At 67.9% G+C, this 56,398-nt stretch carries 57 protein-coding genes, 1 tRNA gene and 1 pseudogene (1 of these 59 cut by a window edge); 38 read left to right on the forward strand and 21 right to left on the reverse strand.

Going from position 1 to position 56,398, the window contains the following annotated elements:
- Positions 1-37: 37 nt before the first annotated feature.
- The 9 genes from EJK91_RS09940 (at position 38) to EJK91_RS09980 (ending at position 8,775) form a co-directional block, all read left to right on the forward strand.
- Positions 38-802: a S1 family peptidase gene (locus EJK91_RS09940; protein ID WP_125078844.1), complete on the forward strand. Its 765-nt coding sequence runs from the start codon at positions 38-40 to the stop codon at positions 800-802.
- Between the two features lie 176 nt (positions 803-978).
- A complete protein-coding gene (locus tag EJK91_RS09945) occupies positions 979-1,251 on the forward strand; it encodes a sigma factor-like helix-turn-helix DNA-binding protein (protein ID WP_052739966.1) in 273 nt (90 codons plus the stop codon).
- Positions 1,248-2,876, forward strand: coding sequence for a carotenoid oxygenase family protein (locus EJK91_RS09950; RefSeq protein ID WP_241178672.1), 1,629 nt, complete (start codon positions 1,248-1,250; stop codon positions 2,874-2,876). The genes EJK91_RS09945 and EJK91_RS09950 overlap by 4 nt, the downstream gene beginning before the upstream one ends.
- Positions 2,877-2,970: 94 nt before the next feature.
- Positions 2,971-3,462: a sigma-70 family RNA polymerase sigma factor gene (locus EJK91_RS09955; RefSeq protein WP_036457986.1), complete on the forward strand. Its 492-nt coding sequence runs from the start codon at positions 2,971-2,973 to the stop codon at positions 3,460-3,462.
- Complete coding sequence (locus EJK91_RS09960; RefSeq protein ID WP_046301981.1) at positions 3,459-4,175, forward strand: anti-sigma factor family protein; 717 nt, start codon at positions 3,459-3,461, stop codon at positions 4,173-4,175. Before EJK91_RS09955 ends, EJK91_RS09960 begins: the two co-directional genes overlap by 4 nt.
- A 92-nt stretch (positions 4,176-4,267) precedes the next feature.
- Positions 4,268-6,019 carry a thiamine pyrophosphate-binding protein gene (locus tag EJK91_RS09965; protein WP_082105801.1) on the forward strand — a complete coding sequence of 584 codons (1,752 nt, stop codon included), beginning with the start codon at positions 4,268-4,270 and terminating at the stop codon, positions 6,017-6,019.
- Positions 5,997-6,662, forward strand: coding sequence for a hypothetical protein (locus tag EJK91_RS09970; RefSeq protein WP_046301980.1), 666 nt, complete (start codon positions 5,997-5,999; stop codon positions 6,660-6,662). Before EJK91_RS09965 ends, EJK91_RS09970 begins: the two co-directional genes overlap by 23 nt.
- Before the next feature lie 8 nt (positions 6,663-6,670).
- Positions 6,671-7,702 carry a 3-oxoacyl-ACP synthase III family protein gene (locus EJK91_RS09975; RefSeq protein WP_046301979.1) on the forward strand — a complete coding sequence of 344 codons (1,032 nt, stop codon included), beginning with the start codon at positions 6,671-6,673 and terminating at the stop codon, positions 7,700-7,702.
- Complete coding sequence (locus tag EJK91_RS09980; RefSeq protein WP_125078845.1) at positions 7,699-8,775, forward strand: pyridoxal phosphate-dependent aminotransferase; 1,077 nt, start codon at positions 7,699-7,701, stop codon at positions 8,773-8,775. Before EJK91_RS09975 ends, EJK91_RS09980 begins: the two co-directional genes overlap by 4 nt.
- Here EJK91_RS09980 and EJK91_RS09985 read toward each other — a convergent pair.
- The 3 genes and pseudogenes from EJK91_RS09985 to EJK91_RS09995 form a co-directional block, all read right to left on the reverse strand.
- Positions 8,735-9,751 (reverse strand): NAD(P)/FAD-dependent oxidoreductase, encoded by a 1,017-nt coding sequence (locus tag EJK91_RS09985; protein WP_125078846.1) that lies wholly within the window; start codon positions 9,749-9,751, stop codon positions 8,735-8,737. The two genes, EJK91_RS09980 and EJK91_RS09985, sit on opposite strands and share 41 nt — an antisense overlap.
- Entirely contained in the window at positions 9,748-10,248 is a 501-nt protein-coding gene (locus tag EJK91_RS09990; RefSeq protein ID WP_125078847.1) for an isoprenylcysteine carboxyl methyltransferase family protein, read from the reverse strand. The genes EJK91_RS09985 and EJK91_RS09990 overlap by 4 nt, the downstream gene beginning before the upstream one ends.
- Positions 10,249-10,250: 2 nt before the next feature.
- Positions 10,251-10,454 (reverse strand): annotated as a pseudogene (locus tag EJK91_RS09995) (type III polyketide synthase); the annotation flags it as partial.
- A gap of 175 nt (positions 10,455-10,629) precedes the next feature.
- Here EJK91_RS09995 and EJK91_RS10000 point away from each other — a divergent pair.
- On the forward strand, positions 10,630-12,960 hold the full coding sequence (locus tag EJK91_RS10000; RefSeq protein WP_125078849.1) for an MMPL family transporter: 2,331 nt from the start codon (positions 10,630-10,632) through the stop codon (positions 12,958-12,960).
- Here the strand turns inward: EJK91_RS10000 and EJK91_RS10005 are convergent.
- The gene (locus tag EJK91_RS10005; RefSeq protein WP_125078850.1) at positions 12,936-14,363 is read right to left on the reverse strand and encodes a protein adenylyltransferase SelO; all 1,428 of its coding nucleotides are present in this window, start codon (positions 14,361-14,363) and stop codon (positions 12,936-12,938) included. The genes EJK91_RS10000 and EJK91_RS10005 overlap by 25 nt on opposite strands.
- A gap of 88 nt (positions 14,364-14,451) precedes the next feature.
- On the opposite strand from EJK91_RS10005, the gene EJK91_RS21755 reads away from it, so the two are divergent.
- Positions 14,452-15,237, forward strand: a complete 786-nt coding sequence (locus tag EJK91_RS21755) for a hypothetical protein (RefSeq protein WP_164517926.1) — start codon at positions 14,452-14,454, stop codon at positions 15,235-15,237.
- Positions 15,238-15,312: 75 nt separating this feature from the next.
- Positions 15,313-15,780: a hypothetical protein gene (locus EJK91_RS10015; protein ID WP_024442634.1), complete on the forward strand. Its 468-nt coding sequence runs from the start codon at positions 15,313-15,315 to the stop codon at positions 15,778-15,780.
- Between the two features lie 10 nt (positions 15,781-15,790).
- Here the strand turns inward: EJK91_RS10015 and EJK91_RS10020 are convergent, their stop codons facing one another.
- Both EJK91_RS10020 and EJK91_RS10025 read right to left on the reverse strand, forming a co-directional pair.
- Complete coding sequence (locus EJK91_RS10020; RefSeq protein ID WP_125078852.1) at positions 15,791-16,198, reverse strand: hypothetical protein; 408 nt, start codon at positions 16,196-16,198, stop codon at positions 15,791-15,793.
- A 66-nt stretch (positions 16,199-16,264) separates the two neighbouring features.
- A complete protein-coding gene (locus EJK91_RS10025) occupies positions 16,265-17,833 on the reverse strand; it encodes an acyl-CoA carboxylase subunit beta (protein ID WP_125078853.1) in 1,569 nt (522 codons plus the stop codon).
- Between the two features lie 88 nt (positions 17,834-17,921).
- Here EJK91_RS10025 and EJK91_RS10030 point away from each other — a divergent pair, with 88 nt between their 5' ends.
- From EJK91_RS10030 to EJK91_RS10050, 5 genes are all read left to right on the forward strand, one after another.
- Positions 17,922-18,767, forward strand: a complete 846-nt coding sequence (locus EJK91_RS10030; RefSeq protein WP_125078854.1) for a class I SAM-dependent methyltransferase — start codon at positions 17,922-17,924, stop codon at positions 18,765-18,767.
- A gap of 65 nt (positions 18,768-18,832) precedes the next feature.
- Positions 18,833-19,612: an acyl-CoA thioesterase gene (locus EJK91_RS10035; RefSeq protein WP_125078886.1), complete on the forward strand. Its 780-nt coding sequence runs from the start codon at positions 18,833-18,835 to the stop codon at positions 19,610-19,612.
- Between the two features lie 61 nt (positions 19,613-19,673).
- Positions 19,674-20,906, forward strand: a complete 1,233-nt coding sequence (locus tag EJK91_RS10040) for a DUF4226 domain-containing protein (protein WP_125078855.1) — start codon at positions 19,674-19,676, stop codon at positions 20,904-20,906.
- A 20-nt stretch (positions 20,907-20,926) separates the two neighbouring features.
- Complete coding sequence (locus EJK91_RS10045) at positions 20,927-21,229, forward strand: hypothetical protein (RefSeq protein ID WP_024442628.1); 303 nt, start codon at positions 20,927-20,929, stop codon at positions 21,227-21,229.
- A gap of 12 nt (positions 21,230-21,241) precedes the next feature.
- Positions 21,242-21,589, forward strand: a complete 348-nt coding sequence (locus EJK91_RS10050) for a hypothetical protein (protein WP_024442627.1) — start codon at positions 21,242-21,244, stop codon at positions 21,587-21,589.
- 87 nt (positions 21,590-21,676) lie between these two features.
- Here the strand turns inward: EJK91_RS10050 and EJK91_RS10055 are convergent, their stop codons facing one another.
- A complete protein-coding gene (locus EJK91_RS10055) occupies positions 21,677-22,474 on the reverse strand; it encodes a hypothetical protein (RefSeq protein WP_125078856.1) in 798 nt (265 codons plus the stop codon).
- Between the two features lie 116 nt (positions 22,475-22,590).
- Here EJK91_RS10055 and EJK91_RS10060 point away from each other — a divergent pair, with 116 nt between their 5' ends.
- From EJK91_RS10060 to EJK91_RS10075, 4 genes are all read left to right on the forward strand, one after another.
- The gene (locus EJK91_RS10060) at positions 22,591-23,265 is read left to right on the forward strand and encodes an ankyrin repeat domain-containing protein (protein ID WP_125078857.1); all 675 of its coding nucleotides are present in this window, start codon (positions 22,591-22,593) and stop codon (positions 23,263-23,265) included.
- A 25-nt stretch (positions 23,266-23,290) separates the two neighbouring features.
- Positions 23,291-24,166, forward strand: coding sequence for an oxidoreductase (locus tag EJK91_RS10065; RefSeq protein WP_024442624.1), 876 nt, complete (start codon positions 23,291-23,293; stop codon positions 24,164-24,166).
- A 177-nt stretch (positions 24,167-24,343) separates the two neighbouring features.
- Positions 24,344-26,710, forward strand: a complete 2,367-nt coding sequence (locus EJK91_RS10070; protein WP_024442623.1) for a lysylphosphatidylglycerol synthase transmembrane domain-containing protein — start codon at positions 24,344-24,346, stop codon at positions 26,708-26,710.
- A 4-nt stretch (positions 26,711-26,714) separates the two neighbouring features.
- Positions 26,715-27,884 carry an FAD-binding domain gene (locus tag EJK91_RS10075; protein WP_125078858.1) on the forward strand — a complete coding sequence of 390 codons (1,170 nt, stop codon included), beginning with the start codon at positions 26,715-26,717 and terminating at the stop codon, positions 27,882-27,884.
- Between the two features lie 2 nt (positions 27,885-27,886).
- Here EJK91_RS10075 and EJK91_RS10080 read toward each other — a convergent pair whose 3' ends face one another.
- From EJK91_RS10080 to EJK91_RS10100, 5 genes are all read right to left on the reverse strand, one after another.
- Positions 27,887-28,966, reverse strand: a complete 1,080-nt coding sequence (locus EJK91_RS10080) for a galactokinase (protein ID WP_125078859.1) — start codon at positions 28,964-28,966, stop codon at positions 27,887-27,889.
- Positions 28,963-30,045: a galactose-1-phosphate uridylyltransferase gene (gene galT / locus EJK91_RS10085; RefSeq protein ID WP_164517927.1), complete on the reverse strand. Its 1,083-nt coding sequence runs from the start codon at positions 30,043-30,045 to the stop codon at positions 28,963-28,965. The genes EJK91_RS10080 and galT overlap by 4 nt, the downstream gene beginning before the upstream one ends.
- Positions 30,042-30,518, reverse strand: coding sequence for a DUF309 domain-containing protein (locus tag EJK91_RS10090; RefSeq protein WP_125078860.1), 477 nt, complete (start codon positions 30,516-30,518; stop codon positions 30,042-30,044). Before EJK91_RS10090 ends, galT begins: the two co-directional genes overlap by 4 nt.
- A gap of 21 nt (positions 30,519-30,539) precedes the next feature.
- Entirely contained in the window at positions 30,540-31,325 is a 786-nt protein-coding gene (locus tag EJK91_RS10095; RefSeq protein WP_125078861.1) for a class I SAM-dependent methyltransferase, read from the reverse strand.
- 86 nt (positions 31,326-31,411) lie between these two features.
- The gene (locus EJK91_RS10100) at positions 31,412-33,010 is read right to left on the reverse strand and encodes an amidohydrolase (RefSeq protein WP_125078862.1); all 1,599 of its coding nucleotides are present in this window, start codon (positions 33,008-33,010) and stop codon (positions 31,412-31,414) included.
- 116 nt (positions 33,011-33,126) lie between these two features.
- Between EJK91_RS10100 and EJK91_RS10105 the strand changes: the two genes are divergently transcribed.
- Together EJK91_RS10105 and EJK91_RS10110 are read left to right on the forward strand one after the other, a co-directional pair.
- Entirely contained in the window at positions 33,127-33,558 is a 432-nt protein-coding gene (locus tag EJK91_RS10105) for a pyridoxamine 5'-phosphate oxidase family protein (RefSeq protein WP_125078863.1), read from the forward strand.
- A gap of 38 nt (positions 33,559-33,596) precedes the next feature.
- Complete coding sequence (locus EJK91_RS10110) at positions 33,597-34,586, forward strand: isopenicillin N synthase family dioxygenase (protein ID WP_125078864.1); 990 nt, start codon at positions 33,597-33,599, stop codon at positions 34,584-34,586.
- A gap of 471 nt (positions 34,587-35,057) precedes the next feature.
- Here the strand turns inward: EJK91_RS10110 and EJK91_RS10115 are convergent.
- Positions 35,058-35,140, reverse strand: a tRNA-Tyr gene (locus EJK91_RS10115).
- Between the two features lie 79 nt (positions 35,141-35,219).
- Between EJK91_RS10115 and EJK91_RS10120 the strand changes: the two genes are divergently transcribed.
- The 4 genes from EJK91_RS10120 (at position 35,220) to EJK91_RS10135 (ending at position 39,980) form a co-directional block, all read left to right on the forward strand.
- Positions 35,220-35,711: a YajQ family cyclic di-GMP-binding protein gene (locus EJK91_RS10120; RefSeq protein ID WP_024442614.1), complete on the forward strand. Its 492-nt coding sequence runs from the start codon at positions 35,220-35,222 to the stop codon at positions 35,709-35,711.
- Between the two features lie 45 nt (positions 35,712-35,756).
- Positions 35,757-37,232, forward strand: a complete 1,476-nt coding sequence (locus tag EJK91_RS10125; RefSeq protein ID WP_125078865.1) for a flavin-containing monooxygenase — start codon at positions 35,757-35,759, stop codon at positions 37,230-37,232.
- Between the two features lie 55 nt (positions 37,233-37,287).
- Positions 37,288-38,313, forward strand: coding sequence for an NAD(P)H-dependent glycerol-3-phosphate dehydrogenase (locus EJK91_RS10130; RefSeq protein WP_024442612.1), 1,026 nt, complete (start codon positions 37,288-37,290; stop codon positions 38,311-38,313).
- A 140-nt stretch (positions 38,314-38,453) separates the two neighbouring features.
- The gene (locus tag EJK91_RS10135) at positions 38,454-39,980 is read left to right on the forward strand and encodes a SulP family inorganic anion transporter (RefSeq protein ID WP_024442611.1); all 1,527 of its coding nucleotides are present in this window, start codon (positions 38,454-38,456) and stop codon (positions 39,978-39,980) included.
- Between the two features lie 31 nt (positions 39,981-40,011).
- On the opposite strand, the gene htpX is transcribed toward EJK91_RS10135, so the two are convergent.
- Positions 40,012-40,863, reverse strand: a complete 852-nt coding sequence (htpX, locus tag EJK91_RS10140; protein WP_125078866.1) for a zinc metalloprotease HtpX — start codon at positions 40,861-40,863, stop codon at positions 40,012-40,014.
- Positions 40,864-40,936: 73 nt separating this feature from the next.
- On the reverse strand, positions 40,937-41,953 hold the full coding sequence (gene grcC1, locus EJK91_RS10145; protein WP_164517928.1) for a nonaprenyl/(2E,6E)-farnesyl/geranylgeranyl diphosphat synthase: 1,017 nt from the start codon (positions 41,951-41,953) through the stop codon (positions 40,937-40,939).
- A 21-nt stretch (positions 41,954-41,974) separates the two neighbouring features.
- On the opposite strand from grcC1, the gene menJ reads away from it, so the two are divergent.
- The 3 genes from menJ to EJK91_RS10160 all read left to right on the forward strand — a co-directional run bounded on the left by menJ (position 41,975) and on the right by EJK91_RS10160 (position 44,402).
- Complete coding sequence (menJ, locus tag EJK91_RS10150; protein ID WP_164517929.1) at positions 41,975-43,204, forward strand: menaquinone reductase; 1,230 nt, start codon at positions 41,975-41,977, stop codon at positions 43,202-43,204.
- A gap of 65 nt (positions 43,205-43,269) precedes the next feature.
- A complete protein-coding gene (locus EJK91_RS10155) occupies positions 43,270-43,944 on the forward strand; it encodes a class I SAM-dependent methyltransferase (protein ID WP_036457926.1) in 675 nt (224 codons plus the stop codon).
- Positions 43,945-43,958: 14 nt separating this feature from the next.
- Positions 43,959-44,402 (forward strand): nitroreductase family deazaflavin-dependent oxidoreductase, encoded by a 444-nt coding sequence (locus EJK91_RS10160; protein ID WP_024442606.1) that lies wholly within the window; start codon positions 43,959-43,961, stop codon positions 44,400-44,402.
- An 8-nt stretch (positions 44,403-44,410) separates the two neighbouring features.
- Here the strand turns inward: EJK91_RS10160 and EJK91_RS10165 are convergent, their stop codons facing one another.
- Complete coding sequence (locus EJK91_RS10165) at positions 44,411-45,100, reverse strand: demethylmenaquinone methyltransferase (RefSeq protein ID WP_024442605.1); 690 nt, start codon at positions 45,098-45,100, stop codon at positions 44,411-44,413.
- 37 nt (positions 45,101-45,137) lie between these two features.
- Between EJK91_RS10165 and EJK91_RS10170 the strand changes: the two genes are divergently transcribed.
- Positions 45,138-45,845 carry a DsbA family protein gene (locus EJK91_RS10170; RefSeq protein WP_125078868.1) on the forward strand — a complete coding sequence of 236 codons (708 nt, stop codon included), beginning with the start codon at positions 45,138-45,140 and terminating at the stop codon, positions 45,843-45,845.
- On the opposite strand, the gene EJK91_RS10175 is transcribed toward EJK91_RS10170, so the two are convergent.
- From EJK91_RS10175 to EJK91_RS10185, 3 genes are read right to left on the reverse strand one after another with little or no spacing between them, the layout of a single operon-like run.
- Entirely contained in the window at positions 45,842-46,360 is a 519-nt protein-coding gene (locus EJK91_RS10175; RefSeq protein WP_051190264.1) for a DUF3592 domain-containing protein, read from the reverse strand. The genes EJK91_RS10170 and EJK91_RS10175 overlap by 4 nt on opposite strands.
- A gap of 2 nt (positions 46,361-46,362) precedes the next feature.
- A complete protein-coding gene (gene menD / locus EJK91_RS10180) occupies positions 46,363-48,024 on the reverse strand; it encodes a 2-succinyl-5-enolpyruvyl-6-hydroxy-3-cyclohexene-1-carboxylic-acid synthase (RefSeq protein ID WP_024442602.1) in 1,662 nt (553 codons plus the stop codon).
- Between the two features lie 10 nt (positions 48,025-48,034).
- Positions 48,035-48,865 (reverse strand): alpha/beta fold hydrolase, encoded by an 831-nt coding sequence (locus EJK91_RS10185; RefSeq protein WP_125078869.1) that lies wholly within the window; start codon positions 48,863-48,865, stop codon positions 48,035-48,037.
- Positions 48,866-48,957: 92 nt separating this feature from the next.
- On the opposite strand from EJK91_RS10185, the gene EJK91_RS10190 reads away from it, so the two are divergent.
- Positions 48,958-49,626 (forward strand): sensor domain-containing protein, encoded by a 669-nt coding sequence (locus EJK91_RS10190; RefSeq protein WP_036457962.1) that lies wholly within the window; start codon positions 48,958-48,960, stop codon positions 49,624-49,626.
- 4 nt (positions 49,627-49,630) lie between these two features.
- Here EJK91_RS10190 and EJK91_RS10195 read toward each other — a convergent pair whose 3' ends face one another.
- Positions 49,631-50,584, reverse strand: a complete 954-nt coding sequence (locus EJK91_RS10195) for an o-succinylbenzoate synthase (protein ID WP_125078870.1) — start codon at positions 50,582-50,584, stop codon at positions 49,631-49,633.
- Positions 50,581-51,408, reverse strand: coding sequence for an amidohydrolase family protein (locus tag EJK91_RS10200; RefSeq protein WP_125078889.1), 828 nt, complete (start codon positions 51,406-51,408; stop codon positions 50,581-50,583). Before EJK91_RS10200 ends, EJK91_RS10195 begins: the two co-directional genes overlap by 4 nt.
- A 110-nt stretch (positions 51,409-51,518) precedes the next feature.
- On the opposite strand from EJK91_RS10200, the gene EJK91_RS10205 reads away from it, so the two are divergent.
- From EJK91_RS10205 to EJK91_RS10230, 6 genes are all read left to right on the forward strand, one after another.
- Complete coding sequence (locus tag EJK91_RS10205; protein WP_024442597.1) at positions 51,519-52,421, forward strand: 1,4-dihydroxy-2-naphthoyl-CoA synthase; 903 nt, start codon at positions 51,519-51,521, stop codon at positions 52,419-52,421.
- 103 nt (positions 52,422-52,524) lie between these two features.
- The gene (locus tag EJK91_RS10210; RefSeq protein WP_125078871.1) at positions 52,525-53,409 is read left to right on the forward strand and encodes an SDR family oxidoreductase; all 885 of its coding nucleotides are present in this window, start codon (positions 52,525-52,527) and stop codon (positions 53,407-53,409) included.
- Positions 53,409-53,813, forward strand: coding sequence for a VOC family protein (locus EJK91_RS10215; protein ID WP_125078872.1), 405 nt, complete (start codon positions 53,409-53,411; stop codon positions 53,811-53,813). The genes EJK91_RS10210 and EJK91_RS10215 overlap by 1 nt, the downstream gene beginning before the upstream one ends.
- A 113-nt stretch (positions 53,814-53,926) precedes the next feature.
- The gene (locus EJK91_RS10220) at positions 53,927-55,204 is read left to right on the forward strand and encodes an inorganic phosphate transporter (RefSeq protein WP_125078873.1); all 1,278 of its coding nucleotides are present in this window, start codon (positions 53,927-53,929) and stop codon (positions 55,202-55,204) included.
- Positions 55,201-55,497 carry a hypothetical protein gene (locus EJK91_RS10225; protein WP_024442593.1) on the forward strand — a complete coding sequence of 99 codons (297 nt, stop codon included), beginning with the start codon at positions 55,201-55,203 and terminating at the stop codon, positions 55,495-55,497. The genes EJK91_RS10220 and EJK91_RS10225 overlap by 4 nt, the downstream gene beginning before the upstream one ends.
- Positions 55,498-55,540: 43 nt before the next feature.
- Positions 55,541-56,398, forward strand: partial view of an inorganic phosphate transporter gene (locus tag EJK91_RS10230; RefSeq protein WP_125078874.1) — the 5' portion only. Its footprint extends 348 nt past the window's final position; 858 of the gene's 1,206 nt are visible here — the first part of the coding sequence; its start codon is at positions 55,541-55,543; its stop codon lies off the right edge, out of view.

Below are 56,398 nucleotides of genomic sequence, written 5' to 3' on the forward strand. Positions count from 1 at the left end.
CCCCCACATACGCCCCACCCTCGGTACCCTCGCCTAAGTGGCCGCCTTTCGACGACTCCCACCCAAAACCCTGTTCAAGCGCCTAGCCATCGCGGGCGGCGTATTAACAGTCCTGGCCGGCATGGTCTGGGTGAGCCGCGCCCAGCCGGTGCAGCAGCTCATCCCGCAGCCGCCGGCCGAGGCGATCGGTCCCGGGGTCGGCATCAATGTGTCCTCTACCGGCAGCTCCGAGGCCACCAGCTGCACCGCGGGTTTCTTGGTACGCAGCAAGGACGGCCGGCCGGGACTGTTGTCGGCGGGGCACTGCAACAAGCCCGGCGGCTCGGGCACGGTGTCCATTCACAACGGTGCGCTGTACCCCACCGTCGGCGCCTTCACCGAGAGCGTCTACGACGGCAAGGATGGCAACAATATCGGCCTGATCACCCTGGACGATCCCGACAAGTTCCCGCTGTCCCCTGAGGTCGATGGACATCCGGTGAGCGGCGTGGCCGAGCGGGTCAACATCGGCGACACGCTCTGTCATTTGGGCGTCCGCAGCGGTGAACCGATGTGCGGACCGGTCTCCGCCAGCGAGAAGGGCAAGGTCAGGTTCGCCGCGGCGACCACCTGCGGCGATTCCGGTGGCCCCGCCTACCGGATGCGCCCCGACGGCACCGCCGAAGCGGTCGGCATCCTCACCGCGGAGTCCGACGGCGAGGATCCCGAGACGGCCTGCGCTGAGCCTCGCGAGTCCTCCGTGGCGCAGCTGATCAAGCCGTGGCTGCAGGCCTGGCAGCTGACGCTGGTCACCACGACGTAAAAAGCCTCTACCGCAGCAGCCCGGCGCGCGCGACACTGAACCGAACGGGACGCTGCGTCGTGTCACCTCCGGGAGGCTGGTGCATGGGTAGAGGAAAACCAACGGAAGAGCGGCACTCGACCGCGGCCGCGCCGCGGCCGGACTCTTCCGCGCGTACGGGCAGGGCCTGAACCGCCATGACCGCAGACGACCAGGCCCGTCCCCGCTTGAGCAGCGCTTCCAGCGCCATGCATCGCGACTTGGCGCCCAACCGGGCTGTGGTCGCCGCCGCGCTGGCGCATCTCTCCGTCGAACACCGCGTCCTGTTACGTCGTGCCTATTACGACGGATGGAGCACCGAGCAGATCGCGGTCGACCTGGAGATCGCGGAAGCCGGCGTGAAGACCCAGCTGCACTACGCGCTACGGACCCTGCAACAGACACTGCGAGATTTGGGAACGGTGCAATGACGTTTGACCACGAGTACGGCATGTGGGATGCCGCCTACGTGCTGGGGTCACTCTCGGAGTCCGACTATCGCGAGTACCAGACGCACCTCGACGAGTGCCCGATGTGCCAGGATGCCGTCTCCGAGCTGTCGGGGATGCCGGCCGTGCTGTCGCTGCTGGATCAAGAGGACTTCGGCGAACTCGACCTGGAATCGCTCGACACCGCAGACGGCGCGTTCAGCGCGGGTCTCGCCGCCGCCGGCGTCATCCGCCAGGTCAACGGCCACGAGTCCGGCGGGTCAGTGGCGGTCCTGCAACCACCGGAGACGGTCTTCGGAGTCTTTCGCCCCGGCAACTACGCTCCGGTCCCCGACGAACTCACGGCGTTCGATCTGCCCGTCGACGGCTACATCCCGCCGGAGCTCAACGGCTGGTATCTGCGCAACGGCCCCAACCCCCGCGAGGCGGGCGGTCACTGGTGCACCGGCGAGGGCATGGTGCACGGGGTTCGGCTGGAGAACGGCCGGGCCGCCTGGTACCGCAACCGCTGGGTGCGCACCGAGAACTTCGACCGCCCCCTGCCGCTGTTCAATCCCGACGGCAGCCGCAACCTGCACTCCAGCGCGGCCAACACCCACGTCATCCGGCACGCCGGCAAAACCCTGGCGCTGATGGATAGCGCATTGCCCTACGAGATCTCCACCGAGCTGGACACCCTCGGCCCCTACGATTTCGCCGGCAAGCTGGTCGATTCCATGGCGCCGCACCCCAAGGTCTGTCCGATCACCGGCGAGTTGCACTTCTTCGGATACGGCGACCTCGCCCGACCGCACATCAACTACTACCGCGCCAGCGCCGACGGCGCGGTCCAGGTTCGTCGTCCCATCGACGTCCCCGGCCTGACGCTGATGCATGACTTCGCGCTGACCGCCCAGCACGTGGTGTTCCTGGACCTGCCGCTGGTGTTCAATCCGCAGGTTGCGCTCACCCGGCGAGTCGAACGCGACCCGCCCTACCGGTGGGACGACGACTACGGCGCCCGCCTCGGGGTGCTGCGTCGCGATGACCCCTACGGTCCGGTTCGCTGGTTCGACATCAACCCGTGTTACGTCTTCCACGTCGCCAACGCGTTCGACGTGGCCTCAGCCCAAGGCAACGCGATCGTGATGCAGGTGGTCCGCTACCCCGAAATCTGGCGCGACAACAGTGATTTCGAGACCGAGGCCGCGCTGTGGCGCTGGACGATCGACCTGGATGCGGGCGTCGTACAGGAGGTTCAGCTCGACGACCGCGACATCGAATTCCCCCGCGTCGACGACCGGCGGGTGGGCGCATCGGCCCGCTACACCGTCGCCGTCGGCACCGACGGGCTGGTCCGCTACGACGTGGCGCGCGACAGCGCCGAGGTCCACCGGTTCGGCAACAACGGCATGGCCGGCGCACCCGACGAGGCGGTGTTCGCACCAGCACCGGGCCAGACCGACGAATCGGCCGGCTGGTACCTGAGCTACGTCTACAGCCCGGTCCGCCAGTGCAGTGAACTGGTGATCCTGGGCGCATCGGACTTCGGCGCCGCCCCCGTCGCGCGGGTGCGACTGCCGCGGCGCGTTCCGCACGGTTTCCACGGGAGTTGGATCCCGGACTGAGCATGAACCCCACGGGCGCCCGCGTCGTGTCACTAGGCAGGAGGTGATCAGCTTGCCGCGCATCGGCATACCGCCAGATCACGAAACCGCGCTGATGAAGGCGCTCTACGACGAGCACGCCGCGGTGCTGTGGCGCTACGCCATGCGCCTGACCGGTGACGCCGCCCGCGCCGAGGACGTCGTGCAGGAGACCCTGCTGCGCGCCTGGCAGCACCCGGAGGTCATCGGCGATACCGCGCGGTCACCACGGGCTTGGATGTGCACCGTGGCGCGCAACATGATCATCGACGAACGCCGCAGCGCCCACTTCCGCAACGTCGTGGCCACCCTCGACGAGTCGACCGCGCCCGAACAACCCACCCGCGACGAGGTGGACACCGCCCTGGACCGGATGTTGATCGGCGACGCCATGACCCACCTGTCGACGGAGCACCGAGCGGTGATCGAACGGTCCTATTACCGTGGGTGGAGTACGGGGCAGATCGCTGCGGACTTGGGGATCGCCGAGGGAACGGTGAAATCACGCCTGCACTACGCGGTGCGGGCTCTGCGACTCGCCCTGCAGGAGATGGGGGTGACACGATGACGTGGCCGCGAGAATTCGGCTCGGCCGGCGGGCCGGTCGACAGTGAGCATCCGTACGCCATGTGGGATGCCGCCTATGTGCTCGGTTCGCTGTCCGCGGCCGACCGTCGCGAGTTCGAGGGACACCTGGCCGGCTGCGCGCAGTGCCGCGACGCCGTCACCGAGATCAGCGGCGTGCCCGCCCTGCTGTCGCAACTCGACGGCAACTGCGTGGCTGCGATCAACGAGGCCGACGCAGCGCCGCCCCCGCCGGCCAACCTGCTGCCGTCCCTGCTGACCGAAGTGCACCGGCGCCGCCGGCGTACCCGACTGCTGACGTGGACGGCATCAGCCGCGGCGGCCGCCGTACTCGGTATCGGGGTCCTGATCGGCATCGGCTCGCCGACCACACCCTCCCCACATCAGGATGCGGTGCCGATGGCCCAAGTGGGGACGACGGCGCTGGCCTCGACGGTCGCGGTCAGGGACGAATCCTGGGGCAGCTACATCGATTTGAGCTGCGTCTGCCTGGCACCGGTGAACGCTCACCACGACACCCTGGCGTTGGTGGTGGTCGGCCGCGACGGCAGCCAGACCCGACTGGCGACTTGGGTTGCCGAACCCGGACACACCGCGACGCCGGCCGGCAGCATCTCGACACCGTCGGATCAGATCGCCTCGGTACAAGTGGTGTCAGCCGACAACGGCCAGGTTCTGCTGGAGCGCACCCTGTAGCGACCCGGGTCATCGACATCTGCCGATGCCTTCGTCGAACCAATCCCGCCCGCAAACCGTGTCAATGACATCGTCACGAGTTAGGCGGGCAGATGTCCAGGATCGCTTCCGTGGTCGATTTCATCGTCGCCCAGCTGGCGGCAATGGGAGTCGGTCACATCTTCGGCGTCGATGGCGCGAACATCGAAGACCTTTACGACGCAGCATATTTTCGTCCCGACATCACGGCGGTGCTGGCCAAGCATGAGTTCTCGGCCGCCACCATGGCCGACGGCTACAGCCGCAGCGGTGCCGGACTGGGGGTAGTCGCCGCAACCTCGGGTGGGGGCGCCCTGAACCTGGTTGCCGGGCTGGGCGAATCATTGGCCAGCCGGGTTCCGGTGCTGGCGCTGGTGGGCCAGGCCCCGAGCACCTTGGACGGTCGAGGAAGTTTCCAAGACACCAGTGGACGCAACGGTGCACTCGACGCGCACGCCTTGTTTTCGGCGGTATCGGTCTTCTGCGAGCGGGTGATGAACCCCGAAGACATCGTGACCGCGCTGCCCCGAGCCATCGCCGCGGCACGCAGCGGCGGACCCGCGGTGCTGTTGCTGCCCAAGGATGTTCAACAGGGTTTCGTCACCGCCAGCCCGTACCGCAACGGCGGCGACAGCGGCGGCGATCCCGGCGTCATCAGCGACCCGCATCCGATCATCCACGCGCTCCGCAACGCCCATGGACCGGTCACGATCATCGCCGGCGAACAGGTGGCCCGAAACGACGCCCGGGCCGAGCTCGAGAACCTGCGGGCACTGCTGCGGGCCCGGGTGGTGTGCGTGCCCGACGCCAAAGATGTCTCCGGCACCTCGGGGCTGGGGTCCTCATCGGCACTGGGCGTGGCCGGCGTCATGGGCCACCCCTCGGTCGCCGAGGCACTGACCGGTAGTGCGGTGTGCCTGGTAGTCGGCACCCGGCTGACGCTGACCGCCCGCGCCGGCCTCGAGGCGGCGCTGAGCTTCATCCACACCGTGTCGATCGGTTCGGCACCGCCGTATGTTCCGTGCACCCACGTGCAGACCGTTGACCTGCGGACATCCCTGCAGTCCATCTGCCGTGCGCTGTCGGGAGCCGGGCGCCCCAGGTGGCTGCGGGTGCCCGAGTCGGTGCCGCACACCGAGTTGACTCCTCCGCCGTACACCGGCCCGGGGGTGCGCTATCGCGAGGCGATGGCCGTGCTGGACCGCGCGTTGCCCGCCGGGACCGACATCGTCGTCGATGCGGGCAACACCGGCGCTGCGGCCATCCACTACCTGCCGGCGCGGCGCGACGGCCGCTTCCTGGCCGCGCTGGGAATGGGCGGAATGGGCTACAGCTTCGGGGCCGGGATCGGGATGGCCTTCGGCCGCGGTCGGCGCACCGTGGTGATCGCCGGCGACGGCGCGTTCTTCATGCACGGCATGGAGATCCACACCGCGGTGCAGCACGGCCTTCCGGTGCTGTTCGTGCTGCTGAACAACAATGCGCACGCCATGTGCGTCACCCGCGAGCAGCTGTTCTACGACGGTTTCTACACCTACAACCGCTTCGCCCACAGCCAGCTCGGTGACGGCCTGGCGTCGATGTTTCCCGGGCTCAGCGCGATTGACGTCGACGACCCGGACACCTTCGCCGCGGTCTTGGCGTCGGCGTTGGACCGTGGGGGGCCCACGGTGATCAGCGTCGAGTGCGCCGCCGACGAGATACCGCCGTTCGCGCCGTTCCTCAATGCCATCGAGGCACCGAAAACCACTGGCCCAGTGGGTCGTAACGGCAAAGTTTCCACGCACAAGGAGGACCACTTCGATGTCGCTACCAGCCCTCGCTGATATCAGCGTTCACGCCGGTACGCCCGAGCCCATCGACGGCTTGGTGCGGGTCGAGACCAGTCCCCGGGAGGTCGCCACCCCGATCATCATGGAGATGATGCACTCGGTCTACCCCCACGACGTGGTGTTCGGCGACTACTGCACCGTCAACGACTACATCGACTGCCCGCCCGACGAGTTGTTCGACTACCTCTCCGATACGCGATGCCTGGAAGAGTGGACCTACAGCCTGCGCGGCTTCACCCCCACCGAAGAATCAGGTCTCTGGCTCGCCTACGACCGACTGGGTTCGGAGACCAAGATCTACACCCGCACCGTCTCCAACCGGGATGCCCTCACGGTGGACTACCACTGCGCCTGGGATCAGCCCGACCACCTGTGGATGATCTACCTGATCCGGATCGTCGACGCCCAGGTCGTGCTGAACAAGCCCGGATCGGTTGTGCTGTGGACCAATTGCCACCACCCGTTCTATGACCACAACCCCTATCCGGACACCGCACCGCCCCAGCGGCCGGTATGGGTCGGCGACTTCTGGGACATGTTCGGTGCCGGCCACCTGCTGGAAATGAAGAATCTGAAGGCGATTGCCGAATACCGGCACCACAACGGCCTGCCGGTCACCCCGTTCTGGATGCGATGAGGCGAAACATGACCCAGCCCGGCGAAACCCCAGTCAGTCTGATCGACGTCTCCAGCTATCTCCCCGGCGAACCCATCGCCGCCGACTACTACACGCAGTACGCCGATTCCGATGCGCTGCGCGACAACCTGATGTTCCGCGCGCCCCGATTCCGCCATCACGTCGGCGAGGACGAGACCGCGGCCGACATGATCGAGCGGGCGGCGCAGGGCATCATCGACCGGCACGGCCGCGAGGTCATCGACAACGTCGACATCTTGATCACCCACACCCAGTTGCCCGACATCCCGTTCTGCGGCGGCGGCGGTGGCATCGCTCACCGGCTGGGGATGCGCCCGTCCACCGTGCTGGATCTGCACAATGGCGGCTGCGCCGCCTTCGTGCTGGGGCTGGGCGTGGCCCGGCAGTTGTTGACCGCCGGAGCGGGCCGCAGCGCATTGATCGCGATCGCCCAGAACGCCGCCGGCCAGGTCTTCGATCAGCCCGCCGTACGAGGAAAACCGCAGGCGTCGGTTCCCGGTGACGGCGCCGCGGTCGGACTGCTCACGCTGTCGGATCACTCCCCGATCCTCGACGTGGAATGCCGCACCTACGGCCAGTACGCCGGCGACATGACCTACCACACCGACCCGCCCCGCAAGTGGTGGCAGCCGGGCCCCGGCGCCGCCTACATCGGCTTCACCGAGGACAAGATCACCAAGGTGCTCGCTCGCGGCAACCGGCAGGTTCCCGAAGTCGCCCTCGCGGTCTGTCATCGCAACGGCCTGTCCGCCAACGATATCGGGCTGTTGGTCACCAATCAGCCCAACCGGGTGTTTCTGCGCAACTGGCGCGAGGCGCTCGAAGTGCCCGAAGCACGCCACGTCGACACCTTCGACGCGTGCGGCAACCTGTTCGGTGCCGGCATCCCGATCAATCTGGATCGAGCGATCTCCCAGAACCGGGTGCAGCCGGGCGAGGTGGTGGTGATGGCGGGCTTCGCCCACGCCGGCGACTTCGCCGGCGCGGCGGCCATCCGGTGGGGCGGACGAACGCGATGACCTCCGCGGCGCACGCCGATTCGGCGACCGCCTACCCGAGCAACGCACTTCGGCCGGCCGTCGATCCATGGGCGTTGTCGCTCAACGAGAGCCCGCTGCCGCCGCTCCCGGCGGTGCGGACGGCACTGGTTGAGTCTATGGCGGCGGCCAACCGCTATCCGGAATTCCTGCCCACCGGGCTACGGCGCCTGGTGGCCGAGCACGCACACGTGGCCGAGGAGAACGTAGCGGTCGGCGCGGGTGCCTCCGGACTGGCCATGCGGGTGCTGCAAGCGTTGACCACTCCCGGGCAGCGGATCGTGCTGAGCACGCCCACTTTCGAGGGATTTCCCGCGTTCGCCCAAATGGCCGGACTCGCGGTCACCGACATCCCGCTCGACAGGTTCGGCCATCAGGACCTGACCGCCATGGCCCGGGCAGCCACCGCTGCCCGGATGGTGGTGGTGTGCCGGCCCCACAACCCGACCGGGACCCTGGAGCCGGTCGCCGATGTCGAACGGCTGGTCGCGAACGTGCCCGCCGACACTCTCGTGCTGCTCGACGAGGCCTACATCGAGTTCGTCGCCCCGGGCCAGCGCATCGACGTCCCGAAGCTCATCGCGCGCTTTCCGAATGTGATTGTGCTGCGCACGTTCTCCAAGGCCTATGGTCTGGCCGGGCTCCGCATCGGCTACGCACTGGCGGCCCCGGAGCTGGCCGCGCGCCTGTGGTCCCTGCAGCTGCCATTCGGTATCGGCGCCGGCTGCACGGTGGCGGTGGCGGCCTCCTACGCGGCCGAGGACCAGCTGCAGCAGCGCATCGCCCATATCGTCGCCGAACGCAGCTATCTGCGCGCCCGGCTGCGGGCCGCGGGGGTGTACACCACCGATTCCCACGCGAACTTTGTGTACCTGCCGGCGACGGGCCGGCCCTGGAGTGCGATCTTCGCCGACAGCGGCCTGCGAGTCCGGGGCTATCCCGACGGCGCCGTGCGCATCACGATCGGCTCCCGTGGCTCCACCCAGATGGTGCTGTCCGCCGTCGAGCAAACACTCAGTGCGCCAGCAGATGCACCGCACACCCGAACGCACTAGGCAGCGCGCACGAGGCGGGGACCAAGGCACGCCGGGCCGGCGGCCAGGAGCTGCTCAGCACCAGGCCGCGGGTGAGCAGGCGATACCGGCGAGTGATCGAGTGCCAGGCGCGCTCATAGGACGAAGGGTTGCCGTCGACGATCGCCGCCACCGCGGCAGCGGCCTGCTTGACGGCCAGGCTGACGCCCTCACCGGTGAGCGCGTCTTCGTAGCCGGCGGCGTCACCGACCAGCAGCACCCGCTCGGCAACGCGCCGCGAAACCAGCTGCCGCATGGGCCCGCAGCCGCGGGCAGGGCCACGTTGGGCGTCGGCGAGGTGGGCGGCCAGGGCCGGAAACCAGTCGAGCTGCGGGCGGTGCGGCGACAAGATGGCCACCCCCACCAAGCCCGGCTCCACCGGCGTCACGTAGGCCTCCCCCCACCGTGACCAGTGCACCTCGACGAACTCCGACCACGCCGGCACCTGGTAGTGCCAGCGCAGCCCATAGCGGCGCGGAGAACCTGCCACACAAGAGATCCCGACGGCGCCGCGAACCACCGAGTGCAGCCCGTCCGCGGCGATCAGCCATTTGGCCCGAATACCACCCGCTGTGACTCCCGCGGCGTCTTGGACCACGTTGTCGACCTTCGTCGCAATCCAGTCGACGTCATTCTGCTTGGCCCGATCGGTCAAGGCGGCATGCAATGTCGTGCGTCGCACGCCGCGTCCCGGGCCGTTGCGAAACGTCGCTTCGGCCCGGCGCTGCTCGTCGAGATAGGCGACGCCGCGCAACGGCATGCCGACCGGGGAAACGCCGAGCGACTCCAGAACGGCCAGCCCGCCCGGCATCAGGCCCTCCCCACAGGCCTTGTCGATCGGGCTGGCCCGGGGATCGGCAACGATCACCGAAAGTCCCTGCTGCCGAGCACATAATGCGGCGGCGAGTCCCCCCGGCCCGCCGCCCACGATCAGCAGGTCGGTGTCGAAGCCGGTCACCGGTACCCCAGCGCGACGTTCTCCACCCGAATCCGCTCCCGCAACACCGCCGCGTTGGCCAGGCTGAACCAGAGCGCGGTCAGCCAGGCGGTGTGGATCAACGGCAGTGCCAACCCCTCGAGTACCACTGCCACATAGTTGGGATGACGGATCCAGCGGTACGGGCCGCCCTGCACCAGCGGGCTTTCCGGCAGAACGATCACCTGAGTATTCCAGCGCCGGCCGAGCGTGCGCACGCACCACCAGCGCAGCACCTGACTCAAGACCGCCACCGCGAACATGGGCCAGCCCAGCCAGGGGATGAACGGCCGGTTCAACACCCACACCTCGGCGACGCAGCTGACCAGCAGCGCAGAGTGGATGCTGACCATCACCGGATAGTGACGGTGTCCGAACTCGACGCCGCCGTTGGCGAACGCCCACCGCGCGTTGCTCTTGGCCAACACCAACTCGATGAGCCGTTCGACGCCCACCGCCAGAACCAGCAAGTAATACATGGCTACCACTCCAACAGTACGAGTTCGGCGGAGAAACCGGGCCCCATCGCGATCATCAACCCAAGAGATCCCGGCGGCGGCGGATCGGAGTCGATGCCGTCGAGGATATCCAGAACCGACACTGAAGACAGGTTCCCATGGTCACGCAACGATTTTCGGGTCGGCGTCAGGACCTCGGGCGGCAGGTGCGGCAAGTTGTCCACGGCCACGGCGGCCACGGTCGGAGTGTTGTCCATGCCGAGGTCACGGTGCCACCGCGGCCGGGGTTCAACGGCACGGCGTAGCCGGCGAATATTGAACGCCCGCGCCGTCCACTACGTATCTTGTCGTTAGGGGTGCCGTCGGTACCTCCGGTGGACCACTTCGGCGGAAGGTCACTACGTGCTGCACCGGATCGCCCTGCTGGCCCTCGCCGCTCCACGCCGCGTCCTGATCCTGGCCGGCCTGGTGATGGTCGCCGCGGCGGTGTTCGGGATTCCCGTCGCCGACAGCCTGTCCGCCGGGGGCTTTCAAGATCCCGGTTCGGAGTCCGCGCAGGCCACCCAGTTGCTCACCGACAAGTTCGGCCAAAGCGACCAGCAGTTGCTGATTCTGGTGAGCTCGCCCGAGGGGGCCGACAGCGAGCGGGCCCGCACGGTAGGCACCGAGATCGCCGACGTGCTGCAGCGCTCGCCGCACGTCTTCAACGTCACCTCGCCATGGACGGATCCGCCGGCTGCGGCTGCCCGACTGACCAGCACCGACGGCTCCGCCGGTCTGATAGTGGCCAACCTGCGCGGCGGCGAGAACGACGCGCAGAAGTATGCCCGCACGCTGGCCGACCAGGTGGCCCACGATCGCGACGGGGTCAGCGTTCGCGCCGGGGGCGGGGCGATGGTCTACGCCCAGATCAATCACCAGAATCAGCATGACCTGTTGCTGATGGAGTCGATCGCGATCCCGTTGAGCTTCGCGGTGCTGGTGTGGGTTTTCGGAGGTCTGCTGGCGGCGGCGTTGCCGGTCGCGCTCGGTGGACTCGCGATCGTCGGCTCGATGGCGGTGCTGCGGCTGATCGCGCTGGGCACCGACGTATCGATATTCGCGATGAACCTCACCACCGCGTTGGGCTTAGCGCTGGCGATCGACTACACCCTGCTGATCATCAACCGCTACCGCGACGAACTGGCCGAGGGTGTCGCCCCCGATCAAGCACTGATCCGAACGATGAGCACCGCCGGGCGCACCGTGCTGTTCTCGGCGATCACCGTCGCGCTGTCGATGGCGGCGATGGCTTTGTTCCCGATGTACTTCCTCAAGTCGTTCGCCTATGCCGGGGTTGCGACGGTGACGTTCGTGGCGATCGCGGCGATCGTGCTGACTCCGGCGGCGATCGCTCTGCTGGGGCCCCGGCTCGACGCACTGAACCTGCGCCGGCCGATTCGCCGGCTGCTGCGGCGGCCCGAACCCGTCGTCAAGCCGATCGAAGAGGGATTCTGGTACCGGTCAACGAGATTCGTCGCCCGCCACGCGGTGCCGATCGGTCTGGCGGTGGTCACCCTGCTGGTGGCGGTCGGAGTACCGTTCCTCGGGGTCAAGTGGGGCTATCCCGACGACCGGGTGCTGCCGCGATCCGCGTCGGCGCACCAGGTCGGTGATGCGCTGCGCCAGGATTTCGCCGACGACTCCGACCGGGCGGTGCCGATCGTGGTTCGTGACGCGAACGGCGTCGCGCCCGAAGAGTTGGATCGTTATGCCGCCGCGCTGTCCCGGGTGCCGGAGGTGTCGTCGGTGTCGGCGCCGACCGGCACCTTTGTCGGCGGCGACCGGGTGGGCGATCCCTCGGCGGCCACCGGGATCAAGGACGACACCGTGCTGCTCACCGTGGCCAGCACCGCCCCGCTGTTTTCTCAGCGTTCCGAAACCCAGCTCGATCTGCTGCATCAGGTGCCGCCACCCGGTCAGCGGACGGTGCAGATGGGCGGGCTGGCACAGATCAACCGCGACAGCGTCACCGCGATCACCGACCGGCTGCCACAGGTGCTGGGGCTGATCGCCGTCATCACCTTCGGGCTGCTGTTCCTGCTGACCGGAAGTCTGGTGTTGCCGATCAAGGCGCTGATCCTCAATGTGTTGTCGCTGGCCGCCGCGTTCGGGGCGCTGGTCTGGATATTCCAGGACGGAAATCTGGGAGCGCTGGGCACGACCCCCACCGGAATGTTGGTCGCCAACGTGCCGGTGTTGCTGTTCTGCATCTCGTTCGGGCTGTCGATGGACTACGAGGTGTTTTTGGTGTCCCGGATCCGGGAGTACTGGCTGGCTTCGGGGCGCACCCGCGCCGACAACGACGAGAGTGTGTCGCAGGGCTTGGCGCATACCGCCCGGGTGATCACCGCAGCGGCACTGATCATGTCGATCTCGTTCGCGGCGCTGATCGCCGCGCAGGTGTCGTTCATGCGCATGCTCGGCCTGGGTCTGACACTGGCGGTGCTGGCCGATGCCACGCTGATCCGGATGGTGTTGGTGCCAGCGTTCATGCACCTGATGGGCCGGTGGAACTGGTGGGCGCCTCGTCCGCTGGCACGGCTGGCGCGGCGTTTCGAGATCAGTGAGAACGGCGGATCAAGGGGCCGCCATGCCGCGCCGCCGGGACTGCGGACCCCGCACGTGGCGTCGCATCATGGCGCGCATCGGGCTGCTGACCGGAGCCGTCAGGTCCCGCAGAAGGTGCGGTAGGACCCGAACTCCGGCGGTGCCGGAGCGGCGTATGCCGCCAAGCCGTCGCGCGGCCGGTAGGGCTCGGCGATCACCTCCAGCAGCTTCTCCACCGGCGATAGGTCGCCGCGCATCGCCGCCGTCAACGCCTGCTCCACCAGGTGATTGCGCGCGATGTAGACCGGATTGACCTGGTCCATCGCGTCGACATCAGGCTGCAGGGCCCGCCAGCGGCCCAGCCAGTCGCCGAACACCGCGGGCAGCGCGCCGGTCTCCCCGCGCCCGGCCGCCGCCAGCTGCCGGAAGAACGAGGTGTAGTCCACCTGGTTGTCGGTCATCAGCGCCAACGCCTGATCGATCAGCGCGGCAGCCTCCACACTGGCGGACAACCCGAATTTCGCCAGCATCCCCGCCGACCAGAGGCCGTGATAGCGCGGCATGAACCCTTCGAGGGTCTCCACCGCCACCGACAGCGCCAGCTCCTCGGTGGCGGCCAGCAGCGGCAGGATGGTCTCGGTGAAGCGGGCCAGGTTCCACTGCGCGACCAGCGGCTGGTTGCCGTAGGCGTAGCGCCCGGCGTGGTCGATGGAGCTGAACACCGTCGCCGGATCGTAGGCCTCCATGAAGGCACACGGCCCGTAGTCGATGGTCTCCCCGGAGATGGTCATATTGTCGGTGTTCATCACTCCGTGTACGAATCCGACCAGCATCCAGCGGGCGATCAGCGAGGCCTGAGCTTCGACGACCGCTTGAAACAGTGCGAGGTAAGGGTTTTCGGCCTGCGCGGCGCCGGGGTAATGCCGGGCGATCGCGTAGTCGGCCAACCGGCGCAGCAACCCCAGGTCACCGGTGGCGCGGGCCTGCTGGGCGACCAGCTGGAAACTGCCGACCCGCAGGTGGCTGGCCGCAACGCGGGTCAGCACCGCCCCGGGCACCGGGGCCTCGCGTTGCACCTGGGCTCCGGTGGCGACCACCGCCAAAGACCGGGTGGTGGGAATCCCCAGCGCGTGCATGGCTTCGCTGATGACGTATTCGCGCAGCATCGGCCCGACCACGGCCAAACCGTCGCCGCCGCGCGCGAACGGAGTCGGCCCGGAACCCTTGAGGTGGATGTCGCGCCGGTGCTCGCCGTTGAGTTCGCCGAGCAGCAGGGCGCGGCCGTCGCCGAGCAGGGGCACGTAGTTGCCGAACTGGTGTCCGGCATAGGCCTGGGCCACCGGAGTGGCGCCGTCAGGAACGTCGCTACCGGTCAACAGGTTTAGACCGTCAGAGCTTTTCAGCCAGGCCGGATCCAAGCCCAGTTCGGCGGCCAGGCCCTCGTTGAGCACCAGCAGCTTCGGCTCCGGTGGAGTGGCGGCCTGCCAGGGCCGCGCCAGTTCGGGCAACTCGCGGGCAAAGTCGGCGGTCAGAATCGGAGACGCCATCTGGCCAGCCTACGCAACGGGGGCTTTCGCGGGTTCCGGTCGCAGCCGCCGTATACGCACCTGGGCGGCGACCGCTACCGTTGCCACGGTGACGGGACGGCGCCGCTGGGAGACGCTGACGACGGCTGCATGGCGGATCGGGACCGTTGTCGTCGTCGCCGCGATCTTCATCGGCCTGTACCAGGTGAATCGCACCCATCCGGCGCGCCCCGTGGTGCCGGTCCCGATGGCGCACGCGATCGGGCCCGGTATCGGCATCAACGTCTCCCCCGACGACGACCAAGCCGCTATCAGTTGCACCACCGGATTCCTGGTGCACACCCGCGACGGCCGGCCCGGACTCCTGGTGGCCGGGCACTGCAACCCGGGCGGCGGCCCCGGGCAGGTGGTGATCCGGCACGGCGGCGCGTTCGCCTATCGCACCATCGGCACCTTCACCGAGACCGTCAACGATGGCAGCAACTGGGATGACTACGACATCGGACTGATCACCCTGGACGATCCGGGCAAGATTCCCTTGACTTCGGTCATCGATGGACATCCGGTGGTCGGGGTAGCCGAATATGTGTCGGCCGGTGATGTGCTGTGTCACTACGGAATCCGCAGCGGCGGACCGCTGTGCGGGCCGGTAGTGGCCAGCGAGGCCAACAAGGTCCGGTTTGAAGCCGGCGGCACCTGCGGAGACTCCGGCGGGCCCGTCTACCGACTGCGCGAAGACGGCTCCGCCGAGGCGGTCGGCATCTACATCGCGGTGTCCGACGGCACCTACTCCGAGCCCAAGTGCGAAGACCCGCACCCCTTCTCGATAGCCCAGACCATCACACCGTGGCTGTCGGCCTGGGACCTGACTTTGGACACCACCACCGGCCGCTGACACGGCCGCAGCGGTACTGGCGGCGGCCACCCAATGCTCGTAACGTGGTGAAACCAGGTCCAGGAGGGCAGTGCGATGAGTGTGTCAGAACAATCTTCGGCCCGGACGCGGATGTTCGCCCGCGTGATCGGCCCGTTCCTACTGATCCTCACTTCGACCGCGATATTTCGCGCCCCGCAGGTGTGGGAACGAGTCTCGGACTACGGGACCGACCCGTTGTTGTTGTGGGTGGCCGGGGCGTTCACGCTATTGGCCGGCCTGGTCGTGGTGGCATTTCACCCGTATTGGCGCGGCGCGGCGGCGATCTTCGTGTCGGTGACGGGCTGGATCACCGCGATCAAAGGATTCGCACTGAGCGTGTTTCCCGACGCCGGGATGTCGACGGCAAACATTGCGATGCGCGCCGAAGGCTGGGCGCGCGCCGCCTACGTGCTGTTCGCACTGATCGGGCTGTATCTGACCTATGTCGGGTGGGCGCCGTCGCACAACCGGCCGGCGCCGCAACCGGCCAGCGGAGATCGGAATCTGCGCTCGGCTGCGTGACACGCCACCGCTAGCGGGTTGCCACCGCGCGAATTTCCCGCAACAAATGGTTCGTCGCGACGACGTGCAGCCGCGTCCCGATGACCAGGGCGCGATAGATGCCGCCGTGAAGTCCGGGGAAGGTTCCGTAGCTGTGGGCGTGGATGCGCGTTGCGTCCGCCTGGTCGTCGGTGAGTTCGAACACCAGCCGGTAGCGCGAGAAGCGATGCTGCCCGGCAAGTTCAAGACGTTGCAGCTCAACACTTTCAACCACTTCGAAGCCGGCGCGGGGCTGCAACCCGAGCGGCGCGAGCAGTGGATTGCGTTCGTTGGCGGCCAACATGGCCTCGACATAGCGCCGCAGGGCGCTCCACACCACGGTGCGCGGCGCGTCTATCCGCCGCGTGTGCTCATCGATGTAGGGCAGGTCGATGGTCATGCGAATCACCTTGTCTGGTTCGGGGTGTGCCGAAATGCGTCGGATGCCACACAACGGCGCGGCTCTTTAGAACGTGTCGACGAACCTCCGCGGTGGCAGGTCGCGGCCGAACCCGGCGGACGCCGCCAGGGTGGCGATGATCAAGCCGCGCGTCTCCGCGGGGTCGATGACATCATCGATCTCGAAAAGAGTTGCGGCGTTGAGCGCTTTAGCATTCTCCTGTGCGATGGCGGTGGCGTGGCGGACGCGTTCCTCGCGCTCATCGGGATCGGCGATGGCGTCGAGTTCCTTACGCAGCCCCAGCCGGACCGCACCTTCGAGTCCCATCGGCCCCAGATGCGCGCCCGGCCAGGCGACGGTCAGCAGCGGTTCGTGGAGACTGCCGCCCATCATGGCCTGGGCGCCCAAGCCGTAGCCGCGCCGCAGGATGACCGCGATCAGCGGCACCCGCAGCGCCGCGCCGGCCACCAACAGCCGAGAAGCCCTTCGCACCAGCGCTTCTGCTTCAGCGGCAGGACCGACCATATAGCCGGGGCAGTCGACCAGCGACACGATGGGCAGCCCGAAGGCGTCGCATAACTGCAGGAAACGTGCGGCCTTGTCGGAGGCGGCAGCGGTGATGGCCCCGGCCATCACCATGGTGTTGTTGCCGATGATCCCGAGCGGCCGGCCGTCGATACGAGCCAGGGCGGTGACCATCTCGGGCGCGAACTTCTCCCGCAGGAACGTCACCGAGTCAACGTCGGCGATGGTCTCGATGATCGGCTTGAGCGGGTAGGCGCGCCGTGCCCGCTCGGGGATCATGCTGCGCAAGGCGTTCTGGTCTGCCACCACGCCGGGGGCGGTAGCGCCTTGGAAGTAGCCGAGGACTTGCTTGGTCACCGCGACGGCCTCGGCTTCATCGGCCACCACCACGTCGACGACGCCGTTGGGTGCCTGCACCGACAACGGGCCCACGTCATCGGGTGCGACGTGGCCCAGTCCGCCGCCGGCGATCATCGCCGGGCCCGCCATGCCGATCGAGGTGTCCGCGGTCGCGATGATCAGATCCGAGACGCCGGCGATCACCGCGTTGCCGGCGAAGCAGCGGCCTTTGACCACCGCGATACGCGGCACCAGACCGGACAGCTTGGCCCACAAAGCGAAAGCCGGAACGTCGAGTGACGACACCGTCGGATAATCGGTGTCACCGGGCCGGCCACCGCCGCCCTCGGCAAAGAAGACGGTGGGCAGGCGCATCCGTTCGATGAGCTCGAACAGACGGTCCTTCTTGAAGTGGCCGACCGCGCCCTGCGTTCCCGCCAAGACGGTGTAGTCGTAGGACAACACGGCGCAGGCGCCGCGTTCGGGTCCAAACAGTGCGCCGTTGATGGTGGCCGTTCCCCCCAGCAGGCCGTCGCCGGGGGTGTTGGCAATGAGGTCGTCGATGTCACGGCGAGCGCGTTGGGCTGCGATCGCGAACCGCCCGTACTCCACGAAGGTGCCGGGGTCGACCAGGTCGGCGATGTTCTCGCGGGCCGTACGGCCCCCGGCGGCGTGCCGGCGTTGCACTGCCTGCGGGCGGGCGGTGTCCTCGGTCAGCGCGCGACGACGCACCAGCTCGAGGTGATCGTCACGCAGCGGAGCGTCGGCCATGTGGGATTCCTTCGCCGGGGTGTTGACCTAGACCAACATCATGGGCCGCGCGGCGTCCACCCCGACTTTCGGCCCCTACCCTGAGGGCATGGCGAACGAGGAACAGCAGCAGGCCTGGGCGGCCCAGGGTATCGACTGGGTGGACAACGCAGCGATCTTCGAGGCGGTGCTGGCACCGTTCGCCGACGCGGTCCTGCAGGCCGCCGGCATCACTGCTGGTGAGCGGGTGCTCGACATCGGCTGCGGCTCGGGCACCTTGCTGCAGCGCGCGGCGACCCTGGGCGCCGTTCCGTTCGGCGTGGACATCTCCGAGCCGATGGCACAGGCGGCGCGCCGGCGGGTACCGGCGGCCACCGTGATACTCGGCGACGCCCAGACCATCGACCTGCGCGCGGCCGCGGACGGGTCCTCGTTCGACCGGGTCGTCTCCCGGTTCGGGGTGATGTTCTTCGACGATCCGGTGGCCGCATTCACCAACATCCGCCGCGCGGCGGCTCCGAGTTCCCGGCTGGCGTTCGTGTGCTGGCGCGAGGGCGACAATCCGATGTTCACTGCGGGCATCGACGTCCTGGCCGCCAAGTTGGAGACTCCTCCGGCTGCGCTGGATCCCACGACGCCCGGCCCGCTGGCCTTCGGCAATCCCGAGCGGGTGCGCGCCGTCCTGTCCGACGCCGGCTGGAGCGACATCGGGTTGGAACCGTTCGACGGGACCTGCAATTTCGGGATCGGCGGTAGCGATGGCGTCGAAGAACGGCTGGCGTTGATCCTGGCCAACCGCACCGGGCAGCAGGCCCGCGCCGAACTGGAGACCAGGCTGGGCGCCGACGGCTGGGCCGGCGTGGTCGAGGAGCTGCGTGACGAGCTGCGCCGGCAGCGGATCGACGGTGTGGTGCAGTTCCCGGGCCGCACCTGGGTGGTCACCGCGATAGCGTGACCGATGTCGTTCCACCCACCCGAAGGATCTCCGTGACCGCCTCCTCGCACCCCTTCGACCGTGCCATGCAGCTCGAGACCGTCGACGCCGGGACTTTTCGTGGTGTGACCCAGCCGGAGTGGGCCAACATGGTCGGGCCGTTCGGCGGGATCACCGCGGCGGTGTTGCTGCGCGCGGTCGAATTGCACCCCGAGCGCATCGGCGATCCGCTGGCGCTGTCCGTCAACTTCGCCGCGCCGATCGCCGACGGCGAGTTCGACATCTGCGTGCGCGCCGCCCGGACCAACCGTAGTAACCAGCATTGGGTGCTCGAGCTGCGCCAGGGTGACGAGGTCAGAACCACCGCGACCGCGCTGTTCGGCCTGCATCGCGACACCTGGGCCGACGACGAAAGCCACCCGCCGAGCACGCCCGCTCCCGAGGACGTCGCCCCCGGCCGGTTCGTCGATGCCATCGTCTGGGCCAAGCGCTACGACATGCGCTTCACCGACGGCCCGGTGCCACTCAGGGCCGTAGCGCCCAGCGCATCGTCGACCACCACATTGTGGGTGCGCGACGCCGAGGACCGGCCGCTGGACTTCGCGGCGTTGGCGTGCCTGTCGGACGTGTTCTTCCCTCGGGTGTTCTTGCGCAGCGGCCGGTTCCTGCCGGCCGGCACCATCTCGCTGACCACCTATTTTCACGCCGACCAGAGTGAAATTGATTCGCTCGGAAGCGATTTCCTGCTGGCCAGCGCGCACGCCAATCGATTTTCACGCGGCTACTTCGATCAAAGCGCGCACCTGTGGTCTCGGGCGGGCCGGCTGCTGGCCAGCACGCATCAGCTGGTGTACTTCAAGAACTGACGCTCAAGACGCGGCCTCGGGTGAATACCGGAATCGCCGTCGCTGAACTAGCGTCGCGGGTATGCCCGAGGAACTCGGCGCCCACGCCGATGCCGCGCGAGCACGCGAGGATGTCCTGGCGCGGCGACTGCAGAGATCCACCCAGGCCGACCGGGCTTTCCTGGCGACGGTGCGCGGTGCCACGCAGGTGGCCCTGCGGGGTCGCACACGACTCGACGGCATCGAGGCCGAGATCCGCGAGGCGTTAGCCCACAATCGCGCGTCGGCGTTGAACACACCCGCGGGAGCCCGGCAGTTCCAGCGGTTCCTGACCGCCAAGACCCGCGACATTCATCAGGTGATCGCCGACACCGTCGTGGACAGCCACGCCCGTGCGCAGGCAGTGCACTCGCTGGGCGGCGGTTACGTGACCGAGGACCCTCGCAGGCGCGGCGTCCAAACCGTCGACTACGTCACGAACAAACGGTCGCCGGCAACCGCCGATGAGCGCCGGCTCAATCAGATCGATGCCTTCCGGGAGTCCTTCGGCCGCGACCCGATATCGACCTCGGACTGGGCGACTGCGGCCGCCCTGGATCCGGAGACGTACGACCCGAAATTCCAGGGGGTGCAATCCGAGATCCGGGTGGCCCGGATAGATCCGGTGCCCGGACAGGGCGTGGTGCGCGCGTCGCAGTGGATCCCGCAGCGCGATGTCAAGAGCGGCTTCTTTTCTCGCGACTTCGGCAACAATCGTGGACCCGATGCGCGCTTTGATCCCGAGGACACCAAGGTCACCACCTACATCGACTACGAGAACGGCATCGTGGTGATGCGACAGAACCCCTCGGTCGAACTCAACGGCAGTGGCGGCCCCGGCAAAGTGGCAGTCGGTGTGCCACAGGGCAGCATCTGGCAAGCCCCGGATGGATCGGTGCGCATCAAGTACGACGCGGGGAACCCACTGGTGCCCGGCTTCACGACGGACGCGCACGGACCACTGCGTGACAATCGGCTCAGCGTCAACGGCGATCTGGTGTTCACCCCGGGACACGACGGCGTCTACATCGACGGGACCCGTACCAATTATCCGTCGCTGGAGGTCTACCAGGATCTGCCGAATGGCAGTACCCACACGGTGTTGATCGATCCGGCGCACTCGGGTAATACCTGGCTGGGCCCGGTCACCAATCTGCCGATCCACCACGAGGTCGGTGTCGGCAGTTCTCGGTTCGCCGCGTTCGACGACGCGGCGGCTCGTGATTTCGGGCCGGTCTATGCGCCGCCATCCGTCTCGTCGAGACCAATCAGCTAAGCGCCGTCGAAGGAGCCGTCATGGCCACCACCAACCCCACAGCCCGCTACGGACCCCGCGGCTTCCTCGCCACGCTGGCGACCATCGCGATCGTCGAGACCGCGACGTGGGCTTGGCTGCCCTTCTGGTTCGCCAGCATCTTCTTCTTTGTGCTCGCAACGGTAGTGGTGGTACCGACCGGACTATTCATGCGGGAACTGCCCGACACCGCGAGCCAGGTCGGGCGCGGGATCCTCATCGGATACCTCGCAACTCCCCTGACCATCGCCGCCACCGTCATCCCCGCCACCGTGATCTACCAGCTACTGCAGCATCTGCACTGAGAGGACTCGGCCATGCTCAATCGACTGAGGGCACGAATTCTCGTTCAGGACAACGAGGTCTGGCGAACGGCCACTCGATCAGCGCCGATCGTCGTCCAGATCGTGTTTGCAGGGGCGTTCGGCGTCGGATGGCTACTGGGCCACTTGCCGATAGACAGCCATGCCGGCTATCGCATCATGCTTGCCGCCACGGTCGCCATCACAACCGCCGCGTCGCTGCTGATCGCCGCAATAATCTTGCGTTCCGAGTCACCGCGCCGGCGCGGCCTGGGGCTGGCCGTGGGCGGGTCCGGTCTGGCCCTGGCGGCCGGCGGGTTGCCATGGGCACTGATTTTTTTGTCGCTGGTGGACACCATATGAGCTACCCGACTGTCGAAGCACTGCGGCCCAAGCGGTTTCAGCGTCGCAATGGCCACCATCCCCTGGCCGTCATCCCGCCCGTTGTCGTCACCCAGCTACCGCATCGGGCCTGAAGTCACCGGGACGCCGCGGGCCGTCGTACTTGCCGTTGAGCAGCTTTGACACCGTGCCAGGCTTCCAGGGCCGGCCAGTCGGCGTGCGCTGCCCGGCCGAGTTGAGCACCCGCGCCGTGGCCGCCTGGGTGACACCGCATCCGTCGACCAGCCAGCGCACGTAGCGCTCCAGGCGCTCCTTGCGTTCCGGCCACGGCACCGAGGGCGAGGGCAGGACCGGGGGCCCCGGGTGCCGGCCCGCCCTGTTGGCGCCGGACGGGATGCGCCGCACCGCCTGCGGACCGCGGACCGCTCTGAGCGCCAGCTCGATCTCCCGGCTCAGACTCTCGGCACCCTCGGCAGCCAGCGCCGCCTGATCGAGGTCGTCGACGGCCCGGACCTCCCGGCGCAGCGCGAAGTCGATCTCGTTCATCCCACCCTCGGTAGGCGCCTCGAACAGTTCCCGGGTCAGCCGCAGGTTCAACCCGTGCCGTTGCAGTACCAGGCTGATCCGCCGCAGGTGCTGCTCGCGGATGAAATCCGGGCCGGGAAACGGCACCCAGACATCCATCCGGCCGCCGATCGCGCGGCCCAGCGCGGCGACCACCGCGTCGACCTCGGTCAAGTCGTCGGTACCACCGGCCGCCCCCTCCTCGAAGCCGAACGCATCGATAACCATGCAGTGCTGCCGGGCGGCATCGGTAGCCAGATCGGCGCGGTGATCGACAGTCTCACGGTCACCGAGCAGCAGCACGCGCGTGACGACCGACGGTCTGTCTGCAGAGTCCGACATTGTTGCCTCCCGCTCGGTGTTTCTCGTGTGAGGAATCTATCGGCAGGCACCGACAACCTTTGTCGCTCAACCTCGCCCGAGGGCAGCTGTCAGACCCCCGCGCTACGGTTCCGGGCATGGACGAACCCCCTATAGCTTGGCCCGGTGTGCTGGAACCTTCACTGATGTCGGAGGAGACCGTCACAGCCGGGCACAAAATGGCCGACGCGGCCGAGGCCGGCGACTGGCCGGCGTTGTTCGATCTGCTTGATGCCGACCCGGCGCTCAGCGCCAACCAGTGGCGGCCCGGCAGCACCGACTGGGTTACTCCGCTGCACCAGGCAGCCCGTCACGGCGCACCGACGAAAGTCGTTGCGGCGCTGATTGAACGGGGTGCACTACGTTCACTGCGCGACGCCAGGGGCTGGGCCGCGCGCGACGTGGCATTCGCTCACCGGCACCCGATACCCCTGATCAGCCTTCTTATCCCGCCGGCTTCCCCGCTGTCGATGGAACGGACTCGGGCTCTGGACGCCAACCTGGAATGGGTGATCCACGGCAGCGTTCGTGCCGCCGGCATCCTCGACGGCCACACCGACCGCGACCTGCACCGGGTGCTGCGCCTTCCCCCGGTGGCGGTGCTGCATGAGGCGCCCGGCCGGTCGGTGCAGCTGGTGATTCCGCGTATTCCTGGCGGTATTCGGGTCACCTTGTGTGCCAACTACTTGGAGACCGCCGGGGCCGGGCAACGCCACGTGATCACCCACCGCGGCGCGGTGTTGGTCGCCGAAGACGGTGCGGGCACCGCCTAGTCCAGCGGCAGGTACCGTGACCAGCATGTCTTTCAGAATCGCGGACACCCCCGATCAGTCCGGCCGCACTTTCGTGGTGACCGGCGCCAACGGCGGCCTGGGTGAGGTCGTCACCCGCACCCTGGCCGCCAAGGGCGCCAGCGTGGTGATGGCGTGTCGCAACACCGCCAAAGCCCAGGAGATCGCCGACGGCATCGACGGTGACGTCACGGTGGCGGCGCTGGACCTGGGCAGCCTGGCCTCGGTGCGCGACTTCGCCGCGCAGCAGGGCGGCTTCGACGTGCTGGTCAACAACGCCGGAATCATGAACATCCCGATGCGGCGCACCGTGGACGGCTTCGAAACGCAGTTCGGCGTCAACCATCTGGGACACTTCGCGCTGACCGGCCTGCTGTTGGACCGGATCAGTGACCGGGTGGTGACGGTGTCGAGCATCGCGCACAAGCAGACCCCCAAGTTCTGGGTCGACGACCTCAACTATGAGCACCGCCCCTACCAGCGCAACCTCGCCTACGCCCAGTCCAAGCTGGCCAACCTGATGTTCGCCCGCGAGCTGCAGCGGCGCCTGGTTGCGGCCGGCTCGCCGGTGCGCTCCTACGGCGTGCACCCCGGGGTGTCGACCACCGACCTGTTCGACAACGACAAGACCATCGTCGGGTTGATCGCCAAGTACGGCCTGCCGCTGGTCGGCCAGCCGCCGGAGCGGGGCGCCGAGTCGACCCTGTTCGCCGCGACCGTTCCCGACGCCGACCCGGACATCTACTGGGGTCCCACCAAGCTGAACCAGTCCCGCGGCCCGATGGGGCCGTGCCCGTCGAACAAGCTGTCCCAGGATCAGCGACTGTGGCGCCGGCTGTGGGAGGAGTCGGAGAAGATGACCGGGGTCAGCTACCCGCTCTAGTCGCTGCAAGCCGGGCACACCTGGTGCCGATCCTCGATGGTGACGGGTGTGGCACATGAGACTCACGCGGGCCGACGCGGCGCCATGTCGCCGACAATCCAGCGTGATACCGCAGCTCACCGGTTAAGTTGTGGCGAGCCGCCACGCGATGCGGCATGAGACGGACCGAAAGAGATCATGCGAGTTGAGGGGCGCGACGTCGCCGTCACCGGCAACCTGCTGCAGCCGCTGACCCGACGCACCAATGACATTCTGCGTCTGGTGCTGGCCGCACTCTTCCTCGCGACCGTCATCACCAGCTCGCTGGTCACCCGCTACGAATGGGTGGCACTCGAGCGGTCGGTGTCCCAGATCGTCGGGGTGCTCTCCCCCGTCCACGCCAACCTGGTCTACCTCGCCTATGGCATCGCGATCCTGGCGTTGCCGTTCGCGATCCTGATCGGACTGGTGGTCTCCAAGCAATGGAAGCTGCTCGGAGCCTATGCCGTGGCCGGACTGCTCGCAGTGGTGTCACTGTCGATCCGCAGTACCGGCATGGCCGCGCCGAACTGGCATTTCGACCTGTCCGATCGGCTGGCCACCACGCTGGCGCAGTTCCTCGACGACCCGCGGTGGATCGCCATGCTCGCCGCCATGCTCACCGTCTCCGGGCCCTGGCTGCCCGCCCGCTGGCGACGCTGGTGGTGGGCACTGCTGCTGGCGTTCGTACCGATCCACCTGGTGGTCAGCGCGATCGTCCCGGCGCGCTCGCTGCTCGGGCTGGCCGTCGGCTGGTTCGTCGGGGCCCTGGTGATCCTGATCGTCGGCACACCCGCGCTGGAGGTGCCGCTGGAGGGCACCGTCCGCACCCTGGCCCGCCGCCGGCACACCGTCTCCGAACTCGCCGTCATCCGGCCGGCCGGCCCCGGCCCGCTGGTGCTGTCGACCGTCGGCGACCACCCGGTGATCATCGAGTTGTACGGCCCCAACCAGCGCAGCGGCGGCGCGCTGCGACAGCTCTGGCGCAAATTCCGGTTACGCACCACCGAGACCGCGCCGCTGCATGCCTCGCTACACCGCGCCGTGGAGCATCGCGCACTGATGGCGATCTCCATCGCCGATGCCGGGCTCGCCAACACCAACACCGTCGCGGTCGCCTCCCTCGACCGGGGCTGGACGCTATACGCCCACACCCCCACCAGGGGCACCCCGATCGCTGACTGCACCGCCAGCACGCCGGTGGCCAAGCCCTGGGAGTCCTTGCGGCACCTGCACGATCAGCAGATCTCGCACGGCGACCTGCGCGCCAAGGAGATGACCGTCGACGGCGGCCAGGTTCTGTTCGGCGGCTTCGGCAATGCCGAGTACGGCGCCACCGACACCCAGCTGCAATCCGATATCGCCCAGTTGCTGGTGACGACGTCATCGTTGTACGACGCGGCCGCGGCGGTGGAGGCGGCCATCGAGTACTTCGGCCGGACCGCAGTGTTGGCCGCGTCACGACGCCTCACCAAATCCGCGGTGCCCGCACGCCTTCGCAATGCCGTCCCCGACGTCGGCACGGTGATCGCCGCCGCCCGCGAGGAGGTCAAACGTCAGACCGGTACCGATCAGATCCAGACCAAGACCATCACCCGGTTCACCCGCAGCCAGCTGATTCAGTTGATCCTGCTTGGCGCCCTGGTCTACGTGGCCTATCCCTTCATCAGCCAGGTGCCCACCTTCTTCTCCCAACTGCGCCAAGCGAACTGGTGGTGGGCGCTGGTCGGGCTGATCGTCTCGTCGCTGACCTATGTCGGCGCCGCGGGCGCACTGTGGGCCTGCGCCAACGGCCTGGTCAGCTTTCGCAATCTGGCGATCATGCAGGTGGCCAACACCTTTGCGGCCACCACCACCCCGGCCGGGGTCGGCGGGCTGGCGCTGAGCACCCGGTTCCTGCAAAAGGGCGGCCTGAGCACCCTGCGCGCGACCGCCGCCGTCGCACTCCAGCAGTCGGTGCAGGTGATCGTGCACGTGATTCTGCTGGTTGTCTTCACCACCGCTGCGGGCGCCTCGACGGACCTGTCCCACTTCGTACCCGGTGCCACCATGCTGTACCTGATCGCCGGTGTGGCGCTCGGCTTGGCCGGCATTGTGCTGCTGGTGCCGAACCTGCGCCGATGGTTGACCACAGCGCTGCGGCCACGCCTCAAGGAAGTCACCGGCGACCTGGTGGAGCTGGCCCGCGAACCCAAGCGGCTGGCGTTGATCGTGCTGGGCGCGGCAGGCACCACGTTGGGCGCGGCGCTGGCACTGTGGGCCAGCGTGGAGGCCTTCGGCGGCAACACCTCCTTCGTCACCGTCACGGTCGTGACGATGGTGGGCGGCACGCTGGCCTCCGCGGCGCCGACGCCCGGCGGGGTGGGAGCCGTGGAGGCCGCCCTGATCGGTGGGCTGGCCGCGTTCGGTGTGCCCGCCGCTCTGGCGGTCCCGTCGGTGCTGCTCTACCGGGTGCTGACCTGTTGGCTGCCGGTGTTCGTCGGCTGGCCGGTGATGCGATGGCTGACAGAGAACGAAATGATCTGAGCCGATGCGGATTGCGATCAGCGGTGCGGGAGTAGCCGGGACGGCGCTCGCGTATTGGCTGCACCGCACCGGCCATACTCCGACCGTGATCGAGCGCGCGCCGGCCTTCCGCTCCGGCGGCTACATGATCGACTTCTGGGGCGTCGGTTACACCGTCGCCCAGCGCATGGGCCTGGAGGTCCAGATCCTGGACAAGGGCTACCAGATCGACTCCGTCCGAACGGTCGGCGCCGACGGCCACACCCTCGCCACGTTGGACGCCAACGTCTTTCGGGATCTGCTCGGCGACGACTTCACCAGCCTGCCGCGCGGCGACCTGGCCGACACCATTCACGCCACCATTGCCGAGCACGTCGAGATGATCTACGGCGACAGCATCACCGCCATCGACCAGGACGACGACGGCGTCCGCCTGAGCTTCGGCCATGCCGGGCCGCGTGAGTTCGACCTGGTGATCGGCGCCGACGGGCTGCACTCCAACGTGCGCCGGTTGGTGTTCGGCCCGGACGCGGAATTCGAGCACTACCTCGGCTGCAAGGTGGCCGCGGCCGTCGTCGAGGGCTACCGGCCCCGGGACGAACTGACCTACCTGACATACGCAGTCCCCGACCGGCAGGTGTCCCGTGTGGCGCTGCGCGACGACCGCACCCTGGCCTTGTTCGTGTTCCGCGACGCCTCACCTGACGTTTCCGATCCGAAGGTCCAGGTGCACAACCGGTTCGCCGATGCCGGTTGGGAGTGCCCGCAACTGTTGGCCGCCCTCGATGCCGGCGACCCGGGAGACCTGTACTTCGACGTGGTCAGTCAGGTTCGGATGAACCATTGGTCGCGCGGCCGAGTGCTGTTGATCGGCGACGCCGCCGGGTGCATCTCGTTGCTCGGCGGCGAGGGCACCGGCCTGGCGATCACCGAGGCCTATGCGCTGGCCGGCGAGCTGCACCGCGCCGGCGGTGACCACCTACGCGCGTTCGAGGCCTACGAGTCACGACTGCGCCCGTTGATCGAGGCCAAACAGTCCAACGCGCAGCAACTGCTCGGCTTCTTCGCCACCCGAACACGTTTCGGCCTGTGGTTTCGCAACCTCGCGCTGCGGGCGATGAACCTGCGGATACTGACAAACCTCTTCGCCGGTACCGTGCGCGACGATTTCGACCTGCCCGACTACGGAATCTGAGACTATCCCGCTCCGGCTGCCGCGTACACCCGGCTCACCTCCGGCTCGGGGTAGCCGGCCTCGGTGACCGCGGCTCGCACCGCGTCGCCCACCTTCAACGTGAGCGTGGCCGGCACCAGCGCGATCACGCAGCCGCCGAACCCGCCGCCGGTCATCCGGGCGCCGAGCGCGCCGGCGGCCACCGCACTGTCGGCAATCAGGTCGATGTGCTCAGTGGTGATCTCGAAGTCGTCGCGCATCGAGGCGTGCGATGCGGTGAACAAAGCTCCGGCAGTGGCGAAATCCCTTTCGGCGCAAGTCGCAACGAAATCCAGCACGCGCTCGTTCTCGGTCAGCACGTGCCGAGCTCGCCGGGCATCGACCGGGTCGGTGACCGCATCCAGCGCCTGAACACCCCGGTGCTGGACGTCGCGCAGCGATCCCACCCCCAATGCGGCGGCGGCGCGCTCACACGATGCGCGCCGGGCGGCGTACTCGCCGTCGACGTGGCCGTGCCGTTGGCCGGAGTCGAGCAGCAGCAGACTCACCCCGGACGCGTCCGGGTCGAACGGCACCGGGTGCACGGCGACATCACGGAAGTCGATCAGCAGCGCGCTGGACACCTCTCCGAAAAGGGAAGACAGTTGATCCAGCAATCCGGTTGGGGCTCCGACATAGTCGTTTTCGGCGCGCTGGCCGATCCGGGCCTGCTCGATGCGGTCGATATGCAGACCGGCCGCCGAGGCCAAGGCGCCGAGCACCGCGCATTCCAGGGCCGCCGACGACGACAGGCCCGAGCCGATCGGTACGTCGCTGCGAATGTCCATGGTGCCGCCGGGCACCGCGAAACCGCTGTCGCGCAGCGCCCAGATCACCCCGGCGACATAGGCCCCCCATCCGGTCGTCTGCCCGGGCGTGGTGTGCAGCGGAATGATCACCGGCGCATCGGCCCGGTCGCTGAGCACGGTGAGCGTGTCGACCTCGCCGGGGGTGAAGGTGACGCTGGTGCGTTGCGGCAACGCGATGGGCAGCGCGAAACCGGCGTTGTAGTCGGTGTGTTCGCCGATCAGGTTGACTCGTCCCGGCGCGGAGTAGGTGATCACAGCTCACGCAGCCTAGCCGCCACGGACTCCGGGGTGACGTCGGCGATGAACGCGTCCATCGCCGACTCCGAGGCCGCCAGATATTTCAGTTTGGTGGCGCTGCGCCTGATCGACATCAGCTCGACGTGGAAATAGCCGTCGGCCTGGGCGCCGTCGTTGCGGTACTGGTGCAGTGCGGCCATATAAGGCAGCGGGGCGTCGTAGAGGCAGTCGAAGCGGCCCAACAGATTCCGGTAGACGGTTGCGAAGTCGTCGAGTTCGGGATCGGTCAGGTCGGTCAGGTTGTGCACCCACCGGTTCGGATACAGGTGCACCTCGACGGGCCAGCGTGCGGCGAACGGCACGAACGCGGTGAAGTGGTCGGTCCGCGCCACGATCCGTGCACCCTCGGCACGCTCGGCCGCCAGTAGGTCGGCGAACAGATTCCCGCCGTGCGTCACTCGATGATCACGCGCTTGCGCCAGCATCGCGGCGGTGCGCGGGGTCAGGTAGGGGTAGCCGTAGATCTGGCCGTGCGGGTGAGCCAGCGTCACCCCGATCTCCTCGCCCCGGTTTTCGAAGCAGAACACCTGCTCGACGCCGGGGCGGGCCAGCAGATCAGCGGTGCGGTGCCGCCACGCCTGCACTACCAGCCGGGCATGTGCTGCCGACAGGTCGGCGAATGAGCCGGTGTGATCGGCGGAGAAGCAGATCACCTCGCAACGGCCGCTGCCCGGTTCGGAAACGAACTCGGCACCGTCCGGCGGCGGGGAGACCACGGCACCGGCGCCGGCCAGACTGGGGAACCGATTCTCGAAGACCACGACGTCGTAGTCGGCCGCCGGCACCTCGCTGGTCTCACCGCTCGGTCCCGGGCACAGCGGGCACGCCTCGGCGGGGGGCTTATAGGTGCGGTCCTGGCGCTGCGCGGCGATGATCACCCACTGGCCGGTGGTGCGGTCGAACCGCAATTGCGACGGCTCGGGGTCACGGGGAGGCAGCGACCGCCGATCGGGCACCGGCACCGGGGCACGGCCGGGCAGGGCGAAGAACAGCAGGTCGCGGCCGTCGGCAAGCGTCCAGCGGATCGGGGCGCTCACGCGACCAGCCGCGGGTGCAACCGCTGCGGGGCGATCTCGACGCCGGCCGCCAGGTCGTCGGCCAACTGCGCGGCGAAGCCCAGCAATCCGGTGAGGTCGATCCCGAACGGGGCCGGGAGCCGCACCGTCGCCAGATGTTCGGCGCCGCGGCGCAACAGGCTGATCGCTCCGGCGACGTTGCCCCGCTGGACGTGGGTGACGCCGACGGCCAACTGCGCCAAGCCCTGCCACAGTTCACGCTCGGCGGCGGGCCGATGTTTCCAGGCGGCTTCCAGCACCTCGTGGGCGTTGAACGCCAGCCCGTCGTCCAGCAACAGCTGCGCATAGGCCAGCATCTGGGACGGCGGCAGGTCGAGGTCGTCGGGAACACCTTCGACCCCGCCCTGGCTGCCGCGGGGCAGCGGGCGGCCCAGCCGATCACGCGGGCGGGCGTTTCGGGGACGGCCCGAGTCGTCGCGGTCGCGGGTTGTCACCTGACCATCATGGCAAGCCGGTCAGGCGGGCTTGGCAGCAATCACCTCGATCGCGGCCATGTTGTTGCGATGGCGGCGGAACGTGGCGCGCATGTTGAGCACCCGGGACCGCGCGTCGGAATCGCGCAGCACGTTGAACACGAAGCGCAGCGCCCCGACCAGGCCCTCGTCGGCGATCAACCGGTGCGGCTCCAGCAGTGCCATCGGCGCGTAGGAGATCTTCTCCACGGTGAAGCCGGCCTCAGTGAGCAGCTCGGTCCACTCCGGGGCGGTCAGCGGCCGGGCATTGACCTTGATGGAGCGGGCCAAGGCGGTGCGGACCTCCTCCTTGACGGCCTCGGGCACCTCGGCGGGCTGCAACATCATTTCGTGGATGGCATAACGGCCGCCCGGCCGCAGCACCCGGAAGGCTTCCCGCATGATCTCGGACTTGTGGGTGTTGGTCTGCATGGTCAGCATCGCCTCGCCGATGACGACATCGGCGCTGCCGGCGGTCAGCCCGGTCTCCGACGCCTCGCCGGTGACCACTCGTCCCTTGTCGCCCACCACCGAGCGGACGACACCGGCGGCATGGTCGTCGGCCTCGACGCCGGTGTAGCTGCGCGGACTGTGCTGCAGGATGTCTTTCGCGGTGCGCCCCATGCCGGGCGCGAGTTCCACGACGTCGGCACCGGCGAGGTTCGCGTCGGCGAGCATCCGGTGGGTCAGCTCCAGCCCGCCCGGCCGAAGGACACGTTTGCCGAGGCGCGCGAAGAGCCAGTGTCCGGGGAGGTCAGCGGTCTTGCGGTCGGGCATCGGAAGTGTCATGAACGAAGGTTAGCCTTACCAGGCTTAGCCCGCCAGAGGACTTTAGACCCTTATATCTCCTTTAAATAGCCGGATGGTCGCGCGTGTCAGAACACCTGGCGACCGGCCAGGAAGGTAGCGCGTACCTCCAGATCGGCGACCGCCTCCGGGGCGACGGCCCGTGGATCCGCGGAGAGCACCACCAGATCGGCATACTTTCCCACCTCGAGGGAGCCGGTCACATCGTCGGCGAACAGTTGCCAGGCCGCGTCGAGGGTTTGCGCCCGGATCGCCTGCTCGACGGTGAGCCGCTCGTCGGGCGCCAGAACCCGCCCGCTGGGTGCAACCCGGGTGGCGGCGACGCTGATGTTGCGCAACGGCTCTTCGGGGGTGACCGGCGCGTCATTATGCAGCGAGATGCGCATGCCCGTCGCGACGGCGGACGCCGCCGGCATCCACCGCGAGCCGTGTTCCTCCCCGAACAGTCCGTCGACCAGAACATCACCCCAGTAGTGCAGGTGGTCGACGAACAGGCTGCAGGTCACGCCCAGCGCGGCGGCGCGGCGCAACTGCTCGGGGCGGATGGCGCCGACGTGTTCGAGGCGCAACCGGTGGTCTTCGCGCGGGTACCGCCGCAGCACGTCCTCGTAGACGTCGAGGATGGTGTCGACCCCGTTGTCGCCGTGCACATGGCAGGCCATCTGCCAGCCGTGCGGGAAGTACGCCTCGACGATGCGGGTCAGTTGTTCGCCGGTGTAGTTGGCGTGCCCGCACGAACCGGGTTCGACGCCGATGATGCGGGTGGCGTCGGTGTCCAGATACGGAAACGACAGGTCGATGTTGCCGATCCACGGTGAGCCGTCCACCCAGATTTTGATACCGATCTGGCGCGCCATGTCGTCGCCGTCCCCCGGCGACGCGTCGGTGTGCAACGCCTCGTTGGAGATCTCGTAAGTGCGCAGTCTCACGGTCAGCTCATTGCGCAGGTGGTCAACCAGCGGCCGGAACTGCGGTGAGAACGCCATCTCCGAAATCGTTGTCAGCCCGGCCCGGTTGAGCCGTGCGCATTCGGCGCGCAGCATCGCCGGGGCGTCGCCGGGCATCATCGCCTTGCCCAGCAATGGAATCAGCGCGGCGGTCTCCTCCGCGGTCCCAACCAGTTCGCCGGCGGCGTCGCGGCCGTATTTCGCACCGATGGGGTCGGGGGTGTCACGGCTCAACCCGGCCTGCCGGCCGGCCGCAGTGTTGAAGTAGGCCTTGTGCCCGGAGTTGTGCACGATCACCAGCGGGTGCTCCGGAGAGACGCTGTCCAGCCAGGCCAACGTCGGTTCGGGCAGACCCGGCTGCAGCAGCTGGTCCCAGCCGATCGCGTACGCCCCGTCGACGCCGCGCGCGGCCACCTCTTGGCGGATCAGGTCCACGACGGTGTCGGCGTCGGCCAGGGTGACCGGCCGAATATCGACCATCCGGCCGGACAGCACAACCGACTCCATCAGCGGATGCCCGTGCGCCTCGACGAAGCCGGGTAATACGCAGCCGTCGCCGATGTCGAGCACCCGGGTGTCCGGGCCGATGAACGCGTCCACGTCCGTGCGGTCGCCGACCGCCACGATGCGCCCGTCGGTGACCGCCAGCGCCTGGGCAGTCGGTTGCGCGTCGTTGACCGTGAGCACCGTGCCGATGACAACGAGATCCGCTACAGGCATTCCGGGCTCCTCTTGGGCACGCATCGCCGGAGTGTAAGCCGAGGGAGGCGCCCCTGCCGGAGAGCCGCTCCGCGACCCGGTGGAATAGCCCGGGGACGACCGCTGTTCGAGCCGATATGCCCAAACCCTTTACCGAGACCGAGCGTCAACAGTTTCTCGCCGACAAGCACATCGCGGTGTTGTCCGTCGCCGCCACCGATGGCCGTCCCCCGGCCAGCGTCCCGATTTGGTATGACTACACCCCCGGCGGCGACATTCTGGTCAACACCGGTGCGGGCCGGCGGAAGGCCAGGCTCATCGAACAGGCCGGTGCCGTGACGCTGGTGGTGCAGCGCGAAGAACTGCCCTACCAATATGTGATCGTCGAAGGCACCGTGGTCAATGCGGTCACGCCGGCCCCGCTGCCGCAGCGCGAGGCCATTGCGATCCGCTACCTGGGCCAAGAAGGCGGGCGGGCATTCGCCGCCAACATGGACGGCGCATCTAGCGTGCTGTTCACCATCCGGCCCGACCGCTGGCTGACCGCCGATTACTCCGGCGACCTGTAGCGCTTGGCTTTGGGCGCCTGAACCGAAGGCTCGCTGTGATGCTGCCGGTACTTGACCTGTCTGCCGCCGATACCGACACAGCGGCGTTTCGCCTGGCCTTGCGGGAGGCCACGCACACCCACGGCTTCTTCTACCTCACCGGCCACCGCATACCCGATGCGCAGATCACCGAGATCCTCGAGCTGGCCCGGCAGTTCTTCGCGCTACCCGAGGCGGAGAAGAACCAGATCAGCCAGTTGAAAAGCCCGCATTTCCGGGGCTATTCACGTCTGGGCGGCGAGCTGACGAACGGGCGCGTCGACTGGCGAGAGCAGATCGACATCGGGCCGCAACGCCCTGCGCTACCCGACGCGCAGGGTTACTGGCACCTGCAGGGCCCCAACCTGTGGCCGGCACGTCCCGCATCCTTCCGGGCAGCGTTCGAAGCGTGGGACCGGTCGCTGTCTTCGGTGGGCCTGCAACTGCTCCGGCACTGGGCGGCGTCCCTGGGCGCCGCCGAAGACCTGTTCGACGACGCGTTCGCCACGTCACCGGCGACGCTGATCAAGGTCGTCCGCTATCCGGCAAACACTGCCGACGGCCAGGGTGTCGGCGCCCACAAGGATTCGGGTGTCTTGACTCTTCTGCTCGTCGCGCCGGATTCCGAAGGGCTTCAAGTGGAGATCTCACCCGGTGAGTGGGTCGACGTTCCGCCCATGGCCGGTGCGTTCATCGTCAACATCGGCGAACTGCTCGAAGTCGCGACCGGCGGCTACCTGCGAGCCACCCGTCACCGGGTGCGCTCACCTCGAGTCGGCACCGACCGGATATCCGTCCCGTACTTCCTCAACCCGGCCCTGGATGCCACCGTCCCGCGCATCACCCTGCCGGCTGAGCTGGCCGCCCTGGCCCGCGGTGTCGAGACCGATCCGGACAATCCCATCTTCGACACCTACGGCTGCAACGCGTGGAAGTCCCGCACCCGGGCGCATCCCGATGTGGCGGAACTGCACCACGGGATCACGCCGACGCCACGGCGCGAAAGATAACGGACCGATTTCCACAATTCCCAACAAATTTTCACATCGCACCATATTCTTGCCCCGATCTTTGGAGTCGGAGGTGGTGTGATGAAGCTGCTGCTGTTGTCTGCGGTCACAGCGATGTGGTCGGTCATTGCTGTCGCGGCGGGTGCCGGTGTTTCAGGTGCCGATCCATTCGTTCCGGGACCGACGAATTGCGGCGGCCCGGGTCAGCCTGGCTGCTTGCCCGGCATCCCTGCCGAAGCCCAATGTGCTCTCGTGGCGTGGCAGACCTTTCAGCCGTGCAACTGGCGGGGCGTAGCGGTTGCGCCCGGAACGCCAGGAAGCTGGTAGCACCAACTTCCCCGGCCCGGGATCTCGATCACTGTCCCCGGCCAGATCCAGCTGCGTCGCGACTGCTTTCTGCTGCGGACTCATGGCGGGCTACGGACGTCGAAAAAGTAATCAGGCCCCCTCGAAAGGAGGCCTGATCAGGTGTGGCAGGTACAGGATTCGAACCTGTGTAGGCTTCCGCCGACGGATTTACAGTCCGCTCCCATTGGCCGCTCGGGCAACCTGCCGTAGTGCGCCTAGCAGACTACAACGAGGATGTACCTCAGACACAAACGGCCAGCACAACTCGAAGAGAGGACGGGTCTCGTGGCGGACTCATCATTCGACATCGTCAGCAAGGTCGACCGGCAAGAGGTCGACAACGCGCTCAACCAGGCCGCCAAGGAACTGGCCACCCGGTTCGACTTCCGCGGCACCGACACCACCATCGCCTGGAAGGGCGAGGAAAATATCGAGCTGGTCAGCTCCACCGAGGAGCGGGTCAAGGCCGCCGTCGACGTGTTCAAGGAGAAACTGATCCGCCGCGACATCTCCATGAAGGCGTTCGACGCCGGGGACCCGCAACCGTCGGGCAAGACCTACAAGGTCAGCGGCAGCCTCAAGCAGGGCATCGACGCAGAGCACGCCAAGAAGATCAACAAGCTGATCCGCGACGAGGGCCCCAAAGGCGTCAAGTCCCAGGTCCAGGGCGACGAGATCCGGGTGTCATCGAAGAAGCGCGACGACCTGCAGGCCGTGATCGCACTGCTCAAGGGCGCCGACCTGGACGTGGCCCTGCAATTCGTGAATTACCGGTAACCGATACCGCTGCTCCGACCGCCTTGCCTGCCTAGGCTGGGCCTTGTGACTACCGAAGAGGTCGTGGACGTCGTCATCATCGGAGCCGGCATCTCCGGTATCGGCGCGGCTTACCGCATCGCCGAACGCAACCCCGGCACCAACTACGTCATCCTGGAACGGCGTGAGCGCATCGGCGGGACCTGGGACCTGTTCCGCTATCCCGGCGTGCGCTCGGACAGCAGCATCTTCACGCTGTGCCTGCCGTATGAACCCTGGACCCGGCGCGAACGGGTCGCCAACGGCGACGAGATCCGCGACTACCTGACCGACACCGCGCGCAAGTACGGCATCGACGAACACATCCGGTTCAACCACCACGTCACCGCCGCCGACTGGGATTCGTCTACCGACACCTGGACCGTGACGGCGGACGAGAACGGCAGCCAGCGGACCTACCGGGGCCGGTTCGTGTTCTTCGGCTCCGGCTACTACAACTACGACGAGGGCTACACCCCGGACTTCCCGGGATCCGAGACGTTCGCGGGAACGCTGGTGCACCCCCAGCACTGGCCCGAAGATCTGGACTACACCGACAAGAAGGTCGTGGTGATCGGCAGCGGCGCCACCGCGATGTCACTGGTCCCGGCATTGGCGCAGCGCTCCGCCCACGTGACCCTGCTGCAGCGCACCCCCACCTATCTGATCTCGGCGACCATGTACAGCCGTTTCGTCAATGTGGTGACCAGCCTGTTGCCCCGCAAGTGGGCTCACCCGATCATCCGGTTTGTGATGGCCCTGTTCGAGGGCTACGTCTGGTTCCTGGCCCGCAAGACTCCCCCGCTGTTCAAGCGGATCCTGCGTCGCACGGCCGTACAGAATCTGCCGCCGGGTTACCCCGTGGACACCCACTTCAAGCCGCCGTATGAACCGTGGGATCAGCGCCTGTGCCTGATTCCCGACGCCGACCTCTACGCCGAGATCAGCGCCGGCCGGGTCGAGATGGTCACCGACCGGATCGATCGCTTCGACGCCACCGGGATCGTGTTGCGGTCCGAGGCGCATCTGGAGGCCGACATCATCGTCACCGCCACCGGCTTGCAACTGCAGGCGCTCGGCGGGGTGCGGATTAGCTTGGATGGCACCGAGATCAAGTCCACCGATCGATTCGTCTACAAGGCGCACATGCTCGAAGACGTGCCGAACCTGTTCTGGTGCGTCGGCTACACCAATGCGTCTTGGACGCTGCGCGCCGACATCACCGCCCGGGCCACCGCCAAACTACTGGCATACATGGCTTCTCGCGGTTACACCCACGCCTATCCGCACCTCGGCGACGAGCCGATGGCCGAGAAGTCGGCCTGGGACATCCAGGCCGGTTATGTGCTCCGCGCGCCGCATGCGCTCCCGCGGTCGGGCACCAAACGACCGTGGAATGTGCGCCAGAACTACTTCGCCGACGCCTTGGACTTCCGGTTCGACCAGATCACCGAATCGATGGTGTTCGGACGGGCCGGGGAGCCCGTACCGCTGGCTGGATAGCACCGAGTTCGCCAACTGCCGGTGCGGCGGCGGCGACGGCAATACGCTGTCGCACATGCCAGCTGCTACTCGTACACCCAATGTTGTCGTGCTCGGAGGCGGATCGTTCGGTACCACGGTGGCGTCCATCTGCTCGCGCCGCGCGCCGACGCTGCAGTGGGTGCGGTCGGAGGCGACCGCCGCCGACATCAACGACAACCACCGCAACAGTCGCTACCTGGGCAACGATGTCGAACTCAGCAGCACGCTGCGTGCCACCACCGATTTCGCCGAAGCCGCGCACTGCGCCGACGTCGTCGTGATGGCCGTACCGTCACACGGCTTCCGGGGAGTGCTCGAGGAGTTGGCCACCGAGCTGCGCCCCTGGGTGCCGGTGGTGTCGCTGGTCAAGGGCCTGGAGCAGGGCACCAACATGCGGATGTCGCAGATCGTCGACGAGGTGTTGCCCGGGCATCCGGCCGGCATCCTGGCCGGGCCGAACATCGCCCGCGAGGTCGCCGAAGGTTATGCCGCGGCGGCGGTGCTGGCCATGCCCGACCCGGGCCTGGCGTGTGAGCTGGCGTCGCTGTTCCGCACCAAGCGATTCCGGGTGTACACCACCGACGACGTGGTCGGGGTCGAGATGGCCGGCGCGCTGAAGAACGTGTATGCGATCGCGGTCGGCATGGGCTACTCGCTGGGCATCGGGGAGAACACCCGGGCTATGGTGATGTCACGTTCGGTGCGCGAGATGTCCAAGCTCGGCGAGGCGATGGGCGGAGCCCGCGACACCTTCGCGGGCCTGGCGGGGATGGGCGACCTGATCGTCACCTGCACCAGCCAGCGCAGCCGCAACCGCTATGTCGGCGAGCAGCTGGGCTCCGGCAAGCCCATCGACGAGATCATCGCGTCGATGAATCAGGTGGCCGAGGGTGTGCGGGCCGCGAGCGTGATCATGAAGTTCGCCGCGCAGTACGGGCTGAGTATGCCGATCGCGCGCGAGGTCGACGGCGTGATCAACCACGGTTCGACGGTGGAGCAGGCCTACCGTGGCCTGATCGCCGAGACGCCCGGACATGAGGTGACCGGCTCTGGCTTTTAACTGCCTAGTTCCTGTGTATTCACTCCGAATGTGTAACTTGTGTTTACTTCCCGGACATGTCGCATTCTGCATTTGGCAATAAGACACGAATAACTTCCCTGTATCTCAGCAATATCTTATGAGGGCAGGGGAACTACCGGATGCTGACCGCGCAAGCCGACGGCAAATCACGCGTCAAACCACGAATGGGCTGGTCCCGTTCGGTACTGCGGTATGACCTGCCCGCCTCCCTGGTGGTGTTCCTGGTCGCTCTGCCGCTGTCATTGGGTATCGCCGTGGCCTCCGGCGCACCGGTGCTGGCCGGTCTGATCGCCGCAATCGTCGGCGGTCTCGTCGTCGGCGCCATGGGCGGGTCTCCGCTGCAGGTCAGCGGGCCGGCGGCCGGGCTGACGGTCGTCGTCGCGGATCTGGTCGGGCGCTTCGGCTGGAAGGTGACGTGCGCTATCACCGTCGGCGCCGGGGTGCTGCAGGTCCTATTCGGGTTGAGCCGGGTGGCGCGGGCCGCGCTGGCGATCTCGCCGGTCGTGGTGCACGCGATGCTGGCCGGAATCGGCATCACGATCACGCTGCAGCAGCTGCTCGTCCTCCTCGGCGGCCGGTCGGCGAGTTCGGCCTGGGAAAACCTCGCCAGCCTGCCCGAAGGGCTGATCGAGTCCCATGGAGCCGAGCCGGTCCTGGGCATCCTGGTGATCATCATCATGCTCGCCTGGCGATCGGTGACGGGACCGCTGGGCCGGATTCCCGGGCCGCTGGTCGCCATTGCCGGAGCAACGGTGCTGTCCTTGGTCTTCTCGCTGGACGTGCATCGCATCACCCTGGACGGATCACTGCTGGATGCCGTGCAACTGCCGGCGCTGCCGGAGGGCAACTGGGCCGCCGCCTTCATCGGGGTGCTCACCGTGGCGTTGATCGCCAGCGTGGAAAGCCTGCTCTCGGCGGTGTCGGTGGACCGGATGCACACCGGGCGGCGTACCGATTTCAACCGCGAACTGATCGGGCAAGGCACCGCCAACGTCGCCTCGGGCTTGCTCGGTGGACTGCCGATCACCGGGGTGATCGTCCGCAGCGCCACCAACGTCAACGCCGGCGCGAAGTCGCGGGCGTCGGCGTTCCTGCACGGCGTGTGGATCCTGCTGTTCGCCCTGCCGTTCGCCGGCTTGGTGCAGCAGATTCCGACTGCCGCGCTGGCGGGTCTGCTCATCACCATCGGAGTCCAACTGATCAAGATGATTCACATCGAGACGGCTTGGCGCAGCGGCGATCTCATCGTCTACGTGGTGACGGCGGCCGGCGTGGTGTTCCTCAACCTGCTGCACGGGGTGCTGATCGGGCTGGCGCTGGCGATGGTGTTGACCGGGTGGCGGGTGATCCGGGTGAAGGTCACCGCCACACAGAGCGACGACGAGTGGCTGGTGACCGTGTCGGGCACGTGCACCTTCCTGGCACTGCCCCGGCTGACCAACGTGCTGGCACAGATTCCCGCCGGCACGCACGTCACGCTCGCCATCAACACCACCTATCTCGATCACGCCGCCGAGCAGGCCATTGAAGATTGGCTGCGGCAGCATTGCGCTACCGGCGGCACGGTGCTGGTGCCCAGTGAATCCGGCTCCACAGCGCGCGCAGCCGACGCATGCGTCACGTGCGCACCATCGAGGCGGGGGTGAGACGCGGCTGAATCGGACAGCGCTTCGGGTATCACCGGCCGCGGGCCATGTCCTCCAGGCGCCGAATCCGGTCGGCCATCGGGGGGTGGGTGGCGAACAGTTGACCCACCTTCTCCCCCGCGCGGAACGGGTTGGCGATCATCAGGTGCGACTGGCTGGCCAGTTCCGGCTCGGGCGGCAGCGGGGCGGCCTGGACACCGTCGGAGATCTTGCGCAGCGCCGACGCCAGCGCCAACGGGTCCCCCGAGAGCACCGCGCCGGATTCGTCGGCCTGGTACTCGCGCGACCGCGACACGGCCATCCGGACCACCGAGGCCGCCAGCGGCCCGACCAAGGCGACCAGCAGCATCGCCAGCGGGTTGCCGTCGCGGCGGTTGCCCATGAACATCGCCATATTGGCCAGACCGGTGATCACTGAGGCCAGCGCGCCGGCCACACACGAGATCAGAATGTCGCGGTTGTAGACGTGCGACAGCTCGTGGGCCAGCACCGCGCGCAACTCACGCTCGTTGAGCAGCCGCAGGATTCCACTGGTGCAGCACACCGCGGCGTGCCGCGGGTCGCGGCCGGTGGCGAACGCGTTGGGCGCGTTGGTGTCGCTGACGTACAACCGGGGCATCGGCTGATGGGCGGTGGTGGCCAGCTCGCGCACAATCCGGTAGATCTCCGGCGCCTGAACCTCGGTCACCGGCTGGGCCCGCATCGCCCGCAGCGCCAGCTTGTCGCTGTTGAAGTAGGTGTAGGCGTTCATCCCCACCGCGAACAGCACCGCCACCCACATCATCTGCGGTCCAAACGCCCGGCCCACCAACACGATCAACGCCGACATCAGGAACAGCAGAAAGAACGTCTTCGCCGTGTTGTGGTGCGGGTGCCAGGTCATCGACTTCCTCCTTGGAGAACGACCATCGTGCTCATTAAACGCCGACGAGCTCGCACGAGTTCCGCAATCGTGGTCAGCCGTGCCGGGTCACGGTGTAGTCGACCAGGCTGGCCAATGCCGCCCGTCCGACACAGTCGGGCAGCGCGGCCAGCTCCGCGCGGGCCTGCGCGGCATAGTCGGCCACCGTCTGCTTGGCCCTGACCATGCCGGCCGAGGCGCGCAACAGCCCCAGCGCCTCCTCGACCGCCGCGTCCTCGGTGACCGGTCCGGCCAGCAGCACTCGCAGCCGCTCGGCGTCGGCGCCGGTCTCCTGCAGTGCATAGAGCACCGGCAGCGTGTGCACACCCTCGCGCAGATCCGTGCCGGGCAGCTTGCCGGACTCGTCGGGGTCGGAATCGATGTCGATGATGTCGTCGGAGATCTGGAAGGCAGTGCCCACGATCCCGCCGAGGCGGGCCAGCCGCTCGATCTGGTCATCGTCGGCACCGGAGAACGTCGCACCGAAGCGGCCCGACGCCGAGATCAAACAGGCCGTCTTCTCATAGACGACCTTGAGGTAGTGCTCTACCGCGTCCACACCGTCGGCCGCCCCGCGGGTCTCGCGCATCTGTCCGGTCACCAGCTGGGCAAAGGTCTCGGCAATGATCCGCACCGCATCCGGCCCCAGCCGCGACACCAGGCGTGAGGCGGTGGCGAACAGGTAGTCACCGGCCAGGATCGCAATGTTGTTGCCCCACCGGGCGTTGGCGCTGGGCGCCCCGCGGCGGATCTGCGCCTCATCCATCACGTCGTCGTGGTACAGCGTGGCCAGGTGCACCAGCTCGATCACCGCACCGGCCACCGTCACCTGCCAGGCGTCCGGCTCAGGCCCCAGCTGCGCCGACAGCACTGTGAACAGCGGACGGAACCGCTTTCCGCCGGCGTCGAACAAGTGCGTCACGGCCTCGGTCATCAGGCCGTCTCCACCGCGCAACTCGGTGTCCATCAGCTCTTCGATACGCGAAACCCCGTCGCGAACCCGGTCCGCGAAACCCGGGTCTCCCAACCCGCCGAAATCCAACCCCGCCACCACGTTCGCCGGTGTCCTCACGGCTCCAACATACTGGTCACTGTGAGTTCGCAGGCTGATGTGGTGGTGGTGGGTGCGGGGCCGGCGGGGTCGGCGGCGGCCGCCTGGGCCGCGCGGGCGGGCCGTGACGTGCTGGTGGTCGATTCGGCCGCCTTCCCGCGGGACAAGCCGTGCGGTGACGGCTTGACCCCGCGAGCCGTCGAACAGCTGGAGTTGCTGGGGCTCGGTGAGTGGCTGGACAGCCATATCCGGCACCGGGGTCTGCGGATGGCCGGCTTCGGCGGCGAGATCGAAGTGGACTGGCCCGGCCCGTCGTTCCCGTCGACTGGCAGCGCGGCGCCGCGCACCGAACTCGACGAACGCATCCGCAAGGTCGCCGAGGAGTCCGGCGCCCGGATGTTGTTGGGCGTCAAGGCAGTCGGGGTTCAACACGACGCGTCCGGGCGCGTGCGTGCACTGGTGTTGGCCGACGGCACGGAGGTCAGTTGTAAGACACTGATCGTCGCCGACGGGGCCCGCTCCACGCTGGGTCGCGAGCTGGGCCGCCAGTGGCACAAAGAGACGGTTTACGGGGTGGCCGCCCGCGGCTATCTGGCCTCGCCGCGTAGCGACGAACCGTGGCTGACGTCGCATCTGGAGCTGCGGTCCCCGGAGGGGGAGGTGCTGCCGGGCTACGGCTGGATCTTCCCGCTGGGCAACGGCGAGGTGAACATCGGCGTCGGCGCGCTGGCCACCGCCAAACGGCCCGCCGACGTCGCGCTGCGGCCGCTGATGTCCTACTACGCCGACCTACGCCGCGAGGAATGGGGTTTCGAGGGCCCGGTGCGTGCCCCGGCCAGTGCGCTGCTGCCGATGGGCGGCGCGGTCTCGGGCGTCGCCGGACCCAACTGGATGCTGATCGGTGACGCCGCGGCCTGCGTCAACCCGCTCAACGGCGAAGGCATCGACTACGGCCTGGAGACCGGGCGCCTGGCCGTCGAGCTACTGGAGAATGCGGGCGGCGCCGACCTTACGCAGGCCTGGCCGGAGCTGCTGGCGGCCCAGTACGCGCGCGGATTCTCGGTGGCACGGCGACTGGCGCTGCTGCTGACGTTCCCCCGGTTCCTGCCGGCCACCGGCCCGCTGGCGATGCGTTCGACGCTGTTGATGCGGGTGGCGGTGCGGGTGATGGCCAACCTGGTCACCGACGACGACGCGGATCTGGTGGCGCGGGCCTGGCGTGGCGGGGGGCGGATGTCCCGGTTGATCGACCGCCGCCGCCCGTTCGCCTGACGTCGGTCCGTTCGGAACATATCAACTTCGTTGACATATATCAGGGGCGTTGCTATACCGGAGTGATGAGCGATTCAATGGAACTTCAGTTCGACGCCGCATACCGGGGCGAATCCGAGCAGATGGGCTTGGGCGCCAAACCACCGTGGAGCATCGGGGAGCCCCAGCCCGAGCTGGCCACACTGATCCAGCAGGGCAAGTTCCACGGCGATGTCCTTGATGTCGGCTGCGGCGAGGCCGCCATCTCGCTGTATCTGGCCGAGCAGGGTCACACCACCGTGGGCCTCGACAGTTCGCCCACCGCCATCGATCTGGCCCGCCGCGAGGCGGCCAAGCGCGGTTTGACCAGCGCCTCCTTCGAAGTCGCCGATATCAGCGACTTCACCGGCTATGACGGCCGCTTCGGCACCATCGTCGACAGCACGCTGTTCCACTCGATCCCGGTGGAGGCCCGCGAGGGCTACCAACGCTCCATCGTGCGTGCGGCCGCGCCCGGGGCGTCGTACTTCGTGCTGGTCTTCGACAAGGCCGCCATCCCCGAGGGCCCGCCGTTCGCGGTGACCGCCGACGAGCTGCGTGAGGTGGTGTCGAAGTACTGGGTGATCGACGACATCAAGCCGGCCCGGCTGCACGCGGTGTTCCCCGATGAGTTCCCCGGATTCGGCGGCGTTCCACTGCGCGACGAACCGGGCGGCCGCAAGTCGGCGGCGGGCTGGCTGCTCTCGGCGCACCTGGGCTGAAAGGGAGCCACGCCATGAGTGACCCGAAGCCGCCGCGCTGGCTCAAACCGGTCAACAAATTGATGATCGGCCTGCAGAAGCTGGGTATCCCGACGGGCCCACCGATGGTGCTGACGGTGCCGGGCCGCAAGTCCGGTCAGCCGCGCAGCACCCCGATGACACCGTTCACCGTCGACGGGCAGCTCTACACGGTGGCGGGGTTCCCCAAGGCCGATTGGGCGCTCAATGCCCGGGCAGCCGGCGCGGGCCTGCTGCGCCACGGACGCAGCGAACGGCCGGTCCGCATCGTCGAGCTGTCGGCGGAGGCGGCCCGCCCGGTGCTGCGAGCATTCCCGGTGCAGGTGCCGGTAGGCGCCCGCTTCCTCAAGCAGGCGGGCCTGGTGGACAAGGGCACCCCCGACGAGGTCGAGGCGCTCGCCGGGCGGATCCCGGTGTTCCGGTTCGACCCGGCTTCTTGAGGGCGCGACTAACCGGGTTTTTTCGCCGAGTGCAGCGCGACGATGCCCCCGGTGAGGTTGCGCCAGCTCACATCCGACCAGCCCGACGCGCCGATCTGCTCGGCCAGCGCGGCCTGATCCGGCCAGGCGCGGATCGACTCTGCGAGGTAGACGTAGGCCTCCGGGTTCGATGACACCGCGCGCGCCACCGCCGGCAGCGCCCGCATCAGGTACTCCTTGTAGGCGGTGGCGAACACCGGCACCGTCGGGGTGGAGAACTCGCACACCACCAGCCGGCCCCCGGGCCGCGTCACCCGGGCCATCTCCCGCAGGCCCGCCGTGTGGTCGACGACATTGCGCAACCCGAAGCTGATCGTCACGGCGTCGAACGCCTCGTCACTGAAGGGCAGCTTGGTGGCGTCACCGGCGACCTTGGGCACCGGCCGGCCGGCACCGGCCGCCAGCATCCCCACCGAGAAGTCCGCGGCCACACACCAGGCACCCGAGCGGGCCAACTCCACCGTCGACACCGCGGTACCGGCGGCCAGGTCGAGCACCTTCTCCCCCGGCTGCAACTCCAGTGCTTTCCGGGTGGCCTTACGCCAGGAGCGGTCTCTTCCCAGCGACAGCACCGTGTTGGTCAGGTCGTAGCGTCGTGCGACGCCGTCGAACATCGACGCCACCGCGTGCGGGTCTTTGTCCAGGCTGGCGCGGCTCACCCGGTCGACGGTACCCGCCTCCGATAGGGTTACTGGAATGCGGTCTTGGCTGGGCACATTTGCAACACTGGTGGTATTCGGCGGGGCCTTGGCGGGGCCGGCAGCAGCCGACCCGGAAGCGCATGAGCCCGGCGGTTCAGCGAGCCTCGACGGAGGAGAGGCGAAGCTGGGACCGGCGCATGAAGCCGGGACGGTGTGGAGCGCAGACCACTTCGGTGTGCTGGTCGGAACGGCCTCTGCCCCGGTGCAGTTGGAGGTCTTCTGTGACCCGCAGTGCTCCGAGTGCGCGAAGTTCGAGGCGGCCTCCAGTGACGCCCTGGGCCGGCACCTGGTCGCCGGCGACGTCGCGGTGACCTACCGGTGGATGACGTTTCTGGATGCCCGGCGCAAGAACGACACCTCCGCGCGCGTCGGCAACGCGCTGATGGCAGCGGCAGATCCGGCGACCACCGCCGGTGCCTACCAAACGTTCGTGGCCGACCTGTACCGCAAGGGCGGCACGCCCACCGTGGAGGAGATCGCGACGACGGCTCGCGAAAGCGGCCTGCCCGGCCACGTGGTGGATCGAATCGCCGCCGGGCAGCAGGTGGTGGACGCCACATCGATGAACGCCTTCAACCGCGTGCAGCTGCTGTCGGCGAACCCGGAGAGCCCCGGCACCCCGACGGTGTACCACCTGACCACCAAGACCGTGGTGGACACCGACGACGCCGGCTGGCTCGACCGGCTGGTGCACGAGCGCTAGCGGTTGGCCCAGCGTCGTTCGGCGACATTGCATCCCGCCAGTGCCGCTATCCCGATCAACCAGGCGATCACCGCCACGGATCCGGCCGGGATGACCGCGAGCACCGCGGTACGGTGCTGGACCCGCACCAGATCCGGATCGGACTTGTCGTATTCGACGTAAATCCTCATCCCGGTTGCCAATTCAGATGGGTAGAGCACGCCGAGCTCCGGGCGATAGGTGATCCGCTCCGGTGTGACGAACTCGATGGTGGAGCGCCTAAAGCCTGCGTTGAGCACCTCGGCCTCGGCCACCCCCATGTCACGTTCGATGGTGATGTCGTTGCGCCACGCCCCCGCCACCAACAGCACCGACTGCAATGTCACCAACGCCACCAGGATCACCACCGCGGTGCGCGCCCACCGCAGCACACGTGCGGCCCAGGTGTTGCGCGGAAGCGCGCCGTTACCCCGAAACAGCCTGCGCAGCAACTGTTTCGACTTCTGATAGGCCCTGCCGGACCGGCCATCGGGCAGTCTCACAATGCGGCCTTGATCGCGGCGTGCAGTGCCCGCAACGATGAGCGGTCGGCTTTGACCTCGAGCACCCGCACCCCACCGGCGGGCTCGGCGAGCGCGCCGGCCAGGGCATCGGCCTCGATCCGCTGAAATTCGACGTGATAGGCGTGGCACAACGCGGCGATGTCGACGTCGTGCGGGGTGCCGAAGATTCGCGACGAGACGTCGGCGAACCGTGGATCTCCTTGCTCGAGCAGCTCGAAGATGCCGCCGCCGTTGTCGTTGGAGACCACGATCGTCAGCTCCTGTGGCCGCGGCTCGGTGGGCCCGATCAGCAGCCCGGAGCTGTCGTGGACGAACGTCAGGTCCCCGATTAGCGCGATGGTGCGGCCGTCGGGGTTCTGCTGCTCGTGCGCCAGGGCCGCACCGACAGCGGTGGACACCGTGCCGTCGATACCGGCGACCCCGCGATTGGATCGCACGGTGACGCCTCGGGCGCTCGTGGCGTTACCCAGCCCAACCAAGGCGGCGTCGCGTACCGGGTTCGAGGCGCCCAACACCAACTGATCGCCGGGACGCAGCGCGTCGGCCACGGCGGCGGCCACGTGCAGGCCGGTGGTGAGCGGATGCGCCGCCAGCTGGTCGCGCACCGCGGCGTTTGCCTGGGAGTTCAGCTCCGCGCAGCGGCGCAGCCAGGCCGGGTCCGGTTCGCCGGAGGTGACGGCTCGGGTGCCGGTGGCCTGCGAGTTACCCGAAACGTCCGGCCAGCGTGGCCCGGTGGTCAGCGCATAGACCGGCACGCTCGGGTCGGCCAGCAGGGCCGACACCGGACGATGCAGGGTGGGCCGGCCGGCCATGATCACCTGCTGCGGACGCAACAGCGGCAGGGCCAGCGGGTGCAGTGGATTCTCCGGCATCGGGGCCGTCGGCTCGGCGACGGTGGGCAGTGCCGCGAGATTCGGGTGCGGCCCGGCACCGTGCCCGGCGATCACCACGGTGTCTGCAGACAGGTCGATGTCCAGCGGCTGGTCGAAACTGACCGGCGGGGTCAGAGTCCAGGGACGCCCGTGCGGCCGGCCCGGCGGACCCGTGCCCGTGCCCGTCCCTGAATCGGGATCGGGCACCAGCGGTTCGCGCAGCGGAATGTCGAACTGCACCGGCCCAGCGTTCGCGGTGCGAGATCCGGTGGCAGCGACCAATACTCGGCAGACCGCCGACCGCCAGGTGGCGTTGAGAGCATCCATCCGCTCGGGGGCGTCCTCGGCCAGCCCCAGGCTGATGGCGGCGCGAACCTGGGTGCCGAAGTAGCCGAGCTGCTCCATGGTCTGGTTGGCGCCGGTACCCAGCAGCTCGTAGGGACGGTTGGCGCTCAGCACGATCAGCGGCACCCGCGCGTAGTTGGCCTCGACCACCGCCGGACCCAGATTGGCTACCGCGGTGCCCGAGGTCATCGCCACACAGACGGGGGCTCCGGCGCTCACCGCCAGCCCGATCGCCAGGTATCCGGCGGTGCGTTCGTCGATACGGACATGCAGGCGCAGCCGGCCGGCCCGGTCGGCGTCGTGCAGCGCGAAGGCCAGCGGCGCATTGCGCGATCCCGGGCACAGCACCACGTCGCGGACACCGCCGCGGATCAGCTCGTCGACGACGATGCGGGCCTGTGCCGTCGAGGGGTTGGTCATTGGTACCAGGTTAGTCGTGCGCCGGAGGCATCGGCGCCCACCGGAAGGGCTTGCCGTCGACCTCGGCGAGAAACTCCAAGGCTGCCTTGTTGACCTGGTCCGGTTTCTCGATGAATCCGAGGTGCCCGGCGTCGGGAATCTCCAGGTAGCGCGCGCCCGGGATCGCGTCGGCGACCTCGCGGCTCAGGTGTGCCGGGGTCACGACGTCGTCGCCGAAACCGATCACCAGCACCGGCTGAGTGATGTTGGCGTAAGCGGGCAGCCGGTTGGTCAATGGCGCCACGTCGAGCTGGCAGCGCAACCCCGGGGTGCTTTTGACCGGCCACATGGTGAACATCGCGATCCAGTCCTTGATCGCGGCGTTATCGCTGAGCGTTTTCGGCGAAAAGCTCTCCAGCAGACGCACTTTGGCTTCATATTCGGCGGGAAGTTCGACACCGGCTTCGGCGAGCTTCGCCTCGGCCTGATAAAAGAACTCCCGGGCGCGGTCGTGGCGGCCACGGGTGGCCATCAGGACAGCGGATTTCACCAATTCGGGCCGGGCCAGCATCAATTCCTGAGCGATGAACGAGCCCATCGACACCGCGACGATGCGGACCGGGCCGATGTTCAGCGATTCGATGAGCTGGGCCGTGTCGGCCACCATGGTTTCTGTGGTGAACCCCGAGGCGTTCTCGGTGGCACCGATGCCGCGGTTGTCGAAGGTGATCGGACGGTACCTGGCGAGCTGGAATTCGCGCACCTGGTGCAGGTGCCAGCCGCGACCGGCGCCGCCACGCCCGGCGATGAACAGAACCGGCTCCCCATCCTGATTACGGTCATCGTAGGCGAGGTTGGTCACCAGAGTGAAGGTACGCGACCCGTCCACGCTTTATGGTGTCAGGATCGCAACTGCGCAGCTGGGGAACGGTGATACGGATACGGAGCGTCGGGTTGGCATGCACGCTGGCGCTGGCCGCTGCGCTCATGGCCGACTGCACCCGGGTGACCGGCGGCGTGGCGGTGCCGGCCGACCAGGACGGACCCCGCCCGGTGACGGCTGCGATGCTGCCGGAACTGCTGCTGAAGGCGACTACCGTCAGCGACATCATGGGCGCACGCGGGATGCGGGTCAAAGACTCCCGCACGCGGATGTTCGATTCGGGTCGCCAGTTCCCTGACCATGGCTGCCTGGCGGCGTGGATGCCCGTCGAGAAGTCGGTGTATACCGATGCGGACTGGACCGCGACCCTCACCCAAACCCTTACCGAGAACGCACAAGACCACTTCGTGATTCAGGCCGCCACGGTGTTCGCCACCCGGGATGCGGCACGCAGTTTCTTCGATGCCACCGCCCGCGCTTGGAGCTCCTGCGGCGAGCGGACATTCGCGACCGCCAAGGACGGCTACCCAGACACGTTTTGGACGTTCGACACCGTCGCCGACGTCGACTCAACGGTGTGGATGACCCAGCATCAGGACGACAGCGCGGGTTGGTCCTGTCAACGGGCCCTGCGGGTGACCAACAACGTTGCGATCGACGTGCTGGCGTGCAAGCTCTATGTCAGCGACGAAGCCGTCACGATCGCCAACGGGATCGACGCGCGGCTGCCCAGCGTGTGAGTGCTCACCGCGGCAACAGTCGATGGCAGACCTTGATTCGGTCGATCCACCACTGGCGCCGCTGCGGCGAAGCAGCCAGGGCGTGCAAACGGGCGGGGTCCGGGACCACAGGCCGCACCGGGAGGTAGCCGTCTTCTTGTGCCGTGGTCTCGGCGATATCGTCGACGAACAGTGATCCTGTGCCCAGCCCGCAGGCGTGCTGCAGCTCCGGCAACGCGGCCGCTGCCCGCAGGCCGGTCGCGATACCGACCGCCGAGTCGATCGCGCTGGAGATCACCACCGGGATGCCGATCTGCTCAGCGATCGTCAACAGTGCTGAAATGCCGCCCAGCGGAGCGACTTTCAGCACCGCGATATCGGCGGCGCCGGCTTTCGTGACGGCCAGGGGGTCGGAGGCTTTGCGGATGCTCTCGTCGGCGGCCACCGGGGTGTCGATGCGACGGCGCAGCTCCGCGAGTTCGGCGACGGTGGCGCAGGGTTGTTCGAGATATTCCAGTGCGCCCAATGCCGTTGCCGCCTGGACCGCCTGATCGAGCGTCCAACCGCCGTTGGCATCGACGCGCACGGTGGGGATGAGCGCGCGGACGGCTTCGACGCGGGCGACATCGTCGGCCAGGGTCTGGCCGGGTTCGGCGACTTTGACTTTGGCGGTGCGGGCGCCGGGGAACCGCGCCAGCACCTCGGGGACCCGATCGGCGTCGACGGCGGGCACGGTTGCGTTGATCGGAATGCGGTCGCGGAGCGGTTGTGGGAGTTGGCGATAGGCGCTCTCGAGTGCGGCAGCCAGCCAGTGCGCCGCCTCGGGCGGTTCGTACTCCACGAAGGCGCCGAACTCGCCCCAGCCTTCCGGGCCGTCGATCAGGGCCACTTCGCGCACCGTGATGCCGCGGAACTTGACGCGCATCGGCAGCGCCACCACGTGTAGGCGGTCAAGGATGTCGTCGAGGGGCGGCGTCATGCCCCGCCACCCAACTTGAACACCCGCTCGGCATTCTCGTGCAGGTAATCCGCGCGCGCCTGATCATCGAGCCCGAGATCGTCGAGCCCGTCGAGTGCATGGCCGTGCATGATCATCGGATAGTTGGTGCCGAACAACACCTTTCGCTGCCCGGTGCGGGTTCGCATGAAACGGATCAACTCGTCCGGGAGCCGCTTGGTGGTGTAGGCGGAGGTGTCGATGTAGACGTTCTCGTGCTTGCGGGCCACCGCGACCATCTCCTCGGTCCACGGATAGCCGACGTGTCCGCACACGATTGCCAGCTCAGGAAAGTCCAGTGCCACTTGGTCGATGTAGGGAATCGGGCGCCCGGTTTCCGACGGTCGCAGCGGGCCGGTATGCCCAACCTGGGTGCAGAACGGCACGCCGAGTTCCACGCACTCGACGTACAGCGGGTAGTAGCGCCGATCGGTGGGAGGCGCGTTCCACAGCCACGGCACCACACGCAGGCCGACGAATCCGTCGTCGCGAACCCGGCGCCGCAGTTCGCGGACGGCCTCCATCGGGCGGTCCAGGTCGACGGTGGCCAATCCAGCGAACCGATTCGGGTGCGCTGCGACCCATCCCGCGACTTCGTCATTGGAGACCAGGTCCATGCCGTTGGGTCCGCGCCAGGCACTGAGCAGCCCGAAATCCACACCCGCGGCCTCCATCGCCGACACGGTGGCCTCGATGGGGATCTCTTCGTCGGGCATAGCCCCGCCGGTCCAGCGTCGCAGCGACGCCAGCATGTCGTGGTCGAGGAACCGCCGGGTCGGGTGCTGCATCCACACGTCGATGGTCATCGCCTCCACCGTAGACAGCTCGGTCAAGCGGTGGTCCCAGCTTCGCCTCTTCGATGCCGACACCGGCGTCACGGGCAACCTGAGGCCGCCGCCCCGGTACCGTCGCAAGCGTGAGCAGTAACCCCTTTGACGAGAGCATCTGGCGCACCGTCGACGGCTTCGCCGACCTGACCGACATCACCTATCACCGCCACGTCACCGACGCGACGGTGCGGGTGGCGTTCAACCGTCCCGAGGTGCGCAACGCGTTTCGGCCGCACACCGTCGACGAGCTGTACCAGGCGCTGGACCATGCCCGGATGTCTCCCGACGTCGGGGTGGTGCTGCTGACCGGTAACGGGCCGGCGCCCAAGGACGGCGGCTGGGCGTTCTGCTCCGGCGGGGATCAGCGCATCCGCGGCCGCAGCGGCTACCAGTACGCCTCCGGGGAAACCGCCGACACGGTCGATGTCGCCCGCGCCGGACGGCTGCACATCCTGGAGGTGCAGCGGCTGATCCGGTTCATGCCCAAACCGGTGATCTGCCTGGTCAACGGCTGGGCGGCCGGCGGCGGACACAGCCTGCACGTGGTGTGCGACCTGACCCTGGCCAGCCGCGAGCACGCCAGGTTCAAGCAGACCGACGCCGACGTGGGCAGCTTCGACGGCGGGTACGGCAGCGCCTATCTGGCCCGGCAGGTGGGCCAGAAGTTCGCCCGCGAGATCTTCTTCCTGGGCCGCACCTACACCGCCGAGCAGATGCACCAGATGGGCGCGGTCAACGAGGTCGTCGACCATGCCGAGCTGGAAGCCACCGGCGTGCAGTGGGCCAAGGAGATCAACGGCAAATCGCCTCAGGCCCAACGCATGTTGAAGTTCGCCTTCAATCTGCTCGACGATGGGCTGGTGGGCCAGCAGCTGTTCGCCGGCGAAGCCACCCGGCTGGCCTACATGACCGATGAGGCCGTCGAGGGCCGCGATTCCTTCCTGGAGAAACGCGATCCGGACTGGAGCAGGTTCCCCCGCTACTTCTAGACGCCAACGCCTCGAGCCTGCGGTTGGCGCGAAGAAGTGCGAGTGGCGCCGACGGTAACTACAGCCTCGGCACGCAAAGAACCCCCGCATAGACTGGCTAACCATGAGCCGAAGCCCGCTGCGCCGACTGTCCGACCAGATCACGCTCGCGACCATGCGCCCCCCGGTCGCCGCGCAGCTGATGCACCGGCCCGGCGCCAAGCCCGTCGACCTCACCGGCAAGCGGGTGCTGGTGACCGGCGCATCCTCGGGTATCGGGGAGGCCGGCGCCGAACAGTTCGGAGCAGCGGGCGCCACCGTGATCGCGGTGGCCCGCCGCCAGGAGAACCTCGACGCACTGGTTCAGCGGATCACCGCCGCCGGTGGCACCGCGCACGCGATCGCGTGCGATCTGTCGGACCTGACCGCGATCGATGCCCTGGTCAAGGACGTCGACGAACAGTTCGGCGGAGTGGACATCCTGGTCAACAACGCCGGCCGGTCGATCCGCCGACCGCTGGCCGAATCGCTCGACCGCTGGCACGACGTCGAGCGGACCATGCAGCTCAATTACTACTCGCCCCTGCGGCTGATTCGCGGGTTCGCCCCCGCCATGCGCGAGCGCGGCGACGGCCACATCATCAACGTCGCCACCTGGGGCGTGTTCACCGACTCCTCGCCGCTGTTCGGCGTCTACAACGGCTCCAAGTCCGCGCTGAGTGCCGTGAGCCGGGTCATCGACAGCGAGTGGGCCCGCGACGGCGTGCAGTCCACCACGCTGTACTACCCACTGGTGAAGACCCCGATGATCGCGCCCACCGCGGCGTTCCAGGGCAAGCCGGGGCTCACCGCGCAGGAGGCCGGCGCGTGGATGATCGACGCGGCCAGATATCGCCCGATCCGTATCGCGCCGCGGCTGGCGCTGGCGTTCCGCGCTCTGGACAACCTCAACGCGGGCTGGGCCACCGCCCTGGTCAAGCGGAACCGGATCGAGCCGGTCGAAGACTGATGGAGATTCTGGCCAGCCGGGTGTTGCTCCGGCCCACCGACTATCAACGCTCACTGCGGTTCTACCGCGACGAGATCGGATTGGCGATCGCCCGCGACTACGGCGCCGGAATGGTCTTTTACGCCGGCCAGTCGCTGATCGAACTCGCCGGGCACGGTAACCCCGACCAGCCCGGCGCGCACTTCCCCGGGGCGCTGTGGCTGCAGGTCCGCGACGTCGCCGCGACCCAAGCCGAACTGCAGAGCCGCGGGGTCCCCATCACCCGGGAAGCGCTGCGGGAACCGTGGGGGCTGCGTGAGATGCACGTCACCGATCCCGACGGCCTGACGTTGATCTTCGTGGAGATTCCCGAAGACCATCCGCTGCGCCGGGATACCCGCCAGGACAGCCCCCGCAAGCCTTGAGGTTAACGACGGGGAAACAATGCGATACGTCTCGACATACACCGGCGTTTCGCGGGGGCCATGGTTAGACAACGGCCCCATCGAGGCCGCAGAATCAGTGCCGTGATGCTCTCGTGAGCCTTGATCTGTTCCTTTTGATCATCGTGGTGATCACGGCTTTGGCCTTCGACTTCACCAACGGATTCCATGACACCGGCAACGCGATGGCCACCTCGATCGCCAGCGGAGCGCTCAAGCCCAAAGCAGCGGTCACGCTGTCGGCGTGCCTGAACCTGATCGGCGCCTTCCTGTCGACCGCCGTGGCCGCAACGATCGCCAAAGGCCTGGTCGATGCGCACCTGGTCACCCTCGAGATCGTCTTCGCCGGCCTGGTCGGCGGCATCGTGTGGAACCTGCTGACCTGGCTGCTCGGAATCCCGTCGAGCTCCTCGCACGCCCTGATCGGGGGCATCGTCGGAGCGATGATCGCCGCGGTCGGCGGGCACGGGGTGATCTGGCAAGGGGTGGTCTCCAAGGTGCTGGTCCCCGCGATCCTGGCCACCGTGATCGCCACCGTCATCGCCTCGGTCGGCACCTGGCTGGTCTACCGCATCACCCGGGGCGTCGACGAGAAGCGGTCGGAGAAGGTGTTCCGGCACGGCCAGATCGGCTCGGCGGCGCTGGTGTCGCTGGCCCACGGCACCAACGACGCTCAGAAGACCATGGGGGTGATCTTCCTCGCGCTGATGTCCTACGGCGCGGTGAGCACCTCGGCCACACTGCCGCCCCTGTGGGTGATCGTCAGCTGCGCGCTGGCCATGGCGGCCGGCACCTACACCGGCGGCTGGCGGATCATCCGCACCCTGGGCAAGGGCCTCGTCGAAATCAAGTCGCCGCAGGGCATGGCCGCCGAGTCCTCCGCAGCCGCGGTCATCCTCCTCTCCAGCCACTTCGGTTACTCACTGTCGACCACCCAGGTCGCCACCGGGTCGGTGCTGGGTAGCGGCGTCGGCAAGCCGGGCGCGCAGGTGCGCTGGAGTGTCGCCGGACGGATGGTGGCCGCTTGGCTGGTGACGCTGCCGATGGCCGGTGGGGTCGGTTCGGGCGCATACGGCCTGGTCCACGGGATCGGCGGCTACCCCGGCATCACCATCGGTGTGGTGCTGCTGATCACCACGGTCCTGGCGATCTGGCTGCGGTCACGCCGGGCCCGCATCGACCACAACAACGTCAACGCCGACTGGGACGGCACCCTCACCGGCGGTCTCGACGCACCCGGCGTGCAACCCGACGAAGCGGGCCGCGAAGTCGAGAACGCCCTCCGATCGGCCTTCGGGACCGGCCAGGACGGCGCTAAGTTGACCCTCGTCGACACTGACGGCCCCAACTCGCGTGAGGTCATCCGATCATGAGCCAGTGGTTCAACCTCGCAGCAACGTGCAAGATCCTGGTTTTCGGGCTGCTGGTGGGTGGGTTGTTGCCGGCGCTGTTCGCGGTAGGGGTCCGAGTCAACGTGGCCGGTAGCAGCGGTGTCTCCGCGGTCCCCGGCGGTGCCGCGAGCGAGCGCCGACCATTGCTGCTCGCCGTGAGCTGGGCGATCTTCCTGCTGGTGCTGGCCGTGGCGGTCCTCGGCGTGCTCTTCATCGCCCGCGACTTCCTCGGTCACCACCTGGGCTGGTACTTGCTCGGGGCCAAGCGCCCCTGACCCGGTTCGACAAGCCAGGCGTGCGACTGCAAAAATCCGCACGGTGACCTTGGAGCTGTTCCTGTTGATCACGGTCGTGATCACCGCCCTGGCTTTCGACTTCACCAACGGCTTCCATGACACCGGCAACGCTGTCGCCACCGGGATCGCCAGCGGTGCGCTCAAGCCGAAGACCGCGGTAACGCTCTGCGCCACGCTCAACCTTGTCGGGGCGTTCATGTCGACCCAGGTGGCGGCCACGGTGGCCAAGGACCTGGTGGTCACCAACCTGGTGACGCTGGAGGTCATGTTCGCCGGTTTAGTCGGCGGCATCATCTGGAACCTGGCGACCTGGTTGTTCGGTATCCCGTCAAGTTCCTCGCACGCCCTGATCGGCGGCGTGGTGGGGGCCATGCTGGCCGCGGCCGGCACCGCCGGGGTGCGGTGGCCCGGGATGGTATCGAAGGTGCTGGTGCCGACGGTGATCGCCGTGCTCGCCGCCACCCTGGTCGCCACCGTCGGAACCTGGCTGGTCTACCGGCTGACGCGGGGAGTCTCCCGTGGGCGCGCCCTGCGCGACTTCCGGCGGGGTCAAGTGTTCTCTGCTGCCCTGATGTCACTGGCGCACGGCACCAACGATGCCCAGAAGACCATGGGCGTGATCTTCCTCGCGCTGATCTCCTACGGCGCGGCCTACAAGACCGACGTCACGCCGCCGCTCTGGGTGATCGTGTCGTGTGCGGTGGCAATGGCCGCCGGCACCTATTTCGGCGGATGGCGAGTCATCCGCACCCTGGGCAAGGGGCTCGTCGAAATCGAATCCCCCCAGGGCATGGCCGCCGAATCATCCTCGGCGGCCATCATTTTGCTGTCCAGCCACTTCGGCTACTCGCTGTCGACCACCCAGGTGGTGACGGGATCC

Source organism: Mycobacterium sp. P7213 (genome assembly GCF_900604305.1).
Lineage (GTDB): Bacteria > Actinomycetota > Actinomycetes > Mycobacteriales > Mycobacteriaceae > Mycobacterium.

Coding starts and splice junctions, on each gene's coding strand:
- EJK91_RS09945 (WP_052739966.1), top strand. CDS start 979: ATGACCGCAGACGACCAGGCCCGTCCCCGCTTGAGCAGCGCTTCCAGC.
- EJK91_RS09950 (WP_241178672.1), top strand. CDS start 1,248: ATGACGTTTGACCACGAGTACGGCATGTGGGATGCCGCCTACGTGCTG.
- EJK91_RS09955 (WP_036457986.1), top strand. CDS start 2,971: ATGAAGGCGCTCTACGACGAGCACGCCGCGGTGCTGTGGCGCTACGCC.
- EJK91_RS09960 (WP_046301981.1), top strand. CDS start 3,459: ATGACGTGGCCGCGAGAATTCGGCTCGGCCGGCGGGCCGGTCGACAGT.
- EJK91_RS09965 (WP_082105801.1), top strand. CDS start 4,268: ATGTCCAGGATCGCTTCCGTGGTCGATTTCATCGTCGCCCAGCTGGCG.
- EJK91_RS09970 (WP_046301980.1), top strand. CDS start 5,997: ATGTCGCTACCAGCCCTCGCTGATATCAGCGTTCACGCCGGTACGCCC.
- EJK91_RS09975 (WP_046301979.1), top strand. CDS start 6,671: ATGACCCAGCCCGGCGAAACCCCAGTCAGTCTGATCGACGTCTCCAGC.
- EJK91_RS09980 (WP_125078845.1), top strand. CDS start 7,699: ATGACCTCCGCGGCGCACGCCGATTCGGCGACCGCCTACCCGAGCAAC.
- EJK91_RS09990 (WP_125078847.1), bottom strand. CDS start 10,248: ATGTATTACTTGCTGGTTCTGGCGGTGGGCGTCGAACGGCTCATCGAG.
- EJK91_RS10005 (WP_125078850.1), bottom strand. CDS start 14,363: ATGGCGTCTCCGATTCTGACCGCCGACTTTGCCCGCGAGTTGCCCGAA.
- EJK91_RS10015 (WP_024442634.1), top strand. CDS start 15,313: ATGAGTGTGTCAGAACAATCTTCGGCCCGGACGCGGATGTTCGCCCGC.
- EJK91_RS10020 (WP_125078852.1), bottom strand. CDS start 16,198: ATGACCATCGACCTGCCCTACATCGATGAGCACACGCGGCGGATAGAC.
- EJK91_RS10025 (WP_125078853.1), bottom strand. CDS start 17,833: ATGGCCGACGCTCCGCTGCGTGACGATCACCTCGAGCTGGTGCGTCGT.
- EJK91_RS10030 (WP_125078854.1), top strand. CDS start 17,922: ATGGCGAACGAGGAACAGCAGCAGGCCTGGGCGGCCCAGGGTATCGAC.
- EJK91_RS10035 (WP_125078886.1), top strand. CDS start 18,833: ATGCAGCTCGAGACCGTCGACGCCGGGACTTTTCGTGGTGTGACCCAG.
- EJK91_RS10040 (WP_125078855.1), top strand. CDS start 19,674: ATGCCCGAGGAACTCGGCGCCCACGCCGATGCCGCGCGAGCACGCGAG.
- EJK91_RS10045 (WP_024442628.1), top strand. CDS start 20,927: ATGGCCACCACCAACCCCACAGCCCGCTACGGACCCCGCGGCTTCCTC.
- EJK91_RS10050 (WP_024442627.1), top strand. CDS start 21,242: ATGCTCAATCGACTGAGGGCACGAATTCTCGTTCAGGACAACGAGGTC.
- EJK91_RS10055 (WP_125078856.1), bottom strand. CDS start 22,474: ATGTCGGACTCTGCAGACAGACCGTCGGTCGTCACGCGCGTGCTGCTG.
- EJK91_RS10060 (WP_125078857.1), top strand. CDS start 22,591: ATGGACGAACCCCCTATAGCTTGGCCCGGTGTGCTGGAACCTTCACTG.
- EJK91_RS10065 (WP_024442624.1), top strand. CDS start 23,291: ATGTCTTTCAGAATCGCGGACACCCCCGATCAGTCCGGCCGCACTTTC.
- EJK91_RS10070 (WP_024442623.1), top strand. CDS start 24,344: ATGCGAGTTGAGGGGCGCGACGTCGCCGTCACCGGCAACCTGCTGCAG.
- EJK91_RS10075 (WP_125078858.1), top strand. CDS start 26,715: ATGCGGATTGCGATCAGCGGTGCGGGAGTAGCCGGGACGGCGCTCGCG.
- EJK91_RS10095 (WP_125078861.1), bottom strand. CDS start 31,325: ATGACACTTCCGATGCCCGACCGCAAGACCGCTGACCTCCCCGGACAC.
- EJK91_RS10100 (WP_125078862.1), bottom strand. CDS start 33,010: ATGCCTGTAGCGGATCTCGTTGTCATCGGCACGGTGCTCACGGTCAAC.
- EJK91_RS10105 (WP_125078863.1), top strand. CDS start 33,127: ATGCCCAAACCCTTTACCGAGACCGAGCGTCAACAGTTTCTCGCCGAC.
- EJK91_RS10110 (WP_125078864.1), top strand. CDS start 33,597: ATGCTGCCGGTACTTGACCTGTCTGCCGCCGATACCGACACAGCGGCG.
- EJK91_RS10130 (WP_024442612.1), top strand. CDS start 37,288: ATGCCAGCTGCTACTCGTACACCCAATGTTGTCGTGCTCGGAGGCGGA.
- EJK91_RS10135 (WP_024442611.1), top strand. CDS start 38,454: ATGCTGACCGCGCAAGCCGACGGCAAATCACGCGTCAAACCACGAATG.
- htpX (WP_125078866.1), bottom strand. CDS start 40,863: ATGACCTGGCACCCGCACCACAACACGGCGAAGACGTTCTTTCTGCTG.
- EJK91_RS10155 (WP_036457926.1), top strand. CDS start 43,270: ATGAGCGATTCAATGGAACTTCAGTTCGACGCCGCATACCGGGGCGAA.
- EJK91_RS10160 (WP_024442606.1), top strand. CDS start 43,959: ATGAGTGACCCGAAGCCGCCGCGCTGGCTCAAACCGGTCAACAAATTG.
- EJK91_RS10170 (WP_125078868.1), top strand. CDS start 45,138: ATGCGGTCTTGGCTGGGCACATTTGCAACACTGGTGGTATTCGGCGGG.
- menD (WP_024442602.1), bottom strand. CDS start 48,024: ATGACCAACCCCTCGACGGCACAGGCCCGCATCGTCGTCGACGAGCTG.
- EJK91_RS10195 (WP_125078870.1), bottom strand. CDS start 50,584: ATGACGCCGCCCCTCGACGACATCCTTGACCGCCTACACGTGGTGGCG.
- EJK91_RS10200 (WP_125078889.1), bottom strand. CDS start 51,408: ATGACCATCGACGTGTGGATGCAGCACCCGACCCGGCGGTTCCTCGAC.
- EJK91_RS10210 (WP_125078871.1), top strand. CDS start 52,525: ATGAGCCGAAGCCCGCTGCGCCGACTGTCCGACCAGATCACGCTCGCG.
- EJK91_RS10215 (WP_125078872.1), top strand. CDS start 53,409: ATGGAGATTCTGGCCAGCCGGGTGTTGCTCCGGCCCACCGACTATCAA.
- EJK91_RS10225 (WP_024442593.1), top strand. CDS start 55,201: ATGAGCCAGTGGTTCAACCTCGCAGCAACGTGCAAGATCCTGGTTTTC.